The organism is Paraburkholderia sp. 22098 (genome assembly GCF_052045935.1).
GTDB classification, from domain to species: domain Bacteria; phylum Pseudomonadota; class Gammaproteobacteria; order Burkholderiales; family Burkholderiaceae; genus Paraburkholderia; species Paraburkholderia caledonica.
The window spans coordinates 172,124-229,794 of record NZ_JBQEPV010000007.1 but is presented as its reverse complement, the minus strand read 5'-3'; the positions used below and the strand labels follow the sequence as shown (position 1 = coordinate 229,794).

At 61.0% G+C, this 57,671-nt stretch carries 47 protein-coding genes and 1 pseudogene (2 of these 48 running past the window's edge); 23 read left to right on the top strand and 25 right to left on the bottom strand.

What is annotated here, in order from left to right; genetic code table 11:
* From aroE to ACTJLB_RS16905, 6 genes are all read right to left on the bottom strand, one after another.
* Positions 1-814, bottom strand: partial view of a shikimate dehydrogenase gene (gene aroE, locus ACTJLB_RS16930; protein WP_088174159.1) — the 5' portion only. Its footprint begins 20 nt before the window's first position; only the first 814 of its 834 coding nucleotides appear in the window; the start codon lies at positions 812-814; its stop codon lies beyond the left edge, outside the window.
* A complete protein-coding gene (locus tag ACTJLB_RS16925) occupies positions 811-2,034 on the bottom strand; it encodes a CaiB/BaiF CoA transferase family protein (RefSeq protein WP_440784016.1) in 1,224 nt (407 codons plus the stop codon). Before ACTJLB_RS16925 ends, aroE begins: the two co-directional genes overlap by 4 nt.
* The gene (locus tag ACTJLB_RS16920) at positions 2,034-2,501 is read right to left on the bottom strand and encodes a MaoC family dehydratase (protein WP_440783925.1); all 468 of its coding nucleotides are present in this window, start codon (positions 2,499-2,501) and stop codon (positions 2,034-2,036) included. The genes ACTJLB_RS16925 and ACTJLB_RS16920 overlap by 1 nt, the downstream gene beginning before the upstream one ends.
* A 2-nt stretch (positions 2,502-2,503) precedes the next feature.
* Complete coding sequence (locus ACTJLB_RS16915; RefSeq protein ID WP_408172799.1) at positions 2,504-2,896, bottom strand: VOC family protein; 393 nt, start codon at positions 2,894-2,896, stop codon at positions 2,504-2,506.
* On the bottom strand, positions 2,893-3,843 hold the full coding sequence (locus ACTJLB_RS16910; RefSeq protein WP_440783924.1) for a ketopantoate reductase family protein: 951 nt from the start codon (positions 3,841-3,843) through the stop codon (positions 2,893-2,895). Before ACTJLB_RS16910 ends, ACTJLB_RS16915 begins: the two co-directional genes overlap by 4 nt.
* Positions 3,844-4,037: 194 nt before the next feature.
* Positions 4,038-4,613: a TetR/AcrR family transcriptional regulator gene (locus ACTJLB_RS16905; protein WP_440783923.1), complete on the bottom strand. Its 576-nt coding sequence runs from the start codon at positions 4,611-4,613 to the stop codon at positions 4,038-4,040.
* 183 nt (positions 4,614-4,796) lie between these two features.
* Here ACTJLB_RS16905 and ACTJLB_RS16900 point away from each other — a divergent pair, with 183 nt between their 5' ends.
* Positions 4,797-6,206 (top strand): amidase, encoded by a 1,410-nt coding sequence (locus tag ACTJLB_RS16900; protein ID WP_440783922.1) that lies wholly within the window; start codon positions 4,797-4,799, stop codon positions 6,204-6,206.
* Between the two features lie 107 nt (positions 6,207-6,313).
* On the opposite strand, the gene ACTJLB_RS16895 is transcribed toward ACTJLB_RS16900, so the two are convergent.
* From ACTJLB_RS16895 to ACTJLB_RS16885, 3 genes are all read right to left on the bottom strand, one after another.
* Positions 6,314-7,210, bottom strand: a complete 897-nt coding sequence (locus ACTJLB_RS16895) for an NmrA family NAD(P)-binding protein (protein ID WP_440783921.1) — start codon at positions 7,208-7,210, stop codon at positions 6,314-6,316.
* A gap of 81 nt (positions 7,211-7,291) precedes the next feature.
* The gene (locus tag ACTJLB_RS16890) at positions 7,292-7,834 is read right to left on the bottom strand and encodes a carbonic anhydrase (RefSeq protein ID WP_087751960.1); all 543 of its coding nucleotides are present in this window, start codon (positions 7,832-7,834) and stop codon (positions 7,292-7,294) included.
* A 115-nt stretch (positions 7,835-7,949) separates the two neighbouring features.
* Positions 7,950-8,936: a nitrilase-related carbon-nitrogen hydrolase gene (locus ACTJLB_RS16885; RefSeq protein ID WP_440783920.1), complete on the bottom strand. Its 987-nt coding sequence runs from the start codon at positions 8,934-8,936 to the stop codon at positions 7,950-7,952.
* A 219-nt stretch (positions 8,937-9,155) separates the two neighbouring features.
* On the opposite strand from ACTJLB_RS16885, the gene ACTJLB_RS16880 reads away from it, so the two are divergent.
* Both ACTJLB_RS16880 and ACTJLB_RS16875 read left to right on the top strand, forming a co-directional pair.
* Positions 9,156-10,112 carry a GlxA family transcriptional regulator gene (locus ACTJLB_RS16880; RefSeq protein WP_087751962.1) on the top strand — a complete coding sequence of 319 codons (957 nt, stop codon included), beginning with the start codon at positions 9,156-9,158 and terminating at the stop codon, positions 10,110-10,112.
* Positions 10,113-10,249: 137 nt separating this feature from the next.
* On the top strand, positions 10,250-10,720 hold the full coding sequence (locus ACTJLB_RS16875; RefSeq protein WP_440783919.1) for a ribonuclease: 471 nt from the start codon (positions 10,250-10,252) through the stop codon (positions 10,718-10,720).
* A 34-nt stretch (positions 10,721-10,754) separates the two neighbouring features.
* Here ACTJLB_RS16875 and ACTJLB_RS16870 read toward each other — a convergent pair whose 3' ends face one another.
* From ACTJLB_RS16870 to ACTJLB_RS16860, 3 genes are all read right to left on the bottom strand, one after another.
* Positions 10,755-12,332, bottom strand: a complete 1,578-nt coding sequence (locus tag ACTJLB_RS16870; protein WP_440784015.1) for a hypothetical protein — start codon at positions 12,330-12,332, stop codon at positions 10,755-10,757.
* A gap of 624 nt (positions 12,333-12,956) precedes the next feature.
* Positions 12,957-14,510 (bottom strand): methyl-accepting chemotaxis protein, encoded by a 1,554-nt coding sequence (locus ACTJLB_RS16865; RefSeq protein ID WP_310066252.1) that lies wholly within the window; start codon positions 14,508-14,510, stop codon positions 12,957-12,959.
* Positions 14,511-14,856: 346 nt separating this feature from the next.
* The gene (locus tag ACTJLB_RS16860) at positions 14,857-15,954 is read right to left on the bottom strand and encodes a glutathione-independent formaldehyde dehydrogenase (protein ID WP_440783918.1); all 1,098 of its coding nucleotides are present in this window, start codon (positions 15,952-15,954) and stop codon (positions 14,857-14,859) included.
* A gap of 920 nt (positions 15,955-16,874) precedes the next feature.
* Between ACTJLB_RS16860 and ACTJLB_RS16855 the strand changes: the two genes are divergently transcribed.
* The 3 genes from ACTJLB_RS16855 to ACTJLB_RS16845 all read left to right on the top strand — a co-directional run bounded on the left by ACTJLB_RS16855 (position 16,875) and on the right by ACTJLB_RS16845 (position 19,353).
* Complete coding sequence (locus ACTJLB_RS16855) at positions 16,875-17,822, top strand: Vgb family protein (RefSeq protein WP_440784014.1); 948 nt, start codon at positions 16,875-16,877, stop codon at positions 17,820-17,822.
* A 98-nt stretch (positions 17,823-17,920) separates the two neighbouring features.
* Positions 17,921-18,565, top strand: a complete 645-nt coding sequence (locus ACTJLB_RS16850; RefSeq protein ID WP_440783917.1) for a DUF1326 domain-containing protein — start codon at positions 17,921-17,923, stop codon at positions 18,563-18,565.
* Entirely contained in the window at positions 18,562-19,353 is a 792-nt protein-coding gene (locus ACTJLB_RS16845) for a DUF2182 domain-containing protein (RefSeq protein WP_440783916.1), read from the top strand. Before ACTJLB_RS16850 ends, ACTJLB_RS16845 begins: the two co-directional genes overlap by 4 nt.
* Before the next feature lie 212 nt (positions 19,354-19,565).
* Here ACTJLB_RS16845 and ACTJLB_RS16840 read toward each other — a convergent pair whose 3' ends face one another.
* The gene (locus tag ACTJLB_RS16840; RefSeq protein ID WP_440783915.1) at positions 19,566-20,396 is read right to left on the bottom strand and encodes an MFS transporter; all 831 of its coding nucleotides are present in this window, start codon (positions 20,394-20,396) and stop codon (positions 19,566-19,568) included.
* Positions 20,396-21,247 (bottom strand): class I SAM-dependent methyltransferase, encoded by an 852-nt coding sequence (locus tag ACTJLB_RS16835; RefSeq protein WP_440783914.1) that lies wholly within the window; start codon positions 21,245-21,247, stop codon positions 20,396-20,398. The genes ACTJLB_RS16840 and ACTJLB_RS16835 overlap by 1 nt, the downstream gene beginning before the upstream one ends.
* A 131-nt stretch (positions 21,248-21,378) precedes the next feature.
* Between ACTJLB_RS16835 and ACTJLB_RS16830 the strand changes: the two genes are divergently transcribed.
* Complete coding sequence (locus tag ACTJLB_RS16830; RefSeq protein WP_440783913.1) at positions 21,379-22,317, top strand: LysR family transcriptional regulator; 939 nt, start codon at positions 21,379-21,381, stop codon at positions 22,315-22,317.
* A 137-nt stretch (positions 22,318-22,454) separates the two neighbouring features.
* Here ACTJLB_RS16830 and ACTJLB_RS16825 read toward each other — a convergent pair.
* Positions 22,455-24,820: pseudogene (locus ACTJLB_RS16825) on the bottom strand (two-partner secretion domain-containing protein).
* A 1,010-nt stretch (positions 24,821-25,830) separates the two neighbouring features.
* On the opposite strand from ACTJLB_RS16825, the gene ACTJLB_RS16820 reads away from it, so the two are divergent.
* Positions 25,831-26,451 (top strand): hypothetical protein, encoded by a 621-nt coding sequence (locus ACTJLB_RS16820; RefSeq protein ID WP_440783912.1) that lies wholly within the window; start codon positions 25,831-25,833, stop codon positions 26,449-26,451.
* A 139-nt stretch (positions 26,452-26,590) separates the two neighbouring features.
* On the top strand, positions 26,591-28,243 hold the full coding sequence (locus ACTJLB_RS16815) for a SulP family inorganic anion transporter (RefSeq protein WP_204521945.1): 1,653 nt from the start codon (positions 26,591-26,593) through the stop codon (positions 28,241-28,243).
* 235 nt (positions 28,244-28,478) lie between these two features.
* Here ACTJLB_RS16815 and ACTJLB_RS16810 read toward each other — a convergent pair whose 3' ends face one another.
* Positions 28,479-29,438 (bottom strand): LysR family transcriptional regulator, encoded by a 960-nt coding sequence (locus ACTJLB_RS16810; RefSeq protein WP_027804425.1) that lies wholly within the window; start codon positions 29,436-29,438, stop codon positions 28,479-28,481.
* Positions 29,439-29,556: 118 nt separating this feature from the next.
* On the opposite strand from ACTJLB_RS16810, the gene ACTJLB_RS16805 reads away from it, so the two are divergent.
* The 3 genes from ACTJLB_RS16805 (at position 29,557) to ACTJLB_RS16795 (ending at position 33,601) form a co-directional block, all read left to right on the top strand.
* Positions 29,557-30,723, top strand: coding sequence for a mandelate racemase/muconate lactonizing enzyme family protein (locus ACTJLB_RS16805; RefSeq protein WP_440783911.1), 1,167 nt, complete (start codon positions 29,557-29,559; stop codon positions 30,721-30,723).
* A gap of 157 nt (positions 30,724-30,880) precedes the next feature.
* Positions 30,881-32,239, top strand: a complete 1,359-nt coding sequence (locus ACTJLB_RS16800; protein WP_440783910.1) for a dicarboxylate/amino acid:cation symporter — start codon at positions 30,881-30,883, stop codon at positions 32,237-32,239.
* Between the two features lie 426 nt (positions 32,240-32,665).
* Complete coding sequence (locus ACTJLB_RS16795) at positions 32,666-33,601, top strand: substrate-binding domain-containing protein (RefSeq protein WP_033379458.1); 936 nt, start codon at positions 32,666-32,668, stop codon at positions 33,599-33,601.
* 66 nt (positions 33,602-33,667) lie between these two features.
* Here the strand turns inward: ACTJLB_RS16795 and ACTJLB_RS16790 are convergent, their stop codons facing one another.
* A complete protein-coding gene (locus ACTJLB_RS16790) occupies positions 33,668-34,600 on the bottom strand; it encodes a LysR substrate-binding domain-containing protein (protein ID WP_440783909.1) in 933 nt (310 codons plus the stop codon).
* A gap of 140 nt (positions 34,601-34,740) precedes the next feature.
* Here ACTJLB_RS16790 and ACTJLB_RS16785 point away from each other — a divergent pair, with 140 nt between their 5' ends.
* The 5 genes from ACTJLB_RS16785 (at position 34,741) to ACTJLB_RS16765 (ending at position 39,537) form a co-directional block, all read left to right on the top strand.
* Entirely contained in the window at positions 34,741-35,748 is a 1,008-nt protein-coding gene (locus ACTJLB_RS16785) for a zinc-binding alcohol dehydrogenase family protein (RefSeq protein WP_440783908.1), read from the top strand.
* Between the two features lie 57 nt (positions 35,749-35,805).
* Positions 35,806-37,038 carry an L-dopachrome tautomerase-related protein gene (locus ACTJLB_RS16780; protein WP_440783907.1) on the top strand — a complete coding sequence of 411 codons (1,233 nt, stop codon included), beginning with the start codon at positions 35,806-35,808 and terminating at the stop codon, positions 37,036-37,038.
* Between the two features lie 175 nt (positions 37,039-37,213).
* Entirely contained in the window at positions 37,214-37,426 is a 213-nt protein-coding gene (locus ACTJLB_RS16775; RefSeq protein WP_020066756.1) for a ParD-like family protein, read from the top strand.
* Positions 37,423-38,190, top strand: a complete 768-nt coding sequence (gene map, locus ACTJLB_RS16770; protein ID WP_087751978.1) for a type I methionyl aminopeptidase — start codon at positions 37,423-37,425, stop codon at positions 38,188-38,190. The genes ACTJLB_RS16775 and map overlap by 4 nt, the downstream gene beginning before the upstream one ends.
* Before the next feature lie 177 nt (positions 38,191-38,367).
* Positions 38,368-39,537, top strand: a complete 1,170-nt coding sequence (locus ACTJLB_RS16765) for a glycosyltransferase family 9 protein (RefSeq protein ID WP_440783906.1) — start codon at positions 38,368-38,370, stop codon at positions 39,535-39,537.
* Positions 39,538-39,577: 40 nt separating this feature from the next.
* Here the strand turns inward: ACTJLB_RS16765 and ACTJLB_RS16760 are convergent, their stop codons facing one another.
* The gene (locus ACTJLB_RS16760) at positions 39,578-40,156 is read right to left on the bottom strand and encodes a TetR/AcrR family transcriptional regulator (protein ID WP_288826467.1); all 579 of its coding nucleotides are present in this window, start codon (positions 40,154-40,156) and stop codon (positions 39,578-39,580) included.
* 271 nt (positions 40,157-40,427) lie between these two features.
* Between ACTJLB_RS16760 and ACTJLB_RS16755 the strand changes: the two genes are divergently transcribed.
* The gene (locus ACTJLB_RS16755) at positions 40,428-41,132 is read left to right on the top strand and encodes an SDR family oxidoreductase (RefSeq protein WP_440783905.1); all 705 of its coding nucleotides are present in this window, start codon (positions 40,428-40,430) and stop codon (positions 41,130-41,132) included.
* Between the two features lie 126 nt (positions 41,133-41,258).
* Here the strand turns inward: ACTJLB_RS16755 and ACTJLB_RS16750 are convergent, their stop codons facing one another.
* Positions 41,259-42,188, bottom strand: a complete 930-nt coding sequence (locus ACTJLB_RS16750; RefSeq protein ID WP_440783904.1) for a LysR family transcriptional regulator — start codon at positions 42,186-42,188, stop codon at positions 41,259-41,261.
* A 127-nt stretch (positions 42,189-42,315) separates the two neighbouring features.
* Here ACTJLB_RS16750 and ACTJLB_RS16745 point away from each other — a divergent pair, with 127 nt between their 5' ends.
* Positions 42,316-43,089, top strand: coding sequence for an SDR family NAD(P)-dependent oxidoreductase (locus ACTJLB_RS16745; RefSeq protein ID WP_440783903.1), 774 nt, complete (start codon positions 42,316-42,318; stop codon positions 43,087-43,089).
* 13 nt (positions 43,090-43,102) lie between these two features.
* Positions 43,103-44,086: an aldo/keto reductase gene (locus tag ACTJLB_RS16740; protein ID WP_310351720.1), complete on the top strand. Its 984-nt coding sequence runs from the start codon at positions 43,103-43,105 to the stop codon at positions 44,084-44,086.
* 162 nt (positions 44,087-44,248) lie between these two features.
* Here the strand turns inward: ACTJLB_RS16740 and ACTJLB_RS16735 are convergent, their stop codons facing one another.
* Positions 44,249-44,566, bottom strand: a complete 318-nt coding sequence (locus ACTJLB_RS16735; protein ID WP_088174345.1) for a DUF4148 domain-containing protein — start codon at positions 44,564-44,566, stop codon at positions 44,249-44,251.
* Positions 44,567-44,913: 347 nt separating this feature from the next.
* Between ACTJLB_RS16735 and ACTJLB_RS16730 the strand changes: the two genes are divergently transcribed.
* Genes ACTJLB_RS16730 through ACTJLB_RS16720 form a run of 3 tightly spaced genes read left to right on the top strand, consistent with a single transcriptional unit; the run spans position 44,914 to position 50,875 of the window.
* Entirely contained in the window at positions 44,914-48,108 is a 3,195-nt protein-coding gene (locus ACTJLB_RS16730) for an efflux RND transporter permease subunit (RefSeq protein ID WP_440783902.1), read from the top strand.
* Positions 48,109-48,117: 9 nt separating this feature from the next.
* Entirely contained in the window at positions 48,118-49,359 is a 1,242-nt protein-coding gene (locus ACTJLB_RS16725) for an efflux RND transporter periplasmic adaptor subunit (RefSeq protein ID WP_440783901.1), read from the top strand.
* Positions 49,360-49,378: 19 nt separating this feature from the next.
* A complete protein-coding gene (locus ACTJLB_RS16720) occupies positions 49,379-50,875 on the top strand; it encodes an efflux transporter outer membrane subunit (RefSeq protein ID WP_440783900.1) in 1,497 nt (498 codons plus the stop codon).
* Here the strand turns inward: ACTJLB_RS16720 and ACTJLB_RS16715 are convergent.
* The 5 genes from ACTJLB_RS16715 to ACTJLB_RS16695 form a co-directional block, all read right to left on the bottom strand.
* Entirely contained in the window at positions 50,856-52,280 is a 1,425-nt protein-coding gene (locus ACTJLB_RS16715) for a heavy metal sensor histidine kinase (protein WP_440783899.1), read from the bottom strand. The two genes, ACTJLB_RS16720 and ACTJLB_RS16715, sit on opposite strands and share 20 nt — an antisense overlap.
* Complete coding sequence (locus tag ACTJLB_RS16710; RefSeq protein ID WP_027778691.1) at positions 52,280-52,957, bottom strand: heavy metal response regulator transcription factor; 678 nt, start codon at positions 52,955-52,957, stop codon at positions 52,280-52,282. Before ACTJLB_RS16710 ends, ACTJLB_RS16715 begins: the two co-directional genes overlap by 1 nt.
* Before the next feature lie 162 nt (positions 52,958-53,119).
* Positions 53,120-54,601 (bottom strand): ATPase domain-containing protein, encoded by a 1,482-nt coding sequence (locus ACTJLB_RS16705; protein ID WP_440783898.1) that lies wholly within the window; start codon positions 54,599-54,601, stop codon positions 53,120-53,122.
* A 73-nt stretch (positions 54,602-54,674) separates the two neighbouring features.
* Positions 54,675-56,195 (bottom strand): helix-turn-helix transcriptional regulator, encoded by a 1,521-nt coding sequence (locus ACTJLB_RS16700; protein ID WP_440783897.1) that lies wholly within the window; start codon positions 56,193-56,195, stop codon positions 54,675-54,677.
* Positions 56,196-56,842: 647 nt separating this feature from the next.
* Positions 56,843-57,671, bottom strand: the final stretch of a protein-coding gene (locus ACTJLB_RS16695; protein WP_440783896.1) for a hybrid sensor histidine kinase/response regulator. It continues 1,607 nt past the right edge of the window; 829 of the gene's 2,436 nt are visible here — the last part of the coding sequence; its start codon lies off the right edge, out of view — the gene reads right to left on this strand; its stop codon occupies positions 56,843-56,845.

The following is a 57,671-nucleotide window of genomic DNA, read 5'->3' as shown; positions in this document are numbered from 1 at the left end:
GCTGGTCGATGATCGCGTGCGTGCGCGGACGCACGCCTCGCCACCATGCGAACGCTTCGGCGGCCTGTTCGACCAGCATGCCTACGCCATCCGCGACACCTTGCACGCCCGCGTGACGCGCTAGCCGCAGGAACGGCGTGAGACCCTTTCCGTACGCGAGTTCATACGCCGTGCCGCTTGCGCTGAAGACGCTCGGCGGAACGGGCGGCCGCTGCCCGGTCAGGCTCGCGGACGTCGCGTTGACGACGAGGTCGAACTGTCCCATCGATTCAAGCTCCGCATAGCCGCACGCGACGAGTGTTGCGTCAGCCGCAACCTGTTCGACGAGCGCCTTCGCCTTGTCCACGTGCCGGTTAGCAATGACGAGTCGTGCAGGCCGCGCCGCGATGAACGGCAGCAACGCGCCGCGCACCGCTCCGCCCGCGCCCAGGACCAGCACGCGCTTGCCCGCCATCGGCTGATGCAGGTTGATTTCAATGTCGCGCACGAGTCCGACGCCGTCGAAGTTCTCGGCCACGATGCGCCCGTTCTCGAACTTCATCGCGTTGACGGCCCCCGCGAGCGCAGCCCTTTCGCTGCGCTCGTCGGCCATGGCGAATGCCTGTAGCTTGAACGGCGCAGTGACGTTCATGCCCTTGCCGCCCGCAGCGATGAAAGTTCTCACCGTATCGTCGAAGGCATTGGCCGGTTCCAGCGGCCCTTCGATGGCGTCATACGTCATGTCCTGTCCGGTCTCTTCTGCGAAAAGACCGTGGATCAGCGGCGATTTCGTATGTCCGATCGGATTGCCGATTACCGCGTATCGATCGCTCATTGCGCACCCGGCTTCGAGAAGAGCACGCCATCGGTCTGCATCGCGTCGATCTCTGCCACGCTGAAGCCCAGCGATTGAGCCACTTCCTCGTTGTGCTGCCCGAGGTCGGGGCCGACTTCGCGTATCGACGTATCGCAGTCGGAGAAGCGGAACGGCAGGTTCGGCAGACGCAGTTTTCCGAAGCGCGGATGGTCCTGCTCGATCACCATGCCACGGGCGACGATCTGCGGATCGGCGACAACTTCATCGATGCGCTGAACCTTCGCGCTCGGCACATCGACGCTGTCGAGCAAGGCCAGCACTTCCGCGACAGGCCGCGCAGCTACCCACGGTTGAACGACTGCGAGAATGGCTTCACGATTCGCATTCCGTCCGTTCAGACTATGGAAGCGCTCGTCGTTGCCGAAGCCAGCCGGACCGCCGTGTTGCTCGACGAGTGTCGCGAAGCGCTTCCACGAATCGTCCACTTGTGCCGCGATGACGAGATCGCCGTCGGCCGCGCGAAACACGCCGTACAACGTCGATGTCGGCATGTCGTGACCCGTTTGCTCCGGCACCACGCCTTGCATCGTGTAGCACTGCACCGCATATTCATGCATCGAAAAGAGCGCGTCATACAGCGCCATGTCGATGTGCTGGCCGCGTCCGCTCTTCACCCGGCCGAGCAGCGCGGCGTTGACAGCCGCGACCGCATGAATGCCGGTGTACATGTCGCCGAGCGAAATGCGCATGAGCGGCGGCGGCTCACCGGGGTTGCCGATCATCTGCATGATGCCGCTCTTCGCTTCCGCAATCAGGCCGAAGCCCGCGCGATGCGCATCCGGTCCGGTATGTCCATACGCGGAAATTGAGCAGTAGACGAGACCCGGATTACGCTCGGACAACGCGGCGTATCCGAGCCCGAGCTTGTCCAGCGCGCCCGGCCGGTAGTTCTCGATGAACACGTCGGCGGAATCGCACAGACGCTGCATGAACGCCTTGCCGCGCGGATCTTTCATGTTGACGCTCACGCCGCGCTTGCCCATGTTGAGCTGCAGGAAGTAGGCGCTTTGCTGGTCGTCAAGGACGGTCGCGTGCTGACGGCCTGCGTCGCCGCTGCCAGGACGCTCGACCTTGATGACTTCCGCGCCGAGCGCCGCAAGGCATCGGCCGACATAGGGACCGGCGAGAAAGTGGCTGTAGTCGACAACGCGGATACCTTCGAGTGGACGCGCCTGCATCATTTCGCTCCCGGACGGCGCGGGATCATCAGACGATGTTCGCCGCGTTGAACGACTTCGCCGTTCTGGTTGATCAATTCCAACGGCAACACGACAATGCCCCAGTCCGGACGGCTCTTGCTCGCGCGCATCGAGCCGACGCGGAACTTCACATGGAGTACGTCGTTAGCCTTGATCGGCAGCAAAAAGTCCCACGTCCAGCCGAGCGACATGCCAGGCAGAAAGCGATAGTCACTTTGCGTCTTCAGGCCGTCGGCAATCGACAATCCGAAAAGACCATGCGCGACGATCGAACCGAAATGGCTCGCATTGGCGTATTCCTCGTCGACATGCACCGGCGTGTGATCGCCTGTGAGATCGGCGTATGCGAGGATGCGTTCTTTCGTGACGGTATAGCTGGGGCTCACGCACTCGTCGCCTTCCCGCGCATCGTCCCAGTATTTTTCGATGATGGTAGTGGTGCTCATGCTCACGCCTCCGCGCGTGGGTTGATCGCCAGCGCCTGCGCGACGCACGTAGCAGGTTTAGCCTGAATGAGTTCGACAGCGAGGCCGTCGGGCAGACGCAGCCAGTTGCGGCCTTGCGGCATTTCTGTGACGCCGAACGCTTGCGCGGCGGCAAGCGCGGCTTCGAGGTCTTCGCACATGACGCCGAGATGCGCGAGCCGTCCCTCGGGGCCCTCATGCTGTGGCGCGCTGATGAACTGCAGGCCGCCCAGCGTCCAGTACTGACGCGGCTCTTCGCGCGTGCCGTCGACTTCTCGCATCGTCATGCCGAGCACATTTTCAAAGAAGGCGATATGCCAGTGAATGTCCTTCACCCAGATGGCGACGTGTTCCAGATAGGCTCTCGTCGCGCTCATGCTGCGGCCCCTTGTTTCTGGCGGTCCGTCATCGCCCGTTCGATGCCCTTGATGCAGGCGACGAGCGTCGAGTTCACCGGAGTCGGCACGTTGAGGCGCTCGCCCCAGCGCACGACCGCGCCGTTGATAAAATCGATTTCGGTGATGGAAGACTTTTCGAGGCTTTGCAGCATCGATGTCTTGAATGCGGGCGGAAGACCTTCGGCGGCCATGTTCCAGGCGTCTTCGGAATTCGTGATGGAAAGCGTGATGCCGGCGGCCCGGGCCGCTGCCATTGCTTCTTCGACGGCTGCGAGCGACGTCGCTTTCAGAACAGGTTCATCGTAGAGCTGGCCATAGGTGAGCTGCGTGATGCCCGTGATCGCGCCCGTCGCCACGTTGATGAGCAGCTTGTCCCACATCGTGCCGAGAATGTTGTCGCTGACCGTGGTCGTCAGACCGGCGGCGTTGAACGCATCCGCGATTTCTTGCGCACGGGCCGTGATGCGGCCGTCGAGTTCTCCGATGATCGTGAGCTTGCCCGTCACGCCGGCCTGGATATGGCCGGGCCCTCGCAGGACGCCGCCGACATATGTCTTGCCGGCGAGCACGCGCTCGCGTCCGACGATCTCGCTCAACACGTCTTCGTGGCCGAGGCCGTTCTGCAACGACAGCACGACCGTTTCCGGACCGACGAGAGCGAGCGCGCCGCGCATCGCCTGGTCGGTGTGAAAGGACTTGACCAGCACGATAACGAGGTCGACGGGGCCGACTTCTGCCGGATTCATCGTAGCGCGGACCTTGACCTGGCGCGTGCCGCGCTCGTCGTCGACTTGCAGACCGTCGCGGGACATGGCTTCGACGTGCGCGGCGGACCGGTCGACGAGCCACGTCTCATGGCCGCCTTCGGTCAGCGCGGAGCCGATTGCACAACCCAGCGCTCCCGCCCCCAAAAATGCGATCTTCATATGCGTCTCCTTGAACGCAAACGAAGATACGGCTCCGCGTACATGCTGGCAATGCAATGGCTTTAATAGCCGCATTGCGTATGGCAATAATGGGGCGGGTCCTCAGGCGACGTTACGGCACGGAAATACAGACGCCGATCGCTCCCGGCAGCCTGCATTCCGCCATTGGGGTCTAGACGCGCCGAGGTGAAGCGTCAGCCGGGCAACAGCCCAGCCTGCCTATAACTATCCATGAGCGTGTCGAACAGCGCGATGTCTGCGCGACCACGCGCCATGAGCTGCGCACCGGCGACTGCGGCATAGATGGCGCAGGCGCGTTGGCGGCCCCGCTGTGCGTCGACGATCTTCGCCTCTCGAAGATTTTTTTCCAGCCATGCGACATTCACGTCTGCAAAGGCCTGAACCTCTGTTTTCACTCCTTCGGGGAGATCGTCATACTCTGCGGCCATGAAGCTGCTCAGGCACATGCGGTTGTCGCTCTCGAGCGACTTGCGAAATGTCTCCGGATATCGACGCAGGCTAACAAGCGGATCCGCCGACTCGGTCGCAAGCGCTTCCAGCACCGCCGCGGAATCTTCCCAGTAACGCCTGGCAACGGCCGCAGCGAGGTCTGCCTTGCTTGCGAAGTGATGGTAGATGCTTGCAGCCTTGATCCCCACGTCCTGCGCAAGGTCGCGAATGTTCAGTCCGCCGTACCCGTGGGCCTGCGCCATTCTTGTAGCCGCGACGACGATTCTGTCGCTCGAACTTCCAGCGGCCTGATTCTTCATGGCAAGTCTCCGCAAAAAACTGTTGACTGCGCGGATTGTAGCGCCTAAAGTCAAACCTAACAAACGTTAGGTACAACGACTCGGGGCCGACTAACTGTCGGCTTTTTTAACGCGGCGCCAGCCTATCGAACGTTAGGTAGGACGTCAGTCACATCATTGAATCAACCACTGATAGAGGAAGTTATGAGCTCGGAAATCTATTTTCAGGATGCAACGCGACTGGCAGAACTGATCCGCAAGCGCGAAATCTCCCCGGTTGAAGTCATGCAGGCGCACCTTGACCGGATTGAAGCGATCGATCCCAAGGTCAACGCCATTGTTACGGTCGCAGACGATGCAATGAAAGCCGCGCAAGCCGCCGAAGCGGCTGTGCTCAACGGACAAACGCTCGGGCCGCTTCACGGTGTGCCCTTCACTGCCAAAGACTCGATCGACACAGCCGGTGTGCCGACGCAGCGCGGCTCGCCTATTTTCAAAGGGCGCGTGCCTGACGCCGACGCAGTGAGCGTTGCGCGGCTGAAAAAGGCAGGCGGCATTCTCCTCGCAAAAACCAATCTGCCCGAATTCTCTTATTGGATTGAGAGCGACAACCTGCTTAGCGGTCGGTCGAACAATCCGTGGGACCTTGACCGGACACCCGGTGGATCAAGCGGCGGCGAATCGGCGGCCATTGCAGCAGGTATGTCGCCGTTGGGACTCGGCACTGATCTCGCCATCTCGGTGCGTGGGCCGGCCGCGCAGACCGGCATCGTCTCGCTTAAGGCAACCCACGGGCGAGTACCAATGACCGGCATCTGGCCGCGGGCACCGCGCCGCTTCTGGCATGTAGGTCCCATGGCGCGTAGCATCCGCGACCTTGCACTCGCCTTCTCGCAGTTGGCGGGCCCCGACGGGCAGGACGCTTTTGCGAGCAGCACCGTGCAATTCGATGCGGGCGTCGTGCGTTCGGATGATCGACCGTTGAGAGTGGGCTGGATGGTTGGGCCGGGCTTCGGACCGGTCGATCCCGAAGTCGCCGCGACTGTGCAGTCGGCGGCGGAAGCGCTCAGAAGCGTGGGCTGCATCGTCGAGCCCGTCAGTATTCCCGCGCTGGAACGTGACTTCGCTCTGGATGTGTTCAACCGCCTGCACGTTATGGAAATGAAGCCCGCATTCGCGGAAGCCACGGCGGGCCACGGTCAGGACGAACTGTACAAGATGGCGAGAACAATGCTCGCGCTGCCTGACACGTCCATGAAGGACTATATCGACGCCGAACAGGCCGCCGAGCGTCTGCGGGACGGCTACGCCGAATACTTCACGAGATACGACGCGTTGATTACCCACGTCCTGCCGATCCCTGCCCACAAACATGGCGTCGACACGTTCACGATCAACGGTGAGACCGTCGACGCCAGGTATCTGCAGGGCGCCACGGTTCCGCTCAACGTGACCGGTTTGCCCGGCATTTCGATGCGATTCGGCACGAGCAAGGACGCACTGCCTATCAATGTGCAGATCGTCGGCAGCTGGCAGGCGGAGTCCACCATCCTCCATATCGCGTCATTGCTCGAATCCGTGAGCCCCGTGCGCGATCAGCATCCGAAGATCTGATGCGGTTGGCCGTTTGATTCGGTTTCGTTGCGCCGGACTCGTCCGCGAGTCTGGCGCACACGGGCGCCTTAACCGCGGCGACCGTCGAGCGAACATCTAGGCGGCGCTTAACGTTGCGTTCCCGGCTGGAAAGCCTCACGGTTAGCAATGACGTAATCGCGGACGGAAATCGGCTTTCGGCCCGTTATCTGCTCGACCAGATCGTTAGCGCCGGCGAACTCGCCCGCCTGATAGCCGCGATACACCGACGTAATGTGCTGGATGAAATACGGCGGCAACCCAAACTGGTTGAGACGCGTCTCGAACGATTCGAGGCTCTCTGCTTCATAACGCATTGGGCGATCGAGCGCATCGCCGACTATTTTCGCCATTTGATCGTGATCCAGTTCCTCCGCGCCGAACAACGGATATGTCTTGCCCGCGTGAGACTCAGGGTTCAGCAGGATGCGAGCAATCACACGTCCCTGATCGGCGGCGGCGATCGGTGCGTGACGGCCGCTACCGGCGGGAACGCGCAGCACGTTATGGTTCGCTATCTCCGAGCGCTGAAATCCGTAACTCAGCCATTCCATGAAGAGTGTCGGCCGCAGATGAGTAACGGGAACACCAGACCAATCGAATATGCGCTCGCCATACCAGTGCGCAAGCGATGCATGGCTCCTTGCGTCGGCGCTCGCGGAAATCTGCGACATATTGACGATCGAGCGAACACCTGCAAGTTTCGCCGCGTGAGCAAAATACGCAGTCGCATCGACGAGTTGCGGTTGCATGATCGGGTACACGAAATACGCACCTGTCACGTCGCGTAGCGCTGCCTGAACCACATGACTGTCGAGCAGATCGCCCACAACGACTTCAACGTCGCTCGTGCGTAACGATGCGGCGCGCTCGTCGTCGCGATGGACCAGTGCGCGCACGTGTGCGCCGCTCGACAAAAGCTCCTCGATAGCGGCACCGCCCGTTGCACCGGTAGCGCCCGTAATCAGATAAACATCATGCTTCATCTCATACTCCAGATTGGAATGTGAACACGTGCGCGACGCGCTTCGCTCGGCGAAGTGCCGGCTCTTTCGTCCAGGCGGCTCTCAGCCTGCCGTCTCACGCAGAGGTGCTGGCGGAACCACAACCTTGACGAGGCCTGTCTTGACGTCGTAAACCAGTCCCGACACGATCAGGTTATCGGGAAGGTTGCTGTTCGCGCGCAGTGCGGCGACATCGAGCGCCACCGCCTCGTATGGCTCCGTGACAGCGAGCTTATCGAGCGCGTCCGTCTCGACATCGAGATGCTTCGCGAGCAAGGCGGGCGCGTGCTTGTAGCAGCCGATAATTCCGCAATCGGTGTGTTGCAGCAGGACGAGATTGCGCGCACCGTCCGGGCGTCCTGCAGCTTTCGCGACGACGCTCAGTACTGCAAGCGTTTCAAGCAACGGTTTATTCACCCGGCCACCGACATTGCGAATGACGGCCGCCTCACCCTGCTTCAAACCTAATACATTGGCGGGATCGACGCGAGGATCGACACAGCCGACCACCACCGTTCCCGTCGACGGCATCATCTTCAGATCGGGCGCAAACGTGGTGTTTGCGAAGTCGGCGTTGCGCTCCAGCATGACATCGTTGAAGTCCATTTTGCTTACTCCTGCGTTGATGGCTCGAAGTGGCCAGGTTGACTCACAAGCGTCTCGCGCATCGCACTAGCGAGATGCGCATTCGACGACGGTATTGCGCGATTGCACACGCGGTTCACGCGATCTCTTCCAGGTCGCTGGCTGGCTCTTCTCCCGCTGCACGCACCGAGCGCTCGATAACATGAAACTTCGGTGTCCGATCGATTACGAGCCCAAGCACGTCGGGACGGCTGTAATGACCGCGCGAGTCCATCATCCGTTTGCGCTTGTCGATCTGCCAGAAATCCAGATCGGCGATGATCTCGCCCTCTCCTTCACGCAGCGGCGCGCCACCCATGTACTCGCCCTCCGGTGAAACGATGGCGGTGAAACAGCCGCTCGAGATCGGGCCGATCTGGGTTGTATTGGTATCGTGCAGAATCTGCTGTTGCTGTTCGGGCGTCAGCCAGGCGGTCGCATTGACCACAAAGGCTCCCGCCTCCAGCGCGTGCTGGCGGATGTTCACGGAGATCTGCTCTGAGAAAAGATCGCCGGCGAACGAACCCGGATACATCGCCGAATGGATTTGCTCTCCGTCGGCCATCAGCGCATAACGCGCGAGCGGGTTGTAGTGCTCCCAGCACGCCAGTTGACCGACGCGGCCCACAGCGGTATCGACTGCACGCAGGCCTGAGCCGTCGCCCATTCCCCATACCATTCGCTCGTGGTAGGTCGGCGAGAGCTTGCGACGCCGCTGCACCAGCGTGCCGTCGGCGTCGAACAATAGTTGCGTGTTGTAGATCGTGCCGCCGTCGCGTTCGTTGACGCCAATCGATACGACCATTCCGGCCTGGCGCGCCGCTTCGCCTATTGCGCGAGTCGTATCCGACGGAACGGTCACCGCCTGTTCGAGCAGCTTGTAATGCTCGACGCCCATTGCAAAAGGCGATTCGATGAACGAGAAGTACGGATAATAGGGAACGACGGTTTCGGGAAACGTCGCGAACTGGACGCCCTGCTTGCCGAGTTCGAGAATCTTTTTGACGACTTTGTCGACAGTGCCTTCCCGGCTATACAGGACAGGCGCGATCTGGACTGCTGCGGCGCGGACGATTTTCGACATGATGATGTTCCTTTGGCTAGCTGCGATGCGATTAAGAGAAGTGCTTGAACCTTAACGTCGCGAGCCATTACGATCCATGTCGTTGTTGCCACCATTCAAGACATTCGTGGCCCGACCGCAGTAAGCTGGCTATCTGGATTCACAAGTCCGCCATCGGGGAATTCGATCCAGACGGCGTTCGTTCACACCACGTTCATACTGCGTACGGCGGAATCAGATATGCACCGGATTGGCTTTGTAGTGCCAAGAAGATTTCAGATGTTGAGCCTCGCGGCTCTTACGGTGTTCGAGATCGCGAACTTGCCGCCGAGAGGCCCGTGCTACGAGGTCCATCTGCTGTCCGAACACGGTGGTCCGGTTGTATCTTCGGGCGGTATGACGTTGGAAACCGAAGCGTTCGGCGATCCGGCATTCGACACGGTCATCGTGGGCTCTATTACTGAAATGAAAATGCCCGCTGCCGATGCTCCCGTGGTTGCGTTCGTGAAAGAGGCAGCCAGAGCATCGAGACGAGTAGCCTCGATCTGCAGTGGGGCATTTGTCCTCGGCGAGGCCGGACTTCTGGATGGCAGACGCGCAACCATGCATTGGGCACACGCGTCCGAATTCAGGGCGCGCTTCCCGAATGTCCGCACGGAAGAAGACCGGATATTTGTGAACGACGGTCCACTGTGGACTTCGGCGGGAATGACGGCGGGGATCGACCTCGCCCTGGCTTTGCTCGACAACGACCTCGGCCCGGACGCCGCAAAAATGGTTGCCAGACTTCTCGTCATGAATCAGCGACGATTGGGTGGCCAGATGCAGCATTCAGCACTGCTCGACATGACGCCGAAATCCGATCGGATCGAATTGGTCCTCGCGCATATTCGCCGCAACCTGCGCAATCCACTCACCATCGAGGAACTTGCGAATGTCGCAAACCTCAGCCCGCGCCAGTTCAGCCGCGCATTCGCCACCGAGACCGGTCAGTCGCCCGCCAAAGCTGTCGAACAGTTGCGCCTCGAAGCAGCCAGATTCATGATCGAGCAAGGCCGCCACACCATTAACGTAGTGGCGCAGGAAACGGGTTTCGCGGACCGCGAACGTATGCGCCGAGCGTTCGTGCGGACGTATGGTGTACCCGCCGATATTCTGCGCAGGAGCGCCCGGCGCGAACCGGCCACTGACAATTGAAGGCGCTTTATGGCGGAGGCATGGTTGTCGCGTGCCGAATGCCGACTTCCGGTCGAACGTTGATTCGCTCCGCCATTAGCGATACCTTTACATCTGTCCTGGTCGTCGAGTGCTGGTCAACGAGGGAGGATCGTTTCGTGAAAAGCGCGTGGGCTTTCTCATGCATCGTCGCCATGAGCGCGATCCTCGGCGGATGCGGCAAGGGCGGTTCGCAAAACGTCACTGAGGCATCGGGCGCATCCGCGAGCCAATCACCGGCTCAGCCAGCGCAGGGCGCGAGCGGTACACTCACCGCATCAGGCGCGCAAGCGACGGGCGCACTGGGCACCGTCACCAAGGCGCAGTTGCCGGGGGAAGCAGCCGAGACACTGCGGCTGATCACAGCGGGCGGCCCCTTCCCTTTTGCGGACGACGGCGTGCTGTTTCGTAACAGCGCGCTTTTGCTGCCCAAGCATCCGCGCGGTTACTACCACACATACACGGTTCGCACGCCGGGCTCGACGGATCGCGGGCAGCGCCGGATCGTATGCGGTGGACCGCGCAAGCAGACCAGCGACTGCTATTACACTGACGATTACTACGCCAGTTTCAAGCGCATTGCAGGATAACGAGCGGCGCTGATCCGTTAAACGTCGAACCCGCTCACACGTCCGGATTGCTTTTTATAAAGCCGGTGAACGCGCTATACGACGGAGTGATGGGCGTGCCGTCGAGCATGATGCCGTACGTATCGTTTCCGCTATCGAGCACATACAACATGACCGACTGGATGCGGTGAGTCTTTCTCGCGGAATAGAACTCGCTCAACTGGCTCGTGATGTAATTTGCCCGATAGGCCTGCGTCCGCTCCGGACCCGTGTTCCACTCGCTGATGATGAACGGCACGCCATAACGCGCTTTGCAATACGTCGGCAGATCGAACCCCGGACTCTGGCCGTCGGCGGGAATAGCGAAGATGTCGCCATAAACTTCGTAGTTATGCCAAGTGGTGATGTCCCAACGAACCTTGGGGTAACCCGTGCTGCTGTCGGGCTGATTGCCTTCCCACAATGCATCGGATGCGCCGATATCGTTCACGCAGAAATTGACGCCGCATTTCGCCGATGGCTGTACTGACTTCACGCCGTCTATCATGCCGCGCAAGACGCCGCGCAGAAGCGGCCAGTTGGTGTTGTTGAAGTCGGCAGCCTTGGTGCCGGCGTTGGTGTCGTCGAGAATGATCGCTCTGTCACGGGTCAGTTCGTTGCCGCATTCGTACATCGTCACGCCGTATGGCATGAGTGCGCGAGCTACCGTCGCGCCGGAACTGAAGCCCGCGTTGTAAGCCGCCGACTCGCTTGCATAGAGAGTGCCGTCGTTGGCGTAGATCCCTTGCTGGATCAACGCGAACACCTGAAGTCCTGCCGTCTGGAATGTCCGCGCGATGTCGGTCACTGGGCCGAGTTGCGATGAGTCCGCCGTGCAGCCGACACGATAGATTGTGCAGCCCATCGTCTTCAGAATAGTGACGAGTTGCGCGGGCGTGTACAGGTAGTCGTGGTGACCGTTCATGCCGTAGAACGAACCCGGGGCCGGTGCCGTAGTAACGCGCGGGTCCGAGCAGGCGAGCCATTGAGCCTTGACCTCGGCGTTGACATAGAACTGCCCGCTGGTATTGCGCAGGTAGATTTTGCCGCCGTACCACAGCGCGATCGATACGTTGTAGTTCGTGCCCGCCACCACGCCGTTCTTATACGCGACGCCATTCACTAGCGTCCACTTTGCGCCCGTACTGTCGATGATGTAAGGCGCGGACGGCATCGTGGTGCCGTCTGCCGAAGTGCCGCCGGTCAGCCGAGGATCGGCGCACCTGATCCAGCCCGTACCGTTCCATTGGTAAAACTCGCCGGAGGTATTTTCGGCGTAGACGGCTCCGGTGTAGTACATGGCGAGCGCAACGTTATAGTTGTTCCCCGCTACTACACCGTTCTTATAAAGCACGCCGCCCGTAATGGTCCAGACCGCGCCCGCGCTGTCGATGATGGAACTGGCGGGCGGCATGGCCGTGCCGTTTGCCGAAGGCGAGGCGGTGGTGCGCGCCGTGGCACGCGCGGCGGAATTGCCGCTCGCAGCGCGCGCGGCAACCTCGCTGTCCTCACCTCCACCTCCGCCGCAGGCGCTAAGAACACAACTTCCGCCAAGGGCAACGAGCCCTCCAATAAATTGACGCCGCTTAACCATGGTGATTTTCTCAATCGATAAATAGCTTTGAATTTCGTTCGGGCTGCTAACGATCAAGAACATTGCTTCCCAAACTCCACTGCGGATTTGGCCTGCTTCAGCGCGTAAGACCTGGCGATGCTGACATTGACCTTCGTTGCGCTACGCACTAGGCGCAGACCTCAAGAAGGGAGGAAATCAGCAATTATTTCCGGTCACTGTGTTGCAGTCTGCAATTCCTACTTGCTATATCGGCCTGAGATGTGAGAACTGCTGCGTTTGCGGCGAATAGTATGAATTTTGCTGTAAGAGGGACGAGAGACGAAGAATCGCCTTTCTTCCGAGGAAAGGCGGGAGAGCGTTGGCTGTGCGGTTTTTGGGGCCGGGGGGAGTGTCGCGCGAGCGCCAGCACAGGGCCGGGTGGCGATATCAGATGGCGTAGTGCCGCGTGCCGGTCGCTCACGGATTGCCCGCCATCTCTAGATGCAGGGGATCAGTGGATACGGCTCAAGATGACTTCACCTGCTTGGCGCCGGGTATGTCTTTCGCCGCGCCTGGCGCGCCGACGAAATCATCACTCACAAAACTTGCTCGGGGTGGCGCGTCGGCCGTAGTTCGCCGCGCCGCCGGCCTTCCTCTTACGCACTAGACGAGCGCAGCGAACTGCGGTGCATGGTTCGTGCGGAACACCGCGACGGCGTCGCGCAGAGACCGCGCCTGCTCCGACATCGCCTGAGCCGCCGCCGACGCCTGTTCGACCAGTGCAGCGTTCTGTTGGGTCACCTGGTCCATCTGTACGACGGCGTGGTTAACCTGTTCGATACCGGTACTCTGCTCGCTCGACGCGGCCGAGATGTCAGCAATGACTGTCTTTACCTGATGCACTGACTGCACGATATCGTCGATGATTCCACCAGCATTGTGCACAAGCTCAGCGCCCGCCGCCACGCGCTGCGATGACTGGCTGATCAATGCTTTTACTTCCTTCGCGGCAGCCGCGCTTCGCTGCGCAAGCGCACGCACTTCGCCAGCGACGACCGCGAAACCTCGCCCCTGTTCGCCGGCGCGGGCCGCCTCAACGGCCGCGTTGAGTGCAAGAATGTTTGTCTGAAAAGCAATACCCTCGATGACCGCGATGATCTCGCTCACTTCCGACGAGCTCTCGCTGATACCTTCCATGGTCCTGACCACGCTCTGCATCACGGTGCCGCCGGAGCTCGCAGTGTCAGATGCCTTTTCAGCAAGCGACGACGCGAGTCCCGCGTTTCCTGCATTCTGGCGCACCGTGCTTGTCAGTTCTTCCATACTGGCCGCCGTTTGCTCCAATGAGGCGGCCTGCTCTTCCGTACGTGCGGACAAACTCAGATTGCCTGCCGCGATTTCCGAACTCGCCATCGCAACGCCGTCCGCGTTGTGACGCACCGTACTTACGACGCTTAGCAAACTGGATTGCATGTCGGCGAGTGCTCTCAGCAAAGCGCCGAGTTCGTCCGAGCGATCTACATGTATCTTCGAAGTGAGGTCGCCCTGCGCAACGGTGCGCGCCACCTCTACCGCAGTGGCAAGCGGTCGCGTGATTGAGCGGCTGAACAGCATCGCACCGCTCAATCCCGCGGCGAAGGCCCCCATCATCAACACCAGACTGATTGCGCCGGCCCGACGCGCGTCGCGGTCAGCTTGCGCCGACATCGCCGCTGTCTTCGTCGCGATTTGCTCGACCACTTCACCGAGCAAACGCGCCGGCTCGCGATCGACGCCGGCGACGGCCCGGTCGCCGACTGTCGGCTCGAAATCGTTCGCCTTGAACGCTTCCAGTCCTTTGCGATAGCCGTTGCCCATGCTTGTATGCGCGTTGCCAAACCGCTCGACCAACGCACGCGTTCCAGGTTCATCAAGCGCTGAAAGCAACACTTTCGTTTCTTCGTCGACAAGGCGTTCCTGTTTTTCAAAGGCGGCCCAGCCCTTGTCGAGTTTCGCGGGGTCCTTGCCACGCAACAGCACGTCTTTCCATTCCTGAACTTGCAGTTTGAAGTTCACAAGGATATTCGCGGCCATTCGCTCATTCGCGACGTGTATGCGCACAAGCTCGTCGTACTCGCCAAGCGAGCGATGCATCGAGTACAGGCCGTACATCGCGCCGGCGAACATCAGGAAGAGTGCCGCGGCAAAACCGAGGGGGAGCTTGAATGCGAGTTTCATGCAAGTCTGAGAGAAGGAGTGGGTACCGTACCGTGCGCATCGTGTCGGGCACTGTTGCGGTCTGCGGTCGGGCGTCTACTCTCAGGGTTTACGGCAGTGCGTAGATGGATCTGAATAGTCAAAAACAGATTGTGACGGGAACGCACAGAGACACTGTTCTGGCACCGCAAACCCAAACACACTACAAAAAATGCTTAGGCATGGCCGCGCGAATGCGCAGTCATGCTCCTCGCGCGAATCGCGGGTCGCGCCGTGATCGACCTGCGCAAACCGGGCCGGTTGGACCTTCGTCGAACCCGGCTTGCATGCAGGTCTCCGCCATGCACTCACTGATGAGAAAACGCGCTCATCCCGCTGGCTTCAGGACTACTTTCGTCCAACCGTGGTCGCGCGAGTCGAAGTGCTGGTAGGCCTCAGCCGCCCTGCTCAGTTCGAGCTCGTGTGAAACGATGAAAGAGGGTTTCGCCCTACCCGCATGAATCAGATCGCGCAACTGGCGGTTGTAGGCTTTGACGTTGCACTGCCCAGTGGCGATATGCTGGCCCTTGAACCAGCACATTCCCCAGTCGAACGCAATCTGCCCCTTCTTGGCCAGGTCATCGGGTGCGCCGGGATCCTGTGGTGTGAATACCCCGACCACACCGATACCGCCGGTGAACTTCACCGACTGGACGAGATTATTCATGGTCAGATTCGGAACCTCCTTTCCGGCGGGATCATGGCATTGATAGCCGACGCACTCGCAGCCGACATCGGCACCCAGCCCATGAGTGAGCTCCTTGATCCGCTCGACTGGATTGCACTTCGAATCGTCGATGGCGACTGCACCGATTGATTCCGCCAAACGGAGCCGGTCGGGATGACGATCGACCACCATCACATTGCAGGCGCCCTTGACCATCGCTGCATGCGCGGCCATCAGCCCGACTGGACCCGAGCCATAGATGACGACTGCATCGCCCGGCCGCATTCCGGCTAGCTCGGTGCAATGCCATCCGGTCGGGAAGATATCGGCCACCATCACATAGTCGTTCTGCTTTTCCTCGGCATCAGGAGGCAGCTTCAGACAGTTGAAATCGGCCCAAGGAACGCGCAGGTATTCCGCCTGTCCGCCCTGATAGGGTCCCATGTCGGCGAAGCCGAAGGCAGCGCCTGCCATGCCGGGCTCAGGATTGGCAGCAAGGCAGAATGCGGTCAATCCCTTTTCGCAATTCCTGCAATGCCCACAGCTGATATTGAACGGCATGCACACCCAGTCACCGACTTTCAAACGTTCAACGGCCTGCCCCACTTCCGTGACCTGGCCGAGATTCTCATGCCCGAAAACCCTCCCCTTTTCAAAGTCGGTCCTGCCTTCGAACATATGCAGATCCGAACCGCAGATATTGGTGCTTCTGATCTGCACGATCACATCAGTCGGACGCTCGATTTTTGGATCGGGCACGTTCTCCACGCTGACATCGCGCGGCCCTCGATAGACAACAGCTTTCGTCAGGTTGCTCCGGTTACGCGCAAGCCTGCCCGACCCTGCTCCCTCGATTGATGGAAGTCGTGAGTCGGAGCGGGCAGCGCTACCACATGACCCCCCGCTTATGCCCCCGGGCGTCGTACCGGTTTCGAATACCTGTGCGTTGCCAGGCCGTTCGACCGCGTGGTTCCCAGCGTCTTTGACGTCGTCCCAATGCTACGCAACCAGCCGCGGAGGGTTTTCTCCATCGGATCAGCTGGTCGATTCGCACAGACGTCGTTTAGGGCAGCAATGGATATTCCAGACGAAAGCGATGCGAGCCGGACGCGACGTGTATTTTCGTGCCATCTCTCGCGCTTCTCATGCCAATCGCAGCGTACCTTTACGCAGCAGTTCGCTGGCATCGAACGTCGACGCCAAAGTTGCGCGCCGGGCCGATGCTTTCTCTTGTACTTGCGGGGACCGATGTCGCCGAGAGGTGTGTGCGTAATTACAAAGGACGGATCAAACTGTCCACGTTACATGCGTCGCAATAGGTCGTGTGTCCAGTTGATGACGTGTGTATGACGCAAACGCCAGCCAGATTCATGTTCGTCGAAGCGCCGAAAAGGTCTCGTCGATCAGTGCACCTTACATGTGCGGCGGGGCCGGTTTTCGTCATCACGTGCCGCGTGATTGCGCGTACCGCAGCCCGATGTCTGACACGGGCATCGTCTGTGAAGAACCCGAAAATTCTTCCGGTAAGTGCCACAATAAACATGGCGTGCATGTGCAAGCCAACTCTGGTTACGGAGGCAAACGTGATTCACATCGCAAACGCATCGGCGCGAGTACCGGCGAAGAAACTCTACGCATTCCATTTCTTGCGATACTTTGCGTCAGTACTCGCTGGCGCGATGTTAGTCACAGGTCCGCTACAGGCTCAGTCCCCTTCGTTCGACTCGTTTGCCGTGCCGTCCGGTAGCGCACCGCACGATGTCGCGCCTGATCCTGGCGGTGCAGTCTGGTACACCGCGCAGGCGCAAGGCGCGGTCGGAAGGCTGGACCCGCGCAGCGGCAAGACGGAACGGATCGCGCTCGGCAACGGGTCTGCGCCGCATGGCGTGATCGTCGGTCCGGACGGAGCCGCATGGATCACCGATGGCGGGTTGAACGCGATCGTACGTGTCGATTCGAAGACACTTGCTGTCACGCGCTTCCCATTGCCCAAAGACCGACAGAACGCCAACCTGAACACCGCCGTTTTCGACAAACGCGGACATCTTTGGTTTACAGGACAAGGCGGAATCTACGGTGAGCTAGACCCGGCAAACGGCAAAATGCGCGTGTTCGATGCACCGCGCGGGCCGGGTGCCTATGGAATCTGTGTCACCCCCGACGGCAGCGTGTACTTCGCTTCACTGGCTGGCAACTACCTCGGCCGCATCGACCCGGTGAGCGGCACGGCTCAAGTCATCGAGCCGCCGACACCGGAACAGGGAGCGCGCCGCGTATGGTCCGATTCGAAAGGTCGCGTCTGGATCAGCGAGTGGAACGCGGGAAAGGTGGGAGTGTTCGATCCGGCGGCGCGTCGGTGGCGCGAATGGAAACTGCCTGGCGCCGATCCGCATGTGTATGCAATATTCGTCGACGACGAGGACATCGTCTGGCTCAGCGAATGGAGCGCTAACGCGCTCGTGCGCTTCGACCCGCATACGGAACGATTCGAGACGTTTGCGCTGCCTCGCTCACATGCGAACGTACGCCAGATGATGGGGCGCCCGGGAGAAGTCTGGCTGTCCGAGTCCGGCACGGATCACTTGCTGCGCTACCGGTCGAGCACAACGGTCGCCGGCAGCAAGTAACAGCCCGCGCGCCTCAGCCCAGGCTTTAACTTTCCTTTTCCCCTGCATACACTAGATTCGAGCCACGTGACCCGTCGCGGGGTACAAGGAGGACGACCATGACTCCCTGGGAAATTCAAGGCACCGAACTCGTCAATTGCAATTGCTCATACGGCTGCCCCTGTCAGTTCAACGCCCTGCCGAACAACGGTTTCTGCGAAGCAATGGGCGCCATCTCGATCAGCAACGGTTATTACGGCGACGTGCCGCTAGACGGCGTCAAGCTTGCGGTCGTGTTTCAGTGGCCCGGGCCGATCCACGAAGGTAAGGGCAAGTGCCAGCCGATCGTCGACGAACGAGCTAGCCCCGCGCAACGAGAAGCCATTCTGAAAATCATGACGGGGCAGGACACCGAGCCGTTCGCGACGATGTTCGCCGTTTTTGCATCGACGGTCGAGCATGCATTCGACCCGATCTTTACGAAAATCGACTTCGACGTCGATGTCGACGCCAGGCGCGGCCGGGTTCATGTCGAGGGTGTATTCGACGTCCTCGGCGAACCGATTCGCAATCCAGTGACCGGCGACGAGCACCGCGTCCGGATCGACCTGCCTCACGGGTTCGAATACGAACTTGCCGAGATTGGCTCCGGCACGAGCCGCTCGCAGGGAAACATCGCACTGGATCTCAAGGGGACTTATGCGCAGTTCGCGCAACTGCACCTGAATAACAAAGGACCGATCCGGCATCGCGCTGCGGCATGAGCAGCTTCGAGATTGTCGTGGGGCGTGAGCGCGTGATTACCGCGCTCGGCATTGTCGCCGTTGTCGCGTTTTCGTGGGCCTACGTGTGGACAGGCGCGGGAATCGGCATGTCCGCGCTGGAGATGACAGCCGTCGCGCTGTTCCCTCATCGACTGGCAGATGGCGGCGGGGGAATGGATCTGTCGTTGCCGACCGTGATCCTGATGTGGTGGGTGATGATGATCGCAATGATGACACCCAGCGCAACGCCGCTGATCCTGTTATATCGACGCGTGTTGCGGCACCACGCGTCCACCGAGTCCAGTTCGGCCGTCCCGTCGATGTTTCTGCTGGCCGGTTACCTGACCGCATGGCTGGCCTTCTCAATATGCGCGGCATCGCTCCAGGAGCTGCTGCAACCGACCGGCCTCATTTCGGAAATGATGCTGTGGTCGAGGAGCGCTCCGCTTTCCGCGATTGTTCTGGCCTCGGCGGGCCTCTACCAGTTCTCGCCGCTTAAGCGCGCCTGCCTCGCGCAGTGCCGATCACCTGTCAACTTTCTCACTGCGCACTGGCGCCCTGGCGTTGCAGGCAGCTTCCTGCTCGGGATGCGTCATGGAATTTACTGCGTGGGCTGCTGTTGGCTGCTGATGGCATTGCTGTTCGTCGGCGGCATCATGAATCTCATCTGGATCGCCGCGCTGGCGCTGATCGTTTTCGTGGAGAAAATCCTGCCCGGCGGAGAGCGGGTCGGCCGGGTGCTGGGCGTCGTGCTGATTGTTTGGGCAGGCGTTACTTTGCTGGTGTGATCCACTTTTCTCTTCGCAGTCGATCGTGTGAATGACCGGACAACTCCGTCCGTCAGTAATCAGCTCCCCTTAGCGAAGAAACTCCATTGTGAATGCGCTTGCGTGACAAGCACCTACACGAGCCCGGCCTGAGACGTCCGAAACTGACGACACCCGGCGCAGTAATGACCGGCACGAAGTGTCGTCGGGCGCATTGAAGGGCGTCATGCAGATCAGCCTGCGCGTCTCCGCATCAGTTGGCGCAGCGACAGCGCATGCAGCAGGATCGACCCTGGCACCACGAATGCAGGCGTCAGCACATCTGGATAAGCGCCGGCGCCGATGCTTGGCATGTCTGGAACGATCAACTGGAATGGGCCGGGCGAAGTGATCATCCCCAAGGTAATCGCGACGGCGAAGTCGGCGAGGCCAAACACGTTCCAGGCGATCGCCGCCTTCCGCCCCTGATCTGCACCGCTCGCCACGGCAATTGCCACCGGCACGGCGAGCAGGCCGGTCAGCACATCGCCGATTCCCGCCGGCAATGCGAACACGCCTGGCAGCAACCCGTGCAGCCACGCAGCGAGCGCCCAACTGCCGAATATCCGGTAAAGCTGCAGAGCGACAAGCCAGCTTGCCGGCATCGCATCGAGCACCCGTCCCACCTGCGTTGACAACAGCAGCAGCGGAGCGCCGATCATCACCGGCACGAAGATCGCCAACGGCAGCATCGGCAAGGGCGAGGCATCCGTGCGGAAGGCGCCATTGATCGCCGCGCTACAGACAACAGCGAACCAAAGCGTGTCTGGGATCATGACCGCCAGCCAGGTCGTACGCCGTTCGCCCGGCGTCAGGTCCGTGCTTTCGAGGCCGAGCCACAAACCCACCGCGATCAACGCATGAGCCGTCAACTGATGAGCAGTGGTCGGTACGCCGCTAGTCGGGATAATCGGCTGCCAATAGATCAATACGATCCACAGCGCCACCAACGGGATGAGCCAGAACAGGCTGCGCCACGCGGGAACGCGCGGGACGATATCAACGGGGACGCGGACGGCGGTCATCAGCGGTTCTCCAGGTGATTTGCACTCTTCGCGGATGTTTTCTCGAACACCGCTGTCAAGATGCCGAGTCGGCCTTCCATGAGATTTCGGCCCAGGTTGGTGGTGAGCTGGGCGAAGTCCAACCCCATCACCACGCCGAGATTGGGCGAGGACGGCGGCCCTGACTCACGCAACTGCACAAACCACGCCTTCGCTGTCCCGGTGTCGTCTTGCGATGCCAGCGTGCTGAAACCTGCTTGTTCGATCGCCGCGTGCGTTTCATCGGCCGTGAGGAGAAAGCTCGTTGCCGGCGTCCGCGCCCAGGGAACGGGATAGTGCGGCTCGCCGCCGTTTGCGACGACGTCGAACGTTGCAAATCTGCCGCCCGGCTTCAGCACGCGCCGGATCTCCTGGTACAGCCGTGGGCGGTCCGCAATGTTCATTGCGACGTGCTGCAGCAACACGGCGTCGAAACAGTTGCCGTCGAAGGGAAGATCCAGCCCGCTGCCAGCATGGAACGACACCTGTTCACTCTGCCCTGTGCGTCGGCTGAGATAGCGTGCGGCATCCACGAACGGCTCGCTGAGGTCGATACCCGTCACGCGGCAGCCGTACGTTGCAGCCAGAAAACGGGCCGGCCCGCCAACGCCCGACCCGATGTCCAGCACCGACATGTCAGAGGTGATGCCGGCCAGCGCGGCAAGCTCGGCGGTGGCAGCAATACCACGGGTGTGAAACTGGTCGAGAGCGGCCAGTTGCTCGGGTGTGAGCGGCTGATCGTCCGGTCCGAAAGCCGCGAGCGCGACCTTCAGCCGCTCGGTCAGTCCGGTCGCACGATAGTGATCACGCACGCCATCAAGTGCATCGTTCATTGCAAGGTTCCTCCACGGTCCTGACGCATTGTCGAGAGCTTGCGAGTCCCCATCGGTACGACTCCTTGCCCACAGGCATAGGTGTACCATCGTCTCTCGCGAGCGACTATTCATCACAATGTTGACGGGCTATGAAGCAGATCTTCACAGTCAGGCAGGGCGCGCTCGATGGCGTGGAGGCGTTCTTGTGCGTTGCCCGGCATCGCAGTTTTCGCAGGGCAGCTGCGGAACTCGGCGTGACGCCGTCGGCGATCAGTCAGGCGGTGCGTGTGCTGGAAGAGCGCATTGGCGCAGTGCTCTTCATACGCACCACGCGTAGCGTCGGCCTGACCGAAGCAGGCGAACAGTTTCTTTCGCGCGCAAAGCCTGCGTTCGAGGAACTCGTCGCCGCCAGCGACGTTGCGCGTGGTCTCGGCCAGCGGCCCAGCGGACTGCTGCGTCTTTCGGTGCCGCGCGCAGTGGTGCCACTGCTGCTCGATCCCCTGATCGCATCGTTCCACCAGTCTTATCCCGAGGTCGAAGTGGAGATCGCCGCAAGCAGCGAACTGGTCGACCTTGCAACTGAAGGGTTCGATGCCGGTATCCGGCTGGGTCAGTTCGTCGACGCGGACATGGTCGCCGTGCCGTTGACGCCGCCGCTTCGTTTTGTCGTTGTCGGCAGCCCGGCCTACTTCGCGGCGCGCAGCCGGCCAGAGCACACCGACGATCTGCGGCAACACGCATGCTTGCGATGGCGCAAATCGAGCGGCGCGCTCGCGCTATGGTCATTCAACAACGGCGACAACGCGATCGAGATCGCCGTAAGCGGCCCTTTCATCGCCCATGATTTCCCCACCATGCTGGGTGCGGCAATGGAAGGTATAGGCCTTGCCCAGTTACCTGAGCCGATGGTCGCCGAAGGACTGCGAGCCGGAAAACTGGTAGAAGTGCTGAAGCCGTTAGCGCCGGTGATATCAGGCGTGTTTCTGTACTATCCAAGCCGCCGGCAAGTCATGCCGAAACTGCGCGCCTTCATCGATCATGTGAAGAGCCGCCAGGCAGAGCAAGGCAGAGTCCCACATACAAGATGACGATGGCGATCGTGTGCCGGATGCGTTTGCTGAAAGCTCACCGTCGCGAGCGGGACAAACCTGCGGTGCCCGAAAACCCAAAGTAAGGTAGCCGGGCTGACGCGCTCATCAACAGCTAGTTCGCAAGTAACACCGCGTCATGGTTGCGCGAGCCGGTTCAGCGACGGCCCAAAATAGCCTGCCACCCAGGTGCCGTTTGCACCGAAGTCCCATGTCGGTCCGAAGCTTGCAGGATCCCGCAATTCCAGGTCGGTGAGTCCGCTCGAACTGGCCACCGCCGTCCCCGAACCGACGCCGGCTTGCGCGCCCGATGACTCACTGTTCCAGAAAACGTCGTTGGCGATGCTGCCGCTATTGTTGCCCGCGATGCCGCCCACTGTCGCGTTGGCATCCGGCGTGAGCTTCGCATACGCGTACGACTGCTCAATGCGGCCAGTATTGTTGCCAACCAGTCCGCCGACCGTCGTGCCTCCGCTCATCTGGAACGCGAAGGCGTAAGAACGCACGATGTCGCCATTGTTCGTGCCGACCAGTCCGCCAAAAGTGCTCGGCGCGCCGGCTGTCATCGAGTTGAGCGAATAGGAACGATCGATGTGTCCGTCGTTGCGCCCGACCAGCCCGCCCAGTTCACCCGTGCCGGTGATGTTCACACCCGCCCACGACCGCTCGATGTTGCCGAAATTCTCGCCGACCAGCCCGCCGATCACCGAGTTCGCGTTGCCCGTCGACGTGATGATGCCTGTCGCGCCGACATTGATCAGCGTCCCGTAATTGACTGCCGCGAGCAAACCTACAGGGCCCGAGGACGACGTCCCCGTGCCGTCTGCCAGCGTGAAGTTGCGCACCACCCCATCTTTGCCGATCACGTTGAACATTCCGGCATTAGTGGCGAGATGAAGATCTGCCGGCAGATGGCCCATGCCGTCGAACTGGCCGGTGAACGGATGGTCGGCGGAGCCAATCCCGCCGAACTCGCCCGCATCGACGAATTCGATTCCGCGCGGAGCCAGCGCATAGTTGCCCGCGAGGTTGTTGTTCACCGCGCGCAGGTCGTCCAGCGACGCGATTAGCTGATAAGCCGTGAATTGCGTGAGCAGCCCACTGAACGGCGCGGCCTGCCATGACGGATTCGTGACGACCGTGCCGCGTGTGAAAGTGCCGTTGATGTCGTAAAGCACCGTGATGATGCCGGTGCTTCGCGACCAGTCGAGCGTGCCCTGATTGATCACGCTCCCGCCGTTGTCGAAGCCATAGCTGTCGGCGGAAAGCGTCAGCGGGCCTGCGCCGATGTTGGCGATTGTGACGCGCGGCGCGATGGTCAGCGAGTGCGCGGCATTGAGATTAAGCGACGCGTCACCGCGCCAGCGCAGACTCGCTTCCACGTCGATGTTGCCTTTGCCGTTCGCGCCCAGCTTGCCGTCGGCGCCATTCGCCAGCACGTTGACCGACGCGCCGCGGCTCAGGCTGGCGCCGAGCGTGTCGGCGGTGCGCGCATCGACGGTGAAATCTCCGGTCGTAATGTTCCACTGTCTGGCCTGGACGTCTGCGCCGCCCACCTTGACGCTGCCGCCGGACATCTCGACTACGCCGCGGCTGCCGTCCGCGTTGCGAGCGCTGATCTGAGCGCCGCGTGCATCGACGTTGCCCGTGTTGACGCGGTAGTTTGTGGTGGTGTCGGCGACGAGCCAGACGTGTCCGTCGCGCGCAGCGCACCCGAGTGACCGGCCAGCGCGAAGATGTTGCCGTCCGCCGCCTGGAGGTTGATGGTCGCCGCTTCGACGGTGCCCGTGTTCCTGATCGTGCCGCCGCTTCCCACATCGACGGAAAGCTGCTGATAAGCGCTATCGTACAAGCGCACCTGACGCCCCACGGCAAATTCCGCGTTGCCGTTGGGCGCATCTATCTTTCCTGCATTGACGACCTTGCTGGCCGATATAAGCAGAACGTCGCCGCCAGACGAAGAGATCCTGCCGAGGTTGACGACATTCGCCGTGGAATTCCCGGTGTAGGCCGTTCCGCCGATCGCGCGCGGATTGAGGAAGCTGTCGTCGGAAACATCGAGCGTCGATGCCAGAAAGCGGCCACCTGTCGAAATCACGCCGGTTCGACCGATCAGCACGCCGTTTGGGTTGATGAGATACACACTGCCCGTCGCGTTGAGCGCGCCGTAGATCGCGGACGCATCGCTGCCGGTCACGCGGTTGAGCGTCGCGCCCGTGCCGTTGTTGATCGACACGGTGTTCCCCACACCGATCGAAAAACTGTCCCAATTGATGATGCCGCGCCCGCCTGCTTGCGTGACGTTCAGGTTCCGGCCGTTCTGCGCGATGCTGCCCGTGGTGCCGACGAAACTGCCGCCCTGGGGCAGAGGTCCTGCCGCGACACTCGCCTGACCGTGGAGAAGCGCCGCCGCGGTAAGCCCTAACCCGGCCCACCGTTTTGCTAACGACCGCCGACGATCATGGAGTGGGCGCGTGCCACGCGCTAGCGCTGCAACGGTCATAGAACCCCCTTTTTCCGGCATCAATGTTTCGCCATCCTGAGCGAGTGCGCTCGACATCAGGCCAGTGGCGCACGTTCATTGATCTGAAGGCTAGCAGGGGGAACAGCCGTAGTCAGTCAAAAGTTAGTAGTTTGCGCCCTGTCTTTTCGCGCCCGTCATGTGCAGCAAAAGACGAACCTGATCGAAAAGGACGGCACGCTTATTTGATGACCTTGCGCCAGAACACCAGGTACGCAGCCGTGCCGGATGCGATTAGAAGGATTCCCCACATAGGGACCATGCTGATGAGAACAGAGGTGGCAGACATTTCATACTCCCGGTTAGCGCGATTACGTTTACAACACCACTGCTTTGTTCTTGCGTGCACGACGCGATCAGCAGGTGTTGTGTTCAACGACGTATTGATGCTAACGCCCCGTCCGGTCGTTTCCCTGCGGTCCCCTGTCGCACCGGTTTGCGCCTGATCAACGAATGTCACGTTGTCGATCGCGGTGTACCGGTGCATCCGTTGTTATTCATTTACTGCGCGAATGTCTTAACCGCCGCTTTCAGGATCTTCGCCAAGGCGGCTGGATTGCCAATGCGAGCCGTTGGCCCGCAACGGATAGCGCGCCACGAACCTGCCCTCCACTCACCACCGGCACCGCGACGCAAGTCAAGCCGGCGATCAATTCTTCCGCATCCAACGCGTATCGCAAATCGCGCTATGGCAACAGTTCAGGATCGCCGCGGAGCCCGGAGGCGCAACCGCTTTCGCCGCGCTGACCTCGGGCGCCTGTGTGCGCTCGCCCGGTGAAAAGATCGCCGTCGTGATTTGCGGTGGCAACGCCGAACCGGCGTCGTTCGCGTAGTGCGTCGCAAGCCGCCGCTCTCTCAGACAGCGCGCGGTTGCCGCGGACAGCATGCACGCCAAGCGTTTCAGGTACGCAAGGACCGCAATCCTGTGCGTACTTCACTGGCCAGGATCGTCGCCTTATCTCTGGATGTCGGGAGTTCGCGGCGACGTAGGCGTGTTCGAACGTCTGCCGCCTTCCTCGATTGACGTGAGCTTTGGCGACATCTTCAATCATATCGATTGGCCTGCGGTCGTTTTCGTGAGCGGTGAAGCATGGAAGGGCCGCTTCGCCATTCTTGGCGACGTACAGTACATAAAACTAAAAGCGAGTGCATCGACGCCAGGCCCCTTGTTTGGGACGGGAACGCTCGTACAACAGAACTTCCACAGCACGATCGCCGGAGCCTACCGGTTCATTGACTCGCCGAAAATTACGGTCGATGGCCTTGCGGGGGCAAGAATTTTCTACGTCAACAACGAGCTCACACTGACCAGTGCCCTCCTTCGCGGGAGAAGCGGCAGCAGCAGTGACGCATGGGTGAATCCGGTCATAGGCGTGCGCGGGACGTTGCCGTTCGCTACCGGATTCAGCGTCGACGGCTACCTGGACGCCGGAGGATTCGGAATTTCGTCCGATTGGACATGGCAAATTTACGGTGGCGTTGGTTACCGGTTCAAGAAATGGCTCACCGCCTACGCCGGATACCGCTATCTCGATGTCCGGCATAGAAACGGGGGATTCCTCTACGACGTGACGCAGCAGGGACCGGTGCTCGGCATACGATTTATCTTCTAGGATGAGAGCCTGACGGTCACCGCTCGTGTCAACGATCGAGCGGATAGTCGCCGTCAGCCAATGTGTCCACGCTCCAGTTGCAGGCGCACAACCGATCCGTCAGCGGTCAAATGCGACCGGAAGCAATGCTATGAGAGAGATGCTTGAGCCTCAATCCACCAAGTCGTCGCCAATGATCGGACGTGGCGACATTTTCGGTGGCGTGGCGGCGGGTGTTGTCGCGCTACCGCTGGCGCTCGCCTTCGGCGTCGCTTCGGGACTCGGCCCGGTGGCCGGCCTTTACGGTGCCATTGTCACCGGCATCGTCGCCGCGCTGTTTGGCGGCACGCCGGTGCAGATCACAGGCCCGACCGGGCCGATGACGCTGGTCGTTGCAGGTGTGCTGGCGGCGAACATGCATTCTTCTGGCAGCGCGAACCTTCCACTCGTCGTTGGAATCTTCGTGGTCGCCGGTTTCATGCAAATCGCTTTCGGTCTGCTGCGCATCGGGTCCTATATCCGATATGTGCCCTACCCGGTCATCTCGGGCTTTATGAGCGGCATCGGCGTGATCATCATCACGCAGCAGGTCTTTCCGATGCTCGGCGCGGACGCACCGGGATCAGACCCGTGGTCGATCCTCAGCCAGTTGCATTTACTGGGAGGCAACATCAAGTGGAGCGCCGTTGCGCTTTCCGCGTCGACGATCGCGATCGCATTGCTCCTGCCCCGATTCACCAAGGTAATCCCGGCCTCCCTCGTGGCGCTGATCATGCTGACGATCACTGCAGTGATGCTGAAGCTCGACGTCCCCGTAATCGGTGAAATCCCGTCCGGATTGCCGACCCTGACGATGCCGGCGTTCGACTTGCACCGGCTGCCTTCCCTCGTGTCTGCCGCGCTCCAGCTATCGCTACTAGGCGCCATCGACTCGCTGCTGACAGCGCTCGTGGCCGACAACCTCACGCGTACGCGGCACGACAGCAACCGCGAGCTCATCGGGCAAGGCCTGGGCAACATCGCAGCGGCCGTGATTGGCGGGCTGCCCGGCGCCGGCGCCACCATGCGCACCGTTGTCAACGTCGATGCAGGGGGAAGAACACGCCTGTCGGGCGTGATCCATGGACTCTTCCTGGCAGCCGTGCTGCTTGGCCTTTCAGGATTGCTTCAGCACGTTCCCCGTGCAATTCTCGCTGGCCTGCTGGTGACAGTCGGAATCGGCATCATCGATCGCCGCAGTTTCCGCCACCTGCTTAAATTGTCACGGTCGGATGCCTTTCTAATGCTCCTCGTGCTCGCGCTAACCGTATTCACCGACCTCATCATCGCGGTGGCCACGGGCCTCGTCGTCGCTTCGTTTGTCTTTGTGAAGAAGGTGGGCGACATTACCGAGCAGCGGACGATGCTTACCCCGGTCGCTGATGAGCCTTGGGCGGACGAACTGACCATTCCCGCCGGACTTCGCGACAGACTTCTTATCAAGCACGTCGACGGGCCGATCTTCTTCGGCTTCGCCAGCAAGTTCCTCGACATCGCGCGTCAGGCGACACTCCTGAGCAGGCTGTTGGTATTGCGCATGGATCGCATCTCGTACATGGACCAGACTGGCGTCTATGCGTTGGACGATGCACTGGTGCGGCTAAACGCGGCCGGGGTGCGCGTGCTGGTCGTTGGCGTTTCGGTGTCGCAGCGCGACCTTCTCGAGCGGCTGCAGGTAATCCCGGCGGTCGTACCCGAGCGCGACATCTTCAACAACTTCGACGAATTGAGGAAGGCGCTTCCAGTGATCATCGGAGACCTTCACGCGAAATGAAGACGACACTCCGTCAGATGGGGGCGGCGATCGCCCTCCGCTTGCTGCCCCACGCGATGGTCTCCAGTCGACCGAACTCTTCGGCCACTCGCCGCTTTCCATCGTCAGCGTCTCGCAGCGGCAAACTTGAGTCATTCGGGCGTTGATTCGTCACGGTGTCAACTCAAGACCGACCGAAAGCAACGTTAGGAACAATGCGCATGCGAGCGTTCAAGTCTGTCTTGCTTCCAACTCATCAACCGCGGCTGCGCTTCTTCCGTTCCCGCGGCTCCGCGCCGGTTTCCACCGGAGTGAACGGTGCCTGGAATCGACTCACGAGGAAATCAATGAATGCGCGCGCGCGGGCTGTTTGATTCTTCTGCCTCGGGTAGTAGACGAATAAGTCGGCGGACGGAAGAACCGTGTTAGGCAGCACAAGTTGGAGACGCCCGCTCTGCACATATTTGGCCAGGTCCCATTCAGACCGTATCAATATCCCGTGTCCTTCAAGCGCCCAGCGAAGCACGATGTCGCCGTCGTTACTCGACAAGGCCCCTTTGACCTTGATGGCCTCGGTGTGGTCATTCACGATATAACGCCAGACGCCATATGCGTCGTTATTCTGGCGATGGATGATGCAACGATGTTGGGCTAGATCCTCGACGCGCTCTGGTGTGCCGTACTTCTCCAGGTATTTTGGCGAGGCACAAAGGAAGCGGCGATTGCTCATGATTCTTCGCGCGCTCAAACGAGTGTCTGGAAGTTCGCCGAATCTTATCGCCATGTCGAACGCGCCTTCAACAAGATCGACTGGACGATCGGTGACCTCAAACTGGATTTCGACGCTCGGGAAGCGTTTTGCGAATTCCGAGACCAACGGCGCGATTGTTGTTCGGCCGAAGCCGAGCGTCGCATTGACGCGCACGAGCCCTTGAGGGTCACCTTTCGTTCCCGAGATCGCTTCCTCCATTTCGCGGACCTGTCCGACTATCTGCGTTGCATACCGAAGATATGTTTCGCCTTCAGGCGTGAGACTCACGCTCCGGGTAGTTCGATTGACAAGTCGTACGCCGAGTCGCTGTTCAATGACGCCAAGCCTCTTCGTCGCAGCGGGCGGTGACAAGTCGAGAGCTCGTGCGGCGCCTGACATGCTTCTGAGTTTCGCCAGAAGAATAAAAAACTCGAAATCAGTCGCAGTCTGCGTCTCAGTATTCACTTGAATTGAAAAGTGATGTGAATGAAAGTGCAGTTTAGCAGTCTTGTTCACGGTTAATCTACGTCCCATGTTGCAGCCGACGAGTCGCAACACCTCGTAAAACTCTGGAGACGAAGCCGTGAGAATCGTTGAAATCCGCGAAAAGACCGTTCCGATCAGTTCCCCGATCCGCAATGCCTATATTGACTTCAGCAAGATGACGCTGAGTCTGGTCGCAGTCATCACCGACGTGATTCGGGACGGCAAGCCGGTAATCGGCTACGGCTTCAACTCCAACGGCCGGTACGGGCAGGGCAAGCTCATGCGTGAGCGGTTCATCCCTCGCATTCTCGAAGCTGACCCCGCCTCGCTGGTCAACGATGCTGGTGACAACCTCGATCCCCATAAAATCTGGGCGACGATGTTCACCAACGAAAAGCCCGGCGGCCACGGCGAACGCTCGGTCGCAATTGGCACCATCGATATGGCAATCTGGGATGCGGTCTCGAAGATCGAAGGGAAACCGCTGTTTCAGTTGCTGGCGGACCGCTACGGCAACGGCCAACCGGATCGCAAGATTTTCGTGTACGCAGCAGGCGGCTATTACTATCCGGGCCAAAACCATGAGAAGCTGAAAGACGAGATGCGCAGCTATATCGACCGCGGTTACACCGTGGTGAAGAAAAAAATCGGCGGTGCATCGCTCGACGAAGATCTTCGCCGCATCGACTCGATCCTCAGCGTGCTGCAAGACGACCAGAAGCTTGCCGTTGATGCGAACGGTCGCTTCGATCTGGACACTGCAATTCGGTACGCAAAGGCACTCTCTCAATACGATCTGTTCTGGTACGAGGAACCGGGCGATCCGCTCGACTTTGAACTGCAAGCCACGCTGCGCAACTACTACGACAAGCCGATGGCGACGGGCGAAGACCTGTTCTCGATGCAGGACGCGCGTAACTTGATCCGCTATGGCGGCATGCGTCCCGACCGCGACTGGCTGCAATTCGACTGCGCGCTGAGCTACGGTCTGGTGGAATATCTGCGCACGTTGGACATGCTGCGTCAGCACGGCTGGTCGCCGAGCCGCTGCATTCCCCACGGCGGTCACCAGATGTCGCTGAACATCGCCGCTGGCCTTGGCTTGGGCGGAAACGAGTCCTATCCGGACCTGTTCCAACCGTACGGCGGCTTCCCCGATGGGGTCAAGGTCGAGAACGGCTATATCACGATGCCGGACCTCCCGGGTATCGGCTTCGAGGGTAAATCGGATCTCATTGCCGAGATGCGCCAGCTGTCGGCATAAACACTCAGCGGTATCAGGGCATCGGCGGTCCTCGTCGATGCTACGCCTATAAAAAGACCAATTCAGGCGCACCTCGGCCGTGCTCACCACAGCGGATTATCCCGCTGTGGATGCTCGTCCGTACTCTACAAATAGACGCCAGTCATAGGAGACAGACATGCTGGTATCGAAAGTCAGGAAGACGCTCTCGAAGCTCTATGTGCAGGTTCTTATCGGGATCATCGCCGGTATCCTGCTGGGCCACTTTTATCCGGACGTTGGTTCCCAACTCAAGCCCCTCGGTGACTTGTTTATCAAGTTGATCCGAATGCTGCTTGCACCGATCATCTTCGCGTCGGTGGTTGTCGGCATTGCCCGCATGAATGATCTTCATGAAGCGGGCCGCGTCGGCGTCAAGGCGCTGCTTTACTTTGAAGTCGCATCGACGATCGCACTCCTCATTGGGATGGTCGTCGTGAATGTCTTCAAACCCGGTGCCGGCATGAACGTCGATCCGTCGCACATCGACGGGTCTGCGATCTCGACCTATACGACTGCCGCCAGGCAACATGGCATGCTCGACTTTTTCACGAGCATTGTCCCGAACAGCATCGTCGGCGCGTTCGCCAACGGCGAGATGCTACCCATCATTTTCTTCTCGCTGCTGCTCGCCATTTCTCTCGCCAGGCTAGGACCTCGGACGGCACCGTTTGTAGACATGCTAGATATGTTCCTTCAGGGCATGTTCGGGGTGGTGCGGATCGTCATGTACGTCGCGCCTATCGGTGCGTTCGGCGGCATGGCCTTCACCATCGCAAAGTACGGGATCGGCACATTGGCTTCCTTCGGCCAGTTGATGTTGTGCCTCTATCTAACGTCTATCTTCTTTGTGGTTGTAGTCCTCGGACTGATAATGAGGATGTGTGGATTGTCGCTGTTCAAGTACCTCCGCTACATCAAGGACGAGATCCTGATCACGCTCGGCACGGCGTCCACGGAAGCGGTACTTCCGCAGATGCTGGTCAAGATGGAACGGATGGGCTGCTCGCGACCCGTTGTTGGAATGGTGTTGCCTACCGGATACACCTTCAATGCGGACGGAACGGCGATATATCTCACGATGGCTGCCCTGTTCATCGCCCAGGCGATGAATGTGCATCTGACGATTTGGGATCAGTTGCTTGTGTTGGGCGTGCTTCTTCTCACTTCGAAAGGCTCGGCGGGAGTCGCGGGTGCTGGATTCGTTGCGCTGGCCGCGACGCTCGCGTCGATGCACAAGATTCCGGTCGAAGGCTTGGTCCTGCTTCTCGGTGTCGATCGTTTTCTTAATGAAGCTCGGGCCGTGACGAACCTGATCGGCAATGGGGTTGCAACTGTCGTGGTCGCGCGTTGGGAAGGACAGCTCGACATGAACACTGCGCGTGCGGTGCTGAATCGTACGTACGTTGATGAATTTGAAGAGCTGCAGCCGATCGACAATCCGGCCATCGCATCCGCATCTACGGGCGACACATCCGTCCGATCGAACGCTCATTGAGCCTCCACAACATCACTCTGCAAATTGGCAGTCACCCTTGGGCGACTGCCAATTTTTTTTAAGCATTGCCGAAACGACCACGCAAACGGACAAAGAAGGTTCTCGTGAGGCCGCGCTCAACTATCATGAGTTCCCGACGCCACAGAAGACGGCAAGCGCGTACGTCGGCTTCAGCGCAATTGCTGATATTTGAATGACCGCAGCCTTTTGCGGGCGGATGGCCGGTAGTGGCCGAACCCGTCCGCTGCCCCATCCCATGAAGTGGCAATGGCGGCCCGCCGATCATCGGCTTATTATTCCGAAAGGTCGTTGAAAACTAGTGTGTGGGGCAAAGATTCCGCTTGCCTGGCGAGAATCTTCATAACAGGGAAATGCCTTTCCGCAAGCTTATGCGGTCAGGTCGAGGCCACTTCGAGTGGACACACCATGCTTGGACCTCTGAGACTTTTTGTGCTGCTCTGGTCGCTGGCGGTGATGGCGCCGACCGCGCACGCGAGCACAATCGGTGTCGTCCTGCCGGGCTCATCACTTGTCTTCTATCAGACATTGCTCAAGGGAATACAACAATCTGCCCATGATCATCATGTAGATCTGCTGATTCGCAACCCGTCCGACGGCGAGTCGCTCAATACACCGAATATCCAGCTGCGCATTATCGAATACATGGTGACGCAGGGGGTCTCGGGCGTAGTACTGGCACCAGAACCATTGGCCGGCGACACGCGGGTTTCAGTCCCAGTCCCCGTGATCCTCGTGGATCGATACAGCGCCGATTACGATGGAATCTCGACCGTCTACACAGACAATTTCAGCGCTGGCAGGAAGGCGGCGCTCAGCCTGGTACCGGTTCTGAAAAAGGGCGCCAAGGTGGCAATGCTGCGGCTCGCGCCCAACGTGAGTTCGACCGTTGCGAGAGAAAGCGGATTTTTAAGCGTTGCCCGCAAAGAGGGATGGGATGTGGTGATCGATACCTACGTAGGGTATCGACCGCGCGATGCCGAAGTGCTGATCGCCGAGGTGATAAAGAGCTACCCGGGCCGCCTCGATGCCGTTTTTGCGCCGGCTGAACCGATTGCCTACGGCGCTCTGCGGGTGATCGAGACCGCGGCAATCGGCCAGCGCCCGCGCCTCGTGCTATTCGACTGGCGTCCGGAATTCCTGGAAGGCCTCAAAAAAGGAATCGTACATGCCGCCATATTGCAGGACCCTTACCGTATGGGTTACCTCGCCTTGGCGTCCATGGTCGAGGCACTGCAGGGCCATCCGCCACCCCGCACTCTCTTCGTCGACGTGGTCACCGTTACGCCACAAAACATGAACGATCCGGCGATCCGGTCGTTGTTGGCGAGGTACGCCCGATAAGCGGAGTGAGCCACGAGCGCCTTCAGTACCGCTCCGCGCAATCAGAAAAGCGCAGCCGTGTCGGCGTCATTCCACCAATGAGTTCGCGTACTCACGCATCGCTGCGCTCATGGGCAACACCCGTTCCCTGAGATGAGCATGAAGATATCGCACAGCCGGCGAGAACTGACGACGGTGCGGACAGACCAGGTTTAGCGGCGCTGTTTCCCCAGGTTGGTCAGGCAACAGGACATGTAATCGGCCGGATATCACATCGTCGTGCACGTCGAGCCACGATTTATAGGCGATGCCGCGGCCTTCCACCGCCCAGCGTCTCGCGATTTCCGCATCGTCGCAAAGCAGCACGCCTCTCACCGTGACCTGCCGCCGCACGCCATTGGACGGAAACGACCAGCGGTCATAGACGCGACCTGCCAGCACATAGGGCAGGCAATCGTGCAAAACGAGTTCGTCCAAAGAAGCGGGCGAGCCGCGGCGCTTCAGGTACTCCGGCGAAGCCACCAGCACCCTTCGATTGTTCTCGGCGAGTGCGAGCGCAACGTAGCTCGCCTGCTCCGCAGACCCATAGCGGATTGCCACATCCACCGGATCGCGGAAGACGTCGGTTACGTGATCCGACAGCGAAAGCCGCAATGTCAGCTTCGGATGTTGTTCGCGGAACGTACCAAGCCAGGTCAGCAGGTTATTGCGGCCGAGATCGGAAGGCGCCGCGATCCGCAGCATGCCTTGCAGCGCATGTCTTTCTCCATGCAGACGTTCGCGGCCTTCGTGAATCATCGACAGAACTTCTTCCGCATAGGGAAGGTACTGCTCGCCTTCTGCAGTCAGCTTGAGGCTGCGAGTGGACCGCGCAAAGAGCCGGATATCAAGCTCCCGCTCGAGCCGCAAAATCGCTGCGCTGACCTGGCCGGGCAGAAGGTCCGCCTCTCTCGCCGCGTTTGAAAAGCTGCCGAGCGCGGCAGTTCTCACAAAGAGTTGAAGGTCTTCTAACCGGACCATTTTCATTCCAGGAGTGAAAGTCTTCCCTAATGTAACTGGTTTTTCGCACCTATGAGGTCGCGCCAGAATTCAGCCATACCTCAGCGATACACGAGCACGGTGAGCGCTGAAGCCCTTCAAAACGTACCTGGAGCATGCGCATGAAAGCAGTGGTCTATACACAGCACGGTCTCCCCGCCGAGCATCCGGATTCGCTCGTCGATCTCGACCTGCCTACGCCTGAACCGGCATCGCGCGACTTGCTGGTGAAGATAGACGCGATCGCGGTCAATCCGGTGGATACGAAAGTCCGCATGGGCTCGCCGACCGAAGCGCCGCGCGTACTCGGCTGGGACGCCGTCGGAACCGTCGAGGCCGTGGGCGACGACGTGTCGCTGTTCGCGCCAGGAGACAAGGTCTTCTACGCGGGCAGCATTGCCCGCCCCGGCGCGTACGCGCAATACGCGCTCGTGGACGAGCGGCTTGCCGGCAGGAAACCTGCCACGCTTTCGGATGCGCAAGCCGCCGCGCTTCCGCTGACTTCGTTGACGGCGTGGGAACTGCTCTTCGACCGGCTCGGCGTAGCCGAGCACGCAGGCTCGGGCGACGCGCTGCTGATAGTCGGCGCTGCCGGCGGCGTCGGCTCGATGCTCACGCAGCTTGCGAGCCGTCTGACGAAACTGCGCGTGATTGGCACGGCGTCCCGCCCTGAAACGCGTGATTGGGTGCAAGCGCTCGGCGCGCACGACGTGATCGATCACTCGCGACCGCTGCTGGAAGGCCTGCGCCGTATCGGTTCGCCGCAGGTGCGTTACGTCGCGAGCCTGACTCAAACGGACCTTCACTATCCGCAGCTCGTCGAGGCGCTGGCGCCTCAAGGCCGGCTCGGTGTGATCGACGATCCGGACACGCTCGACGCGATGCCGCTCAAGCGGAAGTCCATTTCTCTTCATTGGGAGCTGATGTTCACACGGTCGCTGTTCGAAACCGCTGACATGGTCAGGCAGCACGAAATCCTGAACAGGGTGTCGGCACTGATCGACGACGGCACGCTGCGCACCACGATGGCGGATCACTTCGGAACCATCAATGCGAAGAATCTGCGCCGCGCTCATGCGCTGATCGAAAGCGGACGCGCTCGCGGAAAAATCGTGCTCGAAGGTTTCTAGTTCGCCGCACTGGTTCATCACGCCACCTGCAACATCACACACAACTGGAGAACGACCATGCAATCTATCTATCAAGGCGGTAAAAAGAGCGGCGCGATGCGCCGCGCCGCAATCGCGCTGGCCGTGAGCCTGAGCTTCGGCAGCTTCGCCTATGCGGCGTCCGTCCAGGCACCATCGCAGGCGCCGTCACCAGTGGCGGCGTCCAACGAGGCAACGGAACGCACCATCGGTTCGATAGAAACGGTGGCGACATTCTCCGGGCCGATGCCCACCGGCGTGACCGTCACGGAAACCGGGCGGATTTTCGTCAACTTCCCGCGCTGGGGCGACGACGTTCAGGCCACCGTTGCGGAAGTGCGCGACGGTAAAGTGGTCGCGTATCCGAATGCGGACATCAATCGTGCGGACGTTTCCCACGCAGCCGCGCATTTCCTGAGCGTTCAAAGCGTGGTTGCGGACGGGCGCGGACGTCTGTGGGTACTGGACACCGCTGCGCCCAATTTCTCGAATCCGGTTGCGGGAGGTGCCAAGCTCGTCGCTATCGACCTCGCTACCAATCGCGTGGTGAAGACGCTGGTCTTTCCGGCCAACGTCATGCGCGCGCAAACCTACGTGAACGACGTGCGGTTCGACTTCCGCGTGGGCAAAGCGGGCGTCGCGTATGTGACCGACTCGTCGTTGAGCGGCACCGGTGGATTGATCGTCATCGACCTCGACTCGGGCAAGGCATTGCGACGCCTGACCGGTGACGTTTCCACATCGGCCGATCCGGCCTTCGTGCCCGTGGTCGAAGGCGAGACCCTTAAAGTGCGAGATGCAAACGGCAAGAGCACGCCGTTCACCGTTGCATCGGATGGCATCGCGCTTTCGCCGGATGGCGAGACGCTCTACTACTGCCCGCTTTCAAGCCGGCATCTCTACTCGGTGCCGACCGCCATGCTGCGCGACCCGTCGATCAGCGAAGCCCAACTTTCAGCCGCTGTAAAAGACCTGGGAGAGAAAGGCGCTTCAGACGGACTCGAAAGCGACGCGAACGGCGCCGTCTACGCAGGCGACTACGAACACGACTCCATTCGCAAGCTCGAACCGGGCGGCGAATGGCAGACCATCGTGCATGACCCGCGCGTGCTGTGGCCGGACACACTGTCGGTCGGCACCGACGGATATCTGTACTTCACGGCGAATCAACTGCATCGTCAGCCTGTTTTCCACAGCGGCAAGGACGAGCGCAGGAAGCCCTACGCGCTCTTCCGTGTACGTATTGGCGCAGGCCCGGCCCCGACGTTCTGACACATCGCATCTCCCCAAAACTGAAGTCCATCGTCAATCTCGGCGATGTGACTTCAGGTTGGTCACCTTGCGCACTGGCCCTTGGCAGTGACCGCAATCGCGAGCACCAACACGCTTGCACTGCGAACAGACAAGAGTATATGATCCATATATGTTTCATATACGGATGGCAAAAATGGGCATCGTGAATATTGACGACGACTTGCATGATCAGATACGCAAAGCGAGCCAGGTGTCGTGTCGGTCGATCAACGCGCAAGCGGCGTTCTGGATCAAGATTGGCATGCTGTGCGAAATGAATCCCACGCACAGTTTTAGTGAAATCGTTGCGCGCGAACTGCGAGCAGCAGGCGTGGAGACGCGATCCGTCAGGGTGGCGTCCACGTGACCAAGCGGCCAGAAGAAATCGCGTTGCTCGCGGAGTCCGGCAAATTGCTCGCGGATGTGTTTGGTCATCTGGACCGGTTGGACATGATCGGCATGTCGACCATGCACATCAACGATCTGGTCGATAGCCTCATCGTCAACGAACTCAATGCCCGTCCGGCGAGCAAAGGCCAATATGGCTACGCCTACGTCTTGAATTCATCGCGCAACAACGTGGTTTGCCACGGCGTTCCGTCGCCCACGGAAATATTGGAAAGCGGCGATATCGTTAATTTCGACATCACATTGGAAAAGAACGGATACATCGCGGACTCCAGCAAAATGTATCTGCTAGGCGAGGTATCGCCCTTAGCTAAACGACTCGTGGAAGTCACGTATCAAGCGATGTGGAAAGGCATCAGGGCCGTTCGTCCTGGCGCGCGACTGGGCGATGTCGGGCATGCGATCGAGCGGCACGCACGGCAAAACGGTTATTCGGTCGTAAGGGAATATTGTGGACACGGCATCGGACGCGAAATGCACGAACCGCCTCAGGTGCTGCATTGGGGAAAGCCGCGAACAGGTCTGGTGCTGCAAGAGGGCATGGTCTTTACCATCGAGCCGATGATCAACCAGGGGCGACATGCCGTTCGGACTGAAGACGATGGCTGGACGGTCGTCACGAACGATGGAAAGCTGTCCGCACAATTTGAGCATACCGTCGCCGTCACCCGGAACGGTGTACGCGTCTTGACGTTGCGTCCGGACGAAAGAACGTTGAACTGAAACCCGCCGGGCTCAACACCGGCGACGGAAGCTGCGAGCTCGCGAACGCGCCATAGCGGCGAGCGCTCGCGACGCGGCAGTTTCGTATGGCGGCCCACAGACCGGGCACCTCCTTCCATGCACACTCAGTGCGTCGCTCCGCGCGGCTTGGCACTCACCTCATCTCGTGGATATGCAATGGAATGGAAAAGCCTGCTTACTGAATTCCCGGTCTGGGTGATTGGCCGCTTGACCCCGTCGCGGCATGACCCTCGTCGCAGTACGCCGCGTGAAATTCTTGTCCTTCGACCGAACGATTTTGGTGAATTGCTGACTGCGACGCCGATCTTCGAGGCGCTCAAAAAACGCTTCCCGGCCACCCGAATCGTTGCCGGCATCGGCAGTTGGGGGCGCCCGATTCTCGAGAACAATCCGTTCATCGATGAAATCGTCGAGATCGACGCACCATGGAACAACAAGATCGTCGAGAACCGCTCGCCCGGTGACGTCGTGCGTTTCCTGCTGAAATCGCCGCAAGTCGCCGCGCTGCGCAAGCGAGGCGGGTTTGACGTCGGAATCGACGTCCTCGGCAGTTACATGGGCGCGCTGCTGATGATGCGGCTTGGTGTGCGATATCGCATCGGCGTGCGCGGGTATCGCGGCGGCCACAGCGGGTGTCACGCTTACATTGACTTTGCGCGCCGCCAATCCGGTCGCGCCGCGCTCGCGCAAGCCGAGTTGCTCGGCGCAACGGAGCTTCCCGACGCTCGACCTCAGCTTTTCCTCACGGCAGCCGAACGGGCAAGCGCCGACAGGATCTGGACAAATGACTCCGCAGAAGTTGGCACGACATGGCGAGTGCTGGTTAGCGTCGGAGCGGGAGTTCCCACCAAGGCTTGGGATCCCCGACAGTTTGGGGCAGCGCTCTCGCAGATTGCGTCCGCATTGCAACAGTCCGGCGACCGCTGCGAGATTCTTATAGTTGGTAGCGAGGCCGACAAGGCGCGCGCCAACGAAGCGATCGTCGCCGCGGGACCCAACGTCCCGGTGCGTTCGGTCGCGGGCGAGGTGTCGATGCGAACGGTCTTTGCGCTCGCCGAAAATGCGAATGCCGTCCTGACGAACTCCTCGATGCTGATGCATGTGGCTGCCGCGTTCCACCGGCCGACGGTCGCAGTGCTCGGCGGCAGTATCACGAGGCCGGCGGTTCACGATGCAATCTGGGGATACCCGGAACACTATAAGAGCGTCGCACCGGATGTTTATATCGAAGGCCAACCGGAGAAAAACTGGCCAGGCGTCGAGCGGGTTGTGGACGCCGTGCTGAGTGCATTGCAAACGCAGCGTACTTGCGTGAGTACGGTGTAGGTTGGATGGGACCTTCGGCGGTCCTATCGCACGGTAGCGCTCAAGGAGCCGTAGGCGGCGTCTCATCGGCGAGCGTGCGGCGTCCTGCTTCGAGGATTTCGTCGGCGAAGGCGGGATCGGCATCTGCAATCGCGCGCGACAACACGAGCGCCCCGACCATCTGACTGAACGCCGCAATGGCGTCCTGGCGGGTTTCTTCCGGCGTCGCGCCTTCCTTGGATATCATGGCCGCAAACCGGTCGAGATACGCCGCCAGGCCGTGCGCGTAGGACACACGCGCGGCGGCGGTCATCCGGGGAGCGTCGCCAACGAATCCAGACAGCGGGCACCCCGCCTCGATGTTGTCGCGGTGCCGGGTCGACAGATAGCGCGCGGTTTGCTTGACCAGGCTACCGGCGTTCGGCGAATCCGCATAGTCTTGCATCGCCTTTTCCATCACCGCGGCGACCAGCGCGTCCTTCGACTTGAAGTGGTTGTAAAAGCCACCCTGCGTAAAACCGGCTTCTTTCATCAACTCCGCGAGCCCCACAGCGTCGACGCCGCGAATGCGGAACAGCCGCTCGGCGGCCGCGACAATCGCGCTCCGGTTTTCGGCGGCCTGTTGCCGAGACACACCCATCACTCCCTCCCTTATCCAGACAATCGCATCGATTAACAAACACAATGTCGATCACCATTGACATACCCGATCCACGTCGACACAATGCTTGAAAAGACGATGTCGATCGACATTGACATAAGTCTAGCGGACTTCCGGGCGTGATGGGAAGCGAAGCCGACGGCACGGTCCACAAGGCAACACATTCCGAAATACGCAAGGAAGTTTTTGATCAGTTGCCATGCGCCCGGTGAGCCGACGCGCCTGCGATTAACCGTATGAAGGATTTGTCATGAAAATCGAAGGTTCTGTTGTTTTCGTAACGGGAGCGAACCGCGGCCTTGGTCTTGAGTTTGCGAAACAGGCGCTCGAGAGAGGAGCGCGCAAGGTCTATGCGGGCGCGCGCGATCCGGCCAGTGTGACGCTGCCAGGCGTCGTGCCGGTGAAACTGGACGTGACCGATCCAGCGGCTGTCGCCGCTGCCGTCGAGGCGGCGGGTGACGTCACGCTGCTGATCAACAATGCGGGCATCGCACGGCTTGGCAGCCTGACCGACGACGGCGCGATCGACGCGTTGCGCGATCACCTCGAAACCAACGTGTTCGGCATGCTGGCGATGTCGCGGGCGTTTGCGGGCAACCTCGCCCGCAACGGCGGCGGCGCGCTTCTGAACGTGCTTTCGGTCGCGAGCTGGGTGAACCGGCCGATCCTCTCTGGTTACGGCGTGTCGAAGTCGGCGGCGTGGGCGCTGACCAACGGCCTGCGTCATTCGTTGCGCGAGCAGCATACGCAAGTCGTCGGGCTTCACGCCGGCTTCATCGATACGGGTCTGACGCGCGGGCTGGAAGTGCCGAAGGCGACGCCGGCCGACGTCGTGCGTCAGGCATACGACGCAATTGAGGCCGGCGCGGAGGAAGTATCCACCGACGAGTTCACGCGAGAGGTAAAAGCCGCACTGTCCTCGGGCGTCTATCTCAACGAGCCGGTTGCTCATTAACGGCATCGGAGCGCTCGTCCGTCGCATGCGAAAGCGTGCGACGGACAGCACGACGAACGTCCACGTCAAATGAACCTTCGTGGCAACAGCAACGGCAACGGCAGCAATTAGCGGCGCCGGCCCCGCTCACTCACGCGACCTTGAAATCTTCGCGAGTGACTGCTGTTTCCGGATGATATTGATCAGGCTAAGCAACGCCGGGTGGTTGTATCGACGACCACTGTAGTACATGTGGAGTGGATCCTCAGCGCACGCATGGTCTTCGAGCACAACTCTCAGGGTACGCCGCGCCAGCTCATCGGCGATTCGAGCCTCCAGCAGATACGCTATGCCCATTCCCGCCTTGCACGCGCTAATCGTGGTTGCGGTGTCGTTGATCGTGATCGACCCGGGCACCCGGATCGGGGTTGTTTTACCTGCGACGCTGACTTCCCAACGGTAGCTCGAATTGTCCCCGAGCAAAAGCTGAAGGCAGTTGTGATCGGCCAGTTCGCTGACGTGACGAGGAGTGCCGTGTTTCTTCAGGTATGCGGGCGACGCGGCCATCACCCATCGCTGCGGGCCGGTCAGCGGCACTGCAATCATGTCTTCGGGAACATGATGACCGTAGCGAATCCCGGCGTCGTATCCTTCTGCAACGATGTCGATCGGCCGGTTGTCGACCACGACCGTAAGCTGCACATCGGGGCAAAGGCGTGCGAATTCCGGCAATGCCGGTGCGACCAGCAAGTGGGCGGCATCCGCGAAAACATTCAGACGTAAAGAGCCGAGCCGCGCGGTACCCGGCGCTTCAAAACTCTCGAGAGCCGAACCGATCTGATTGAAGCCTTCTTCCAGCCGGGAAGCGAGATCGAGCCCCGCCTCCGTGGGCGAAACCGCCCTGCTCGTCCGGTTAAGCAGCTTTGCGCCGAGGCGGTCTTCCAGCCGCCGCATCGCGTGACTGACTGCCGACGGCGTCTGCCCGAGTTCGATTGCAGCCAGCCGGAAACTCCGGCACCTGACTATCGCAAGAAACAGCCTTAAGTCCGCAAAATCGATCCGGTCGTTCTTTGCCATGATGAATGCCGTTCATCGTTCCAGTGAATCCGTTTCATTCTACGGTATGTAATCATTTTCTTCGTCGCGAATCCCGGAGCGCTGCGGCGTATGCCCCGCTCATGTTTATCCATTCGGAGGAAATTCCATGCATGGACTTGAGCAAATACAGATCGGCGATCTGAAGGATACGAGAGTTCTCGTCACGGGCGGCTCGACTGGAATTGGAGCGGCTATTGTTCGCGCATTTGCCGCACAGGGCGCGCACGTGGTCGCGCATTTCAACGAGAGCGAAGCGGCTGCGCAAGCGCTGCGTGCGGAATCGCCGGAGCGCATTCATCTTGTCCAGGGCGACGTCAGCGAGACGGGCGAAGCATCGCGGGTCGTGAAGGAAGCGGCGCAACTGCTAGGCGGACTCGATGGGCTCATCAATAACGCCGGCGCCATGTTGGGTAGGCTGGCATCTATAAGCGCCTCGGCCAGCCACTTCGAACGCGTCGTCAATCTGAACGCAAGATCGGTTTGGGAAGCAACCTCGGCTGCCCATCCGTTTCTCAAGGAATCACGTGGTTACGTCATCAATACGTCGTCCGTTGCCGCGCGTACGGGCGGCGGCGCAGGAGCGGTGCTTTACGCCGCGTCAAAAAGCTTTGTCAGCAGTTTGACCCGTGGCCACGCAAAGGAATTTGTAAACGACGGAATCCGTGTGAACGCAGTAGCACCCGGACTCATACAGACGCCGTTCCACGACAAATACACGCCGCCGGAAATCTGGGCGTCGCAGACTGCCACGGTGCCGATGGGCAGAGAAGGCCTGCCGGAGGAGTGCGTCGGCGCGTTCCTGTTCCTCGCGTCTCCCGCCATGTCGGGATACATCACGGGGCAGATCATCGAGGTCAACGGCGGACAACTCATGCCATGAACGGAGAATCAAGATGAAAGAACGGAAGTTCGGACACGCAGAAAAGAGCGTCTCTGAAATCGGGTTTGGCGCGTGGGCCATTGGAGGTTCATGGGGCGACGTCGCCGAGAGCGATGCAAAGGCGGCTCTGCATGCGGCGCTCGATAGCGGTACAACCTTCATTGACACGGCCGACGTTTACGGCGACGGCCGCTCGGAGCGGATCATCGCGGACGTGCTCAAGGAACGTTCGGGACCGCGACCCTTCGTTGCGACCAAGGCAGGGCGGCGACTGGACCCGCACGTGGCGCAAGGCTACACCGCAGCGAATCTGAATGCTTTTGTCGACCGGTCCTTGAAGAACCTGGAGATGGAGCGGCTCGATCTTGTACAGCTTCATTGTCCACCGACCGAGGTCTATTACCGGCCGGAGGTTTTCGATGCGATGGACCGCATGGTCGCAGCGGGAAAGATCAGCAGCTACGGTGTGTCGGTCGAGAAAGTCGAAGAAGGTCTGAAAGCGATCGAATATCCGGGTGTGAAGTCGGTACAGATCATCTACAACATTTTCAGGCAAAGGCCGGCCCGCTTTATTCAGGAAGCTCGTGACCGGGGAGTCGCCGTTATCGTCCGGGTGCCTCTTGCGTCGGGCCTGCTCACCGGAAAAATGACGCGCGAGACGACGTTTGCGGCCAATGACCATCGCCTTTTCAATCGTAACGGCGAGGCCTTCGACAAGGGCGAAACCTTTGCCGGCGTTCCTTATGACGTCGCTCTGGAAGCCGTCGACGAAATCCGCTCACTCGTCCCGCAAAACGCCACGATGGCGCAGTTCGCGCTTCGCTGGATTCTCATGAACGATGGAGTGACGACCGTCATCCCAGGGGCAAAGAACGCAGCGCAAGCCAAAGCAAACGCTGAGGCGAGCGAACTGCCGCCCCTGACAGATTCGGCCATGGAGGTCCTACGCGCGCTATATCTGCAAAAGATCGCGCCGTTTGTCCATCAGCAGTGGTAAAGCCTCGTTAAGAAGCCGTCGAACATTGCTTTCCGGTTACCGGCCGGAAGCACCGGCAACCAGCGAAAACTAGCGACAACCAGTGACAACCCGGGCGGCCCGCATCGCGAGGAACGCATTCATTGCCCGCCCGGCGGTTGCACATGACACCGCCAACGCGGCTCAATGTCCGAAGTAGATCCGCCCGGCACCGTCCACCGATGCCGGCGCGCCTGCCTGCGACGAGCCGTTCATCGACACGCCCCCTACCGACGTCTTATACGTAGCAGTCTGTGCGGCGGACACCTTCGCCTCGGCGGTCTGAATGTCCGCGGGATACTGCGCGTCCGATGCGACCGGACGATATCCGGCCATTTCAAACTGCACGAGATCGGCACGCACTTCCGCACGCGTCACCGGCTGATCGACGGTTTGCGCGAAAGAAAGCGCGGGCGCGGCCAGTGCGCAGGAAACGAGAACAACGTTGAGCAGTGCTTTCATGATCATTCACCTGTCTGTGAGTTGCGGCCACATTCACGATGAGCGCGGCCCGGATTCCCTCCGTTGCGATTCGTGAAGGGTTGAACGGATTGTGGGCAATGAGCACTGACCCAATGCTGACCAGCGCATTACAAGCTTGTCATCTTCGAGCGCGCTCAGCGCCCCTTGCTTTCTGCCGTCGCCCGCTCGTCTTTGCACCCCACGCAGATAACAGACTTGTAATGACGCCGTCACTTACAAGTCAGTGACGGATCGGCACACTGCGACGTCATCAGCCCGCCGCATTGCATCGCTTGGACGCACCGCGGCACGGGCCATCTCTCTAGCCCATCGTCCAAGGAAATGTCATGTGGATAGTCCGACTGGCCCTGCGGCGGCCCTACACCTTTATCGTGCTGGCCGTGCTGCTGTTCATACTCGGCCCGCTTGCGATCATGCGCACGCCGACCGACATCTTTCCGAACATCGACATTCCCGTGGTCAGCATTGTCTGGTCGTACAACGGCTTTTCCGCCGAAGACATGGCGCACCGGATCACGTCGAACTACGAGCGTGCGCTCACGACGGACGTCGACGACATCGAGCACATCGAGTCGCAGTCGTTAAACGGCGTCTCGGTCGTGAAGATCTTCTTTCACCCCGGCGCCGACATCAACCGCGCGATCGCCGAAGCCGCATCGAACTCCGCGTCGATCTTGCGAGTCCTGCCGCCGGGCACCTTGCCGCCGAACATCATCACGTACAACGCATCGACGGTGCCCGTCCTGCAACTCGGCCTGTCGAGCGACACGTTGCCCGAACAGACGCTCTACGATCTCGGTAACAGTTTTATCCGCACGCAGTTGGCCACCGTGCAGGGCGCGGCGGTGCCGCTGCCGTTCGGCGGCAAGATCCGCCAGATCATGGTCGAGCTCGATCCCAAGGCGCTGCAGGCGAAAGGACTCGCACCGATCGACGTCGTCAACGCGGTCAATGCGCAAAACCTGATTCTGCCGGGCGGCACCGCGAAAATCGGCTCGCGTGAATACAACGTCGAGATGAACGGCAGCACGAAGAGCGTCGCTGCGCTCAACGACCTGCCGATCAAGACGGTGCAAGGCGGCGTGGTGTACGTTCGCGACGTCGCGCATGTGATCGACGGTTATGCGCCGCAGACCAACATCGTGCGCAGCGACGGCAAGCGCGCTGCACTGCTGCAAGTCGAAAAGACCGGCAGCGCGTCTACGCTGACGATCATCCAGCAGGTCAAAGACATGCTGCCGAAGATCGCGGCCGGTTTGCCGAAAGCGCTGCACATCACCCCGTTATCGGATCAGTCCGTGTTCGTGAAGTCGGCCATTTCGGGCGTGGTGCGCGAAGCGCTGATCGCCGCATGCCTGACGGCCGCGATGATCCTGCTGTTTCTCGGCAGCTGGCGCGCAACGCTGATCATTGCGGTGACGATTCCGCTCGCCGTGCTGACGTCGCTGATTGCACTTGCAGCGCTCGGGCAGACCATCAACATCATGACGCTTGGCGGCCTTGCGCTCGCCGTCGGTATTCTGGTCGACGACGCGACGGTGGCGATTGAAAACATCACGCACCATCTGGAAAAGGGCGAGCCGTTGCATGATGCGATCCTGAACGGCTCGGGCGAGATCGCAGTGCCGACGTTCGTCTCGACGATGTCGATCTGCATTGTGTTCGTACCGATGTTCCTGCTGTCCGGCGTCGCGCGTTATCTGTTCGTTCCGCTTGCGGAAGCGGTCGTGTTCGCCATGTGCGCGTCTTACTTTTTCTCGCGCACACTGATCCCGACGCTTGCAATGTATCTGATGCGCGCGCCGTCCAAAGAAGGCCACAATGCGCAGGGACGCTTTGCTGCAGTGGCGCGTTTCCAGGCGCGGTTCGAACGGCACTTCGAGGCGTTGCGCAGCGGCTATCGTGCGATGCTGGGACGCGCGATCTCGGGACGCCGCCGTTTCGTGCCGGTCTATGTCGCGCTGTGTCTCGCGTCGCTGATCCTCGTCCCGTTCGCCGGCCGCGACTTCTTTCCGTCCGTCGATACCGGTCAGATCCGGCTGCATCTGCGCGCACCGACGGGCACCCGCATCGAGCAAACAGCGCGCATCACCGATCAGGTCGAAGCGAAGATTCGCAGCGTGATCCCGAAGTCGGAGCAGGCGGCCGTGCTCGATAACATCGGTGTGCCGGTCAGCGGCATCAACCTGACTTACGACTCGTCCGATCCGGTCGGCCCCGAAGACGCCGATATCCTGGTGACGCTGCAGCCCAAGCACAAACCCACCGCGCAATACGTCGCGCAACTGCGCAACGTGCTCGCCGCATCGTTTCCGGGTGTGACGTTCGCGTTCCTGCCCGCCGACATCGTCAGCCAGATCCTTAACTTCGGCCTGCCCGCTCCTATCGACGTGCAGATCGTGGGCAATCAGCTCGATAAGAACCGCGTGGTGGCCGACCGGCTGCTTGCGCAGTTGCGCGGTGTACGCGGTCTCGTCGACGCACGCATCCAGCAGCCCGGCGACGCGCCGACCATCGACGTGAACGTCGACCGGACGAAGGCTATCCAGGCGGGCCTCACGCAGCGTGACGTCGCGCAGAACATGTTGATCGCGCTCTCGGGCAGCTCGCAGACTACGCCGAACTTCTGGCTCGATCCGAAGAACGGCGTCAGCTATCCCCTGCTGGCCGAGGTGCCGCAGTACGACATCGACTCGCTGCAAACGCTCTCGAACATTCCGTTGACCACGAATCAGGCCACGGTCGCGCCACAGAACCAGCTCGGCACACTCGGCACGTTGGATCGCAGCTCGCAACAGGCGGTCGTCTCGCACTACAACGTGCAGCCGGTGCTCGACATATTCGCGGCGACGCAGGGACGCGATCTGGGCGGCGTCGCCGCCGACGTATCCAGAATCGTCGACGCGGCGCGCGCGCAGTTGCCGCCCGGTTCGTCGATCGTGATGCGCGGCCAGGTGCAGTCGATGAACGAGTCGTTCGCCGGTCTCGGCGCCGGGCTCGTGTTCGCAATCGCGCTCGTCTATCTGCTGATGGTCGTGAACTTCCAGTCGTGGCTGGACCCGCTGATCATCATCAGCGGCTTGCCGGCATCGCTCGCGGGCATCGCATGGATGCTGTTCGCGACGCATACCACGCTGAGCGTGCCGGCTCTTACCGGAACGATTCTGTGCATCGGCATTGCAACGGCAAACAGCATTCTCGTGATCAACACGGCGCGCGAGTCGTTGCAGGCCGGCATGGAGCCGCTCGCCGCCGCGCTCGATGCGGGCTTCAACCGCTTCAGGCCCGTGCTGATGACCGCGCTCGCCATGCTGATCGGCATGCTGCCGATGGCCCTCGGCCTCGGCGAAGGCGGCGAACAGAACGCCCCGCTCGGCCGCGCGGTGATTGGCGGCCTGGCATTCGGCACGCTCTCGACGCTGATGTTCGTACCCGTCGTGTTCGGGGCGGTACATGCGTGGCTCGCGCGGCGTCGCGCGGCTCGCGCTGCCGCCGTGCCGATGAATACTCAAGCTCGATAAGGAAAAGCCATGACTCAGTCCAACCTTCCGCAGGACCGCGATGGCACGGCATCGACGGAGCTTGCCGTACCCGCTCGCAACGACACCGGCGCGCAACCCGGGAAGCGCCGCGCGCTCCTGCTGCCCGCCGCCCTGCTGACGATTGCAGCGGCCCTGCTAGCCATCGGAATCGTGCCGCGTCTGCATGCGAGCACCGAACTCTCGCAACAGGTCGCCGCGCAAAGCGAAACGATCGTCGATGCTGTGCGGCCGAAACCGGCGCCGGCTTCGCAGGAACTGCTGTTGCCTGGTTCGGTGATGCCGTATGCCGACGCGTCGATCTATGCGCGCACGAGCGGCTATGTTCGGCATTGGTACGCGGACATCGGCACGAAAGTCCGAGCCGGACAAACGCTCGCCGACATCGAAACGCCGGAGCTGGACGCCCAGTTGCAACAGGCACGCGCCGACGTGGCCACCGCAAAGGCGAACTACGCGTTCGCGGACAGCACCGCGCGGCGCTGGCAGACGATGTTGCAAACGCAATCGGTGTCGCAGCAGGATGCCGATTCAAAGACGAGCGACAGCGCCGCGAAACTCGCCGCGCTCGCGTCGGCGCAGGCGAACGTCGCGCGCTTGAGCGAGCTCGTGTCTTACGAGAAAGTGACCGCGCCGTTCGACGGCGTCGTCACCGTGCGCAACGTCGATGTCGGAGCGCTCGTCACCTCAGGAGGATCGCCGGGTCTTGCGAGTGCGCCGGGAGAGCTTTTCCACGTCGAGCAGACCGACCGCTTGCGCGTCTACGTGAATGTGCCGCAGGACGACGCCGGCAGCGTCACCGCAGGCACACAGGTCTATCTGACCACCCAGCAGTATCCGGGCCGTTCCTTTGCGGCGACCGTCGCGCGCAGCGCCGACGCAATCGATTCTGTCAGCCGGACACTGCGCGTTGAGATCGACGTCGACAATCGCGACGGCGCGTTGTTGCCCGGCGCGTATGCACAGGTTCATCTGGCGTTGCGCACGCAGCACCCCGCGCTCGAACTTCCGGTGAGCGCATTGCTGTTCAGACCCGATGGCGTCACGGTTGCGGTGATCGGACAGGATGGTCGCGCGCATCCTCGCAAGGTGACGATCGGCCGGGACTTCGGCACCTACGTTGAAATCGCGACCGGCGTCACGTCGACAGATCAGGTCATCGACAATCCGGGCGATGCCCTCGCGGACGGCCAGCCGGTGCGCGTCGCCGCGGCCGCGGCACGGCACGGTTAAGCGATCCAGGAGACGGCTCATGCTCACTCTTCTTCATCCATTCGCCCGTCGCAGCGCGGCTATCGTCACCGCCTGCGCGTTGACTGCGTGTTCGACGCTGCCCACGTATCATCAACCGGAAGCGGCCGTTCCCACTCAATACGCAGGCGCCGCGGCACCCGGCTGGAGCGTCGCTGCGCCAGCCGATGCCGAGCCGCCCGGCCCGTGGTGGACGCTCTTTCACGACGCCGAACTGGACCAGCTCGAAGCGCGCGTCGACGTGTCGAATCAGACCGTGGCGAAAGCGGTAGCGCAGTTGCAGGCCGCCCGCGCGATGCTCGACTACCAGCGTGCCGGCTACGCACCCACGGTAACGGCGGGCGCGGCGCAGTCGCGCACGAGGTTGTCGCAGAACGTGCTCGGGCATTCGCTTGCGGGACAGACGGTGCCCGACTATTCGGTGGGCGCCACCGCGAGTTGGGAGCCCGACCTGTTCGGCCGGGTGAAGGACGCGACCGTCTATGCGCGCGACAACGCGCAGGCAAGCGAGGCGGACCTTCAGTCCGTGCGCCTGTCGGTCGCCAGCGATCTCGCGACCGACTACTTCGATCTGCGTTCGCTCGATCGTCAGAAGAAGCTGCTCGACGACAGCGTTACCGCATATGCCGCGGCCTTGAGCATCGTGCAACAGCAGTTAAAGGACGGTGCGATCGACGCATCGGCCGTTGCGCAGGCGCAGACGCAACTGGAGAGCACCCGCAGCCAGGACACGGACATCGACGTACAGCGTGCGCAGCTTCAACACGCCATTGCGACGCTGATCGGCATGCCGGCGTCGTCGTTCGCACTGGCCAGTGAAGTGAAAAGCGTGGGATTGCCGCAGATTCCAACGGGCGTGCCGTCGCAACTGCTCGAACGCAGACCCGATATCGCAGCCGCCGAGCGGCGCGTCGCGGCGGCCAACGCTCAGATCGGCGAGGCGCGCGCCGCGTACTATCCCAACCTGACGATGTCGGCCACGGCCGGACTCGAAAGCACGTTCTTCGCGCCGTGGCTCACGGCGCCCAGCCTCTTCTGGTCGCTCGGCGCGCAACTGGCCGGCACGCTGTTCGACGGCGGCCGCCGCGATGCCTCGTTGAAGGGCGCGAACGCGCAGTACAACAGCGCAGTAGCGGATTACAGGCAGACTGTGCTGACCGCGTTCCAGCAAGTGGAAGACAACCTGTCCACGCTGACGACACTGGCTAGCGAAGCGGACAGCCAGCAACGCGCGACATCGGCCGCTGAGCTGTCGTTGAAGCTCACGACGAACCGATATCAGGCAGGAGCCGTGAGCTACCTGGATGTCGTGACCGCACAAACCATTGCGTTGACGAATGAACGCACGCAGGAACTGATCGATGCACGGCGTGTTGATGCCAGCGTGCAGTTGCTAAAAGCGCTGGGCGGCGGCTGGAGTCGCAACTCGCTCGATGAAAGCGGGAACACGGCGGCGACCGCGCCACCGAACTCGCCATCTACGCGGCCGCAAACGTGAGAATGAAGCGTGTACCGGCCGCGTCGCTTTCGGCATGCGCGCTGCCGCCATGCAGTTCCATGATGGTGCGCACAATGGCAAGACCCAGGCCCGCAGATCCGGACGCATTCGGCTCGCTTTTGCGCGACGGGTCCACGCGATAGAAGCGGTCGAACACCCGCTCGAGCAAGGCCGGATCGATCGGCTTGCCCTCGTTCGCCACGGTCACACGCAGCGTATGCGGAGCCTCGGCTGGGGTCTGTGCATCCAGTGTGATCAGGGCCCCGCGCGGCGTATAACGGAGCGCATTCGCAAGCAGATTATTGACGGCGCGCCGGAACAGTTCCACGTCGGCGCGCAACTGGCCGCCGCCTGTTACGCGAATCTGCACGCCGGCTTCATCGGCGACGCCCTCGAAGTATTCGGCGATGCGCGACAGCTCTTGCTGCGCATCGACCTGCGTCAACGTCTTGACGAACTGCGGGTGTTCGGCGCGGGCTAGAAACAGCACGCTTTCGATCATGCGCGACAACCGTTCGCACTCTTCGAGATTCGATGCGAGCACGGACTGATATTCATCGGCCGAACGTGGGCGTGCCAGCGCGACTTCAGTCGATCCGCGCAGATTGCCAAGCGGCGTACGCATATCGTGGGCGAGGTCCGCCGTGTATTGCGACATCCGTTCAAAGCCGCCGTGCAGGCGATCCAGCATCGCATTCAGCGACGCGATGAGCGCCGCCAGTTCGTTCGGCGCACCATCGGCTTCGATGCGGGTGTGCAATTTGTCGACGGTGACGGTGGCCGCGCTGCGCGCCATCTCGCGCAATGGCCGCAACGACTCGCGCACCAGCAACCAGCTCATCAGAAACGCGAGCAGCATACCCGCGAGACCCGCGACATACAGCCGATCGCGATACCGGTCGAGCAGGCGCCAGCGGTCCGCCATATTGCGCGCGATGATGATCGTGACCGGCGTGCCGTCGCGCAACATCACATCCGCAGCAAGTCCGCGCACCGGCACGCCCTGCGAGGTGCGCCACTCTGCGATGTCCGCTTCGGTGATGCGTTGCGAGGCGCCGATTCGTTTCATGAGCGCAGGCGACGGCGTCGTAGTGTCGGCAATGGCCGCCGTGTTGTGTTCGAACAGCAGCTTGCGCTGCGGATCGCGCACTTCCATCGACAGCGCCAGGTTGCCCAGCACCTGGCTAGTCAGACGGTCGCCGTGGCTGCGCAGTTCGTCGAGCGTATTGAGCTCCTGCGCGAGACGCCGCGTGTGCCGCGCGATCAGCACGATATCGAGATCGTCCTGCTGCTTGACCTGGCGGTCCAGCGCGAAGTACAGCACGCTGCCGACCAGCGCGAACACGAGCAGCGTCGTGCCCGCGAATGCGAGTGCAAGCGTAGCGGTCAGCGAGCGTGCTGCCATCAGTCCGGCTCTTTCGCTTCAATTACGTATCCAACGCCGCGCACGGTCTGGATCAGCTTGACGGGAAAAGCGTCGTCGATCTTCGCTCGCAAGCGGCGAATCGCCACCTCGACCACGTTCGTATCGCTGTCGAAGTTCATGTCCCACACGTATGAAGCGATCTGCGTGCGGCTCAGCACCTCGCCCTGACGGCGCAGAAGCAGTTGCAACAGCGAGAACTCGCGGGGCGTCAGATCGATACGCGTTGCGCCGCGTTTCACGCGCCGCCGGTTGATGTCCATTTCCAGGTCGCCGACCGCCAGCAGTTCGCTCTCTCGCGGCGGACCGCGCCGCGCCAAAGTACGCACCCGAGCCAGCAGTTCGACAAACGCAAATGGTTTGACGAGGTAATCGTCGCCGCCCAGTTCGAGACCGCGCACGCGGTCGTTCACGTCGTCGCGCGCGGTAAGGAACAGCACCGGCGTGGTATGAGTCGCGCGCAGTACCTTCAGCACGGCCCAACCGTCCATTGTCGGCAGCATCACGTCGAGGACGATCACGTCGTAGTCCTGCTCCTGTGCGAGCAGCAGGCCGTCGGCGCCGTCGTTGGCGAGGTCGACGGAATAGCCCGATTCTTCCAGGCCCTTTTTCAGGTACGCGCCTGTTTTCGGCTCGTCTTCGATCACCAGGATACGCATCACCAGCTCCGGCGTCAGTGGATCAATCCCGGCATTTTAAGGGACTGGACGAATGTTACCGAAATGTTCCAAATGTTCCGTCACGCCGCGGTGTTCGAAGGGCGTCGCCTCGTTCTTTGCGTCAGTTTTTACCGGGATGTGCCCGCTACGGGCGACGGCTTCTCACTCGGAGGCGACGGCATTCGCGCCGAGCAAATGCGTATGTCCGGTGTAAGACGGCAGTCCAGACAACACGCCTTTGAAGTCGCTCAACACATCGCCTACTTCGAGTCCCTTGTCGCTTAGCCGGAATTGCCGGATCGAGCGTTCGTGCATGTTGGTCCGGCTTTTGACCGCCGACACCGCAGTCAACACCGAGCCTTCTGCTTCGAAGAACCGGAACAGCAGCAATGCATCGCTCAGGTAGCTCACGTCGATATTGCTCTGGATCTCGCCGATGATCCCGTGCTGACCGAGGACGAGCAGAGACATGACGCCCTGCTGGTTCAGATAGGTCAGCAGCTCGTGCATCTGCAGCATCAGGTATTTTTCGCCAGGCATCGCCTGCAGATATGCATTGAGGCTGTCGATAGCCACCACGCGCGCACCGTGCGTCTCGACCGCCGCCTGGACGCGGTGAGTAAATTCCCCTGGCGACAGCTCCGCTGGATCTATCGGTTCGATCGACAGGAGACCGCTCTCCAGATGAGGCGAAAGATTCATGCCGAGCGCTGCTGCGCGACGCAGTAGCGTGCCGAGCGTTTCGTCGAAGAGATAGTAGACGGCGTGCTCGCCCCGTTCGAGTGCCGTCTGCAGGCACCGGAGCACGGTAGTGGTTTTGCCCGCGCCCGACGGCCCCACCAGCAGAGTATTCGTTCCGCGCGCAAGGCCGCCGCCCAGCAGCGCGTCGAGTTCCGGCACGCCGGTCGAAAGATTCTCGTGATCGAACTGTACGTGTCGATCCCCGGCCACCAGCGTCGGGAAAACCTGAATGCCGCCGCTTTTCAACGTGAAGTCGTGAAAACCTCCCTGAAAGGCCACGCCGCGCATCTTGACGACGCGCAGACGCCGGCGCTGCGTGCCGTACTCGTGCGTGACCTGATTCAGGTTGATGACCCCATGTGCCAGACTGTGCAACTGCACGTCGCCGGCGTCGGAAGTCTCGTCGTCGAGCAGCAGCACTGTGCAGTTCCGGTTGCCGAAAAACCGCTTGAGCGCGAGCAACTGCCGCCGATACCGCAGCGGACTCTGCGACAGAAGCCGTAGCTCGGACAGGCTGTCGAACACCACACGTGTCGGACGAGCCTGCTCGACCTCTCGCATCACATTACGCACCGTTTCGCCGAGTTCGAGCTCGGCCGGATTCAGCACCGTCTGTTCGTATTCAGGCGTGAGCCCTTCGTCGCTCAACAACTCCACGATTGCCAGATCGTCGAGCGACCATCCGTGAGTCGCCGCAACGGAACGCAACTCGGACGCGGTCTCGGACAGCGTGACGTAGAGACCGGTATCCCCCAGGCGTCGACCTTCGAGCAGGAACTGCAGTGCAAGAGTCGTCTTGCCCGCGCCGGGCGGCCCTTCGACCAGGTAGACCCGGCTTGCCGTAAGACCGCCGGCCAGGATCTCGTCGAGGCCGGCAACGCCGGTTGATACGTGGCGGTCCATGTGACTGCCACGGAGGTCAGAACTTTGATTTTCCATGAGAGGTAAAAAGACGCCGGCTGTGCCGGCATCGGAGTCAGGAAGAACGTCGGGAAGCGCGTGCCGCAGGACGCGCGCTTGCAACGCCGCCAGCCGGCAGGCCGTGTTCGCGCGCCCAGATGATCGCCTCGCTGCGGCTGTGCAGACCGAGCTTCGCGTATAGCGTGCTCACGCGGCTGCGGACGGTGTTCGGAGCCACGCCGAGTCTCGTGGCAATTTCCTTGTCGGCCAGGCCCTCGCAGATCAGCGCGAGAACGTCGCGCTCGCGCGGTGTCAGGTCCGAAATCGCCGCATCGATGTTGCCGGGTGCCGTCCCGCTGCGGATATGACGAAGCTTGTCCAGAATCGACCGGCTGAACCACGACGCGTCCTGCATGACCGCTTCGATCGCGAGAAGGAGTTCGAGCTCGGTGCGTTTGCGCTCGGTGATGTCCTGAAACACCATCAGCACGCAGTCGTCGCCATGAATGGGGACCGACTCGGCGGAGATCAGGCAGTCGACCGCAAGCCCGGCCCGCGTGCGCACCTTGAACTCGACGTTGCGCAGGTTGCCCGACGTGGCGAGCATCTGCTCTATCTTCGCGTGCGCATCCTCTGCGTCCCAGAAGGTCGATTCTTCGAGCGTGTGACCGACAAGCTCTTCGGCCGCGAAACCCGTGGCGTCGAGAAACGCCTGGTTCGCCTCGAGCAGCCGGAGCGAATCACGTGCGTAGACGATGGTCGGAATGGGAGCCATCCTGAACGCATTCGCAAACTGCTCCTCACTGCGACGCAGCGCTTGTTCGGCCTTTCTGCGCGGCTCGAGATCCATGAACGTGAAGAGCATGCACGGCTCGTCGGCGAGATCGATCGGCTGTCCGGCGACGATAACCAGCTTGGACTCCGAGTCCGCGAGGCGCAGCAACGCTTCCATTTGCGGAATCGTCTGCCCTGCTGTCAGACGCTCGACGGCCAGCTCCTTCTGCGAAGCATTTTCCAGAACATCCAGTTCATAGACTGAACGCCCGATTACCTGCTCGCGTGTATAGCCCGTCATCTCGACAAAGCCGCGGTTGACCTTGATGAAACGCAGATCGCTGAGCCTGCAGATAACGGCGGGCGCCGGGTTTGCGCCGAATGTCTTTTCGAAGCGCTCCTCCGCGCTTGCCCACTCGGTTGCATCGTGCAGGATGAGCACGAGACAATCCGGCTCGCCGTCGGTGTCGGTAATCACCAGACTTCGCACGCGGTGAACCCAGCGCGGCTCTGCTTGCCCAGCGGGTGCGACCTCCACCAGTACGTCGCTAAAAGATTCACCGGCGACCACTCGATCGATCGGGTAGCTGCCCGGTTCGATGCGGTGATTGTTCCGGTAGCGAAGCTGGAATCTTTGGCGGTACTCGGACACATTCCGGCCGAGTTCCTCGATGCTGCTGGCGCCATGCATGTCGAGGGCGGCCTGATTGGCCCAACGAATGCTCTGGTCGGGTTCTATGAGAATGACCCCTTCGCTCAGGCCTGCGATGATCTGCTGGAGCTGACGGCGGTCAGTTTTCGGGCGTTGCACGGAAGCGTCCATCGCGGCTGGCTGTTCGGTTCGGGCGCCGCGTCGCGGCAAGGTTCAAGGACGAAAGCGCCCGCGGCGGCGCACCGGCGAACTCGCCGGTTGCAACCGCCTGTCGGGTCGCGCACACGCCATGGAAATCGTCCCGAACGGCATATGCGGCAGCAACATGCAGAACGTGCGGACAGGGTCTTCCGGACGCGTTCGCTATCGCGAGATTATCAGGGATGTATTTACCGACCGGTAGCCGCAAATGCACCCAAAGCGTGGGGGCAATTGCATGTTGACAGCAAATGATTCTGCCCTCTTAGCGTCCAAAGTTCCGGTTCGAATGTCGGTCGGGAACTTTCCGAGCGCCGCTCTTCCTTACCTTATGAAAGACAATGGTTTTGTTTGGTGCAAGACGGGAGACAAAAATGAATCACTCACGAGGAAGGACGACTCAGACAAGTGAAGCACAAGGCTCGGTAAAGGAAGCGATCGGCAAGGTAATCGGCGACACTCATGCGGAAGCGGAGGGTGCAGCCGAGAAAAAGGCCGCGAGAGAACGACGCACACAAAGATCCACGCGTGAGGAAGAGCGGCGCGCGCACGCAGGACCTCGATCACGCTCGTAGCGTTGCGCCGCCGCTCGGTATGCTTCAGCCGACGTCATTGGGGACCTATATTCGGAGCAGTTCCCGAATGGCCCTGAAGAGACTCATCGGCTCGACGGGCTTCGGCATATGCAGGTCGAAGCCGGCCTGCAATGCACGAGCCCTGTCTTCCGGACGCCCGAACGCTGTCACCGCGATCGCGGGCGTTTGATTGGCCTGCTGCCGCAGTGAGCGGATAAGCGAATAGCCGTCTTCGTCCGGCATGCCGATGTCTGAAAGAATGACGTCGAATTGCTCCGCATCGATCTGCCGACGCGCCTCGGGCGCCGATTCGGCACCCCGCACTCCGGCTCCAGCGGACTCCAGCACGGCGAGCATCGCATCGCGGACGTCCGCTTCGTCTTCGACCAGAAGCACTCTGATGCCGGCGAGCGCTTCGTCGCGGGACGATGTCACTATGTCGGTCAGCGGCGGTCCAGCCGGTGGTTCTCTATCTTCGGCTAGCAAAGGAATGTGAACGACGAACGTGCTCCCACGCCCGTCGCCTTCACTATGGGCCGTGATCGATCCGCCATGCAGCGTCACGATGCTCTTCGCGATTGCGAGACCAATACCGAGCCCGCCGAAGCGGCGTGTCGTCGCCTGTGAAGCTTGTGCAAATGGCTCGAATACGTGGTTGATGAAAGAAGCAGGAATTCCCGCTCCATTGTCCTCAACCCGTATCTCCGCCCAGTTGCCGGCGCGACTGGCAACGATATCGATCTTCCCTTTAGCGCTCGAGTATTTCAGCGCATTGCTGAGGACATTGGAAAACACCTGACGCAGCCTGAGCGGGTCGCCCTCCACGAGCAATGTGTCTGCCAGCCGCGGGACGATCTCGACTCCTTTAGCGCGC

Bases quoted from the DNA above. Each gene is read 5' to 3' on its own strand.
- ACTJLB_RS16840 (WP_440783915.1), bottom strand. From the start codon at position 20,396: ATGACCGCCGTCCGCGTCCCCGTTGATATCGTCCCGCGCGTTCCCGCG.
- ACTJLB_RS16725 (WP_440783901.1), top strand. From the start codon at position 48,118: ATGACTCAGTCCAACCTTCCGCAGGACCGCGATGGCACGGCATCGACG.
- ACTJLB_RS16830 (WP_440783913.1), top strand. From the start codon at position 21,379: ATGAAGCAGATCTTCACAGTCAGGCAGGGCGCGCTCGATGGCGTGGAG.
- ACTJLB_RS16800 (WP_440783910.1), top strand. From the start codon at position 30,881: ATGCTGGTATCGAAAGTCAGGAAGACGCTCTCGAAGCTCTATGTGCAG.
- ACTJLB_RS16780 (WP_440783907.1), top strand. From the start codon at position 35,806: ATGCAATCTATCTATCAAGGCGGTAAAAAGAGCGGCGCGATGCGCCGC.
- ACTJLB_RS16705 (WP_440783898.1), bottom strand. From the start codon at position 54,601: ATGGACCGCCACGTATCAACCGGCGTTGCCGGCCTCGACGAGATCCTG.
- ACTJLB_RS16835 (WP_440783914.1), bottom strand. From the start codon at position 21,247: ATGAACGATGCACTTGATGGCGTGCGTGATCACTATCGTGCGACCGGA.
- ACTJLB_RS16885 (WP_440783920.1), bottom strand. From the start codon at position 8,936: ATGTCGAAAATCGTCCGCGCCGCAGCAGTCCAGATCGCGCCTGTCCTG.
- ACTJLB_RS16785 (WP_440783908.1), top strand. From the start codon at position 34,741: ATGAAAGCAGTGGTCTATACACAGCACGGTCTCCCCGCCGAGCATCCG.
- ACTJLB_RS16845 (WP_440783916.1), top strand. From the start codon at position 18,562: ATGAGCAGCTTCGAGATTGTCGTGGGGCGTGAGCGCGTGATTACCGCG.
- ACTJLB_RS16735 (WP_088174345.1), bottom strand. From the start codon at position 44,566: ATGAAAGCACTGCTCAACGTTGTTCTCGTTTCCTGCGCACTGGCCGCG.
- ACTJLB_RS16745 (WP_440783903.1), top strand. From the start codon at position 42,316: ATGCATGGACTTGAGCAAATACAGATCGGCGATCTGAAGGATACGAGA.
- ACTJLB_RS16855 (WP_440784014.1), top strand. From the start codon at position 16,875: ATGTTAGTCACAGGTCCGCTACAGGCTCAGTCCCCTTCGTTCGACTCG.
- ACTJLB_RS16870 (WP_440784015.1), bottom strand. From the start codon at position 12,332: ATGGTTAAGCGGCGTCAATTTATTGGAGGGCTCGTTGCCCTTGGCGGA.
- ACTJLB_RS16890 (WP_087751960.1), bottom strand. From the start codon at position 7,834: ATGGACTTCAACGATGTCATGCTGGAGCGCAACGCCGACTTCGCAAAC.
- ACTJLB_RS16905 (WP_440783923.1), bottom strand. From the start codon at position 4,613: ATGAAGAATCAGGCCGCTGGAAGTTCGAGCGACAGAATCGTCGTCGCG.
- ACTJLB_RS16865 (WP_310066252.1), bottom strand. From the start codon at position 14,510: ATGAAACTCGCATTCAAGCTCCCCCTCGGTTTTGCCGCGGCACTCTTC.
- ACTJLB_RS16910 (WP_440783924.1), bottom strand. From the start codon at position 3,843: ATGAAGATCGCATTTTTGGGGGCGGGAGCGCTGGGTTGTGCAATCGGC.
- ACTJLB_RS16925 (WP_440784016.1), bottom strand. From the start codon at position 2,034: ATGCAGGCGCGTCCACTCGAAGGTATCCGCGTTGTCGACTACAGCCAC.
- ACTJLB_RS16715 (WP_440783899.1), bottom strand. From the start codon at position 52,280: ATGGCAGCACGCTCGCTGACCGCTACGCTTGCACTCGCATTCGCGGGC.
- ACTJLB_RS16710 (WP_027778691.1), bottom strand. From the start codon at position 52,957: ATGCGTATCCTGGTGATCGAAGACGAGCCGAAAACAGGCGCGTACCTG.
- ACTJLB_RS16790 (WP_440783909.1), bottom strand. From the start codon at position 34,600: ATGGTCCGGTTAGAAGACCTTCAACTCTTTGTGAGAACTGCCGCGCTC.
- ACTJLB_RS16720 (WP_440783900.1), top strand. From the start codon at position 49,379: ATGCTCACTCTTCTTCATCCATTCGCCCGTCGCAGCGCGGCTATCGTC.
- ACTJLB_RS16740 (WP_310351720.1), top strand. From the start codon at position 43,103: ATGAAAGAACGGAAGTTCGGACACGCAGAAAAGAGCGTCTCTGAAATC.
- ACTJLB_RS16895 (WP_440783921.1), bottom strand. From the start codon at position 7,210: ATGAAGCATGATGTTTATCTGATTACGGGCGCTACCGGTGCAACGGGC.
- ACTJLB_RS16755 (WP_440783905.1), top strand. From the start codon at position 40,428: ATGAAAATCGAAGGTTCTGTTGTTTTCGTAACGGGAGCGAACCGCGGC.
- ACTJLB_RS16760 (WP_288826467.1), bottom strand. From the start codon at position 40,156: ATGGGTGTGTCTCGGCAACAGGCCGCCGAAAACCGGAGCGCGATTGTC.
- ACTJLB_RS16775 (WP_020066756.1), top strand. From the start codon at position 37,214: ATGGGCATCGTGAATATTGACGACGACTTGCATGATCAGATACGCAAA.
- ACTJLB_RS16880 (WP_087751962.1), top strand. From the start codon at position 9,156: ATGCACCGGATTGGCTTTGTAGTGCCAAGAAGATTTCAGATGTTGAGC.
- ACTJLB_RS16730 (WP_440783902.1), top strand. From the start codon at position 44,914: ATGTGGATAGTCCGACTGGCCCTGCGGCGGCCCTACACCTTTATCGTG.
- ACTJLB_RS16765 (WP_440783906.1), top strand. From the start codon at position 38,368: ATGGAATGGAAAAGCCTGCTTACTGAATTCCCGGTCTGGGTGATTGGC.
- ACTJLB_RS16850 (WP_440783917.1), top strand. From the start codon at position 17,921: ATGACTCCCTGGGAAATTCAAGGCACCGAACTCGTCAATTGCAATTGC.
- ACTJLB_RS16750 (WP_440783904.1), bottom strand. From the start codon at position 42,188: ATGGCAAAGAACGACCGGATCGATTTTGCGGACTTAAGGCTGTTTCTT.
- ACTJLB_RS16815 (WP_204521945.1), top strand. From the start codon at position 26,591: ATGCTTGAGCCTCAATCCACCAAGTCGTCGCCAATGATCGGACGTGGC.
- ACTJLB_RS16915 (WP_408172799.1), bottom strand. From the start codon at position 2,896: ATGAGCGCGACGAGAGCCTATCTGGAACACGTCGCCATCTGGGTGAAG.
- ACTJLB_RS16900 (WP_440783922.1), top strand. From the start codon at position 4,797: ATGAGCTCGGAAATCTATTTTCAGGATGCAACGCGACTGGCAGAACTG.
- ACTJLB_RS16700 (WP_440783897.1), bottom strand. From the start codon at position 56,195: ATGGACGCTTCCGTGCAACGCCCGAAAACTGACCGCCGTCAGCTCCAG.
- ACTJLB_RS16920 (WP_440783925.1), bottom strand. From the start codon at position 2,501: ATGAGCACCACTACCATCATCGAAAAATACTGGGACGATGCGCGGGAA.
- ACTJLB_RS16795 (WP_033379458.1), top strand. From the start codon at position 32,666: ATGCTTGGACCTCTGAGACTTTTTGTGCTGCTCTGGTCGCTGGCGGTG.